General features: G+C 40.5%; 50 protein-coding genes (2 of these 50 running past the window's edge). 26 read left to right on the top strand and 24 right to left on the bottom strand.

Features of this window, described 5'->3' with window-relative positions; translation table 11 throughout:
• The 6 genes from FGM01_RS13565 to FGM01_RS13540 all read right to left on the bottom strand — a co-directional run.
• A protein-coding gene (locus FGM01_RS13565) for a hypothetical protein (protein ID WP_166435212.1) crosses the window boundary here: on the bottom strand, window positions 1–498 show its 5' portion. 195 nt of this gene lie to the left of the window's left edge; the window shows 498 of its 693 coding nt (coding positions 1–498); the start codon lies at window positions 496–498; its stop codon lies off the left edge, out of view.
• A gap of 346 nt (window positions 499–844) precedes the next feature.
• Window positions 845–1,363, bottom strand: coding sequence for a hypothetical protein (locus FGM01_RS13560; RefSeq protein ID WP_143411703.1), 519 nt, complete (start codon window positions 1,361–1,363; stop codon window positions 845–847).
• Window positions 1,364–1,622: 259 nt separating this feature from the next.
• On the bottom strand, window positions 1,623–2,585 hold the full coding sequence (locus tag FGM01_RS13555; protein WP_143411702.1) for a hypothetical protein: 963 nt from the start codon (window positions 2,583–2,585) through the stop codon (window positions 1,623–1,625).
• A 313-nt stretch (window positions 2,586–2,898) separates the two neighbouring features.
• Window positions 2,899–3,384 carry a hypothetical protein gene (locus tag FGM01_RS13550; RefSeq protein WP_143411701.1) on the bottom strand — a complete coding sequence of 162 codons (486 nt, stop codon included), beginning with the start codon at window positions 3,382–3,384 and terminating at the stop codon, window positions 2,899–2,901.
• 15 nt (window positions 3,385–3,399) lie between these two features.
• Window positions 3,400–4,680 (bottom strand): DUF6090 family protein, encoded by a 1,281-nt coding sequence (locus FGM01_RS13545; RefSeq protein ID WP_143411700.1) that lies wholly within the window; start codon window positions 4,678–4,680, stop codon window positions 3,400–3,402.
• Between the two features lie 72 nt (window positions 4,681–4,752).
• On the bottom strand, window positions 4,753–5,475 hold the full coding sequence (locus FGM01_RS13540; RefSeq protein ID WP_143411699.1) for a DUF3667 domain-containing protein: 723 nt from the start codon (window positions 5,473–5,475) through the stop codon (window positions 4,753–4,755).
• A gap of 290 nt (window positions 5,476–5,765) precedes the next feature.
• On the opposite strand from FGM01_RS13540, the gene FGM01_RS13535 reads away from it, so the two are divergent.
• Entirely contained in the window at window positions 5,766–6,701 is a 936-nt protein-coding gene (locus tag FGM01_RS13535; RefSeq protein WP_143411698.1) for a ribose-phosphate pyrophosphokinase, read from the top strand.
• A gap of 2,486 nt (window positions 6,702–9,187) precedes the next feature.
• Here FGM01_RS13535 and FGM01_RS13530 read toward each other — a convergent pair.
• Window positions 9,188–10,813, bottom strand: a complete 1,626-nt coding sequence (locus FGM01_RS13530; RefSeq protein WP_143411697.1) for a Ppx/GppA phosphatase family protein — start codon at window positions 10,811–10,813, stop codon at window positions 9,188–9,190.
• 742 nt (window positions 10,814–11,555) lie between these two features.
• Between FGM01_RS13530 and FGM01_RS13525 the strand changes: the two genes are divergently transcribed.
• The 11 genes from FGM01_RS13525 to FGM01_RS13475 all read left to right on the top strand — a co-directional run bounded on the left by FGM01_RS13525 (window position 11,556) and on the right by FGM01_RS13475 (window position 22,485).
• Window positions 11,556–12,209, top strand: coding sequence for a 50S ribosomal protein L25/general stress protein Ctc (locus tag FGM01_RS13525; RefSeq protein ID WP_143411696.1), 654 nt, complete (start codon window positions 11,556–11,558; stop codon window positions 12,207–12,209).
• 135 nt (window positions 12,210–12,344) lie between these two features.
• On the top strand, window positions 12,345–12,971 hold the full coding sequence (gene pth / locus FGM01_RS13520; RefSeq protein ID WP_143411695.1) for an aminoacyl-tRNA hydrolase: 627 nt from the start codon (window positions 12,345–12,347) through the stop codon (window positions 12,969–12,971).
• Between the two features lie 6 nt (window positions 12,972–12,977).
• Window positions 12,978–13,913 carry a bifunctional riboflavin kinase/FAD synthetase gene (locus tag FGM01_RS13515; protein ID WP_143411694.1) on the top strand — a complete coding sequence of 312 codons (936 nt, stop codon included), beginning with the start codon at window positions 12,978–12,980 and terminating at the stop codon, window positions 13,911–13,913.
• Entirely contained in the window at window positions 13,906–15,225 is a 1,320-nt protein-coding gene (locus FGM01_RS13510) for an HTTM domain-containing protein (RefSeq protein ID WP_143411693.1), read from the top strand. The genes FGM01_RS13515 and FGM01_RS13510 overlap by 8 nt, the downstream gene beginning before the upstream one ends.
• Before the next feature lie 69 nt (window positions 15,226–15,294).
• A complete protein-coding gene (gene serS / locus FGM01_RS13505; RefSeq protein ID WP_143411692.1) occupies window positions 15,295–16,566 on the top strand; it encodes a serine--tRNA ligase in 1,272 nt (423 codons plus the stop codon).
• A gap of 45 nt (window positions 16,567–16,611) precedes the next feature.
• Entirely contained in the window at window positions 16,612–18,396 is a 1,785-nt protein-coding gene (locus FGM01_RS13500) for a tetratricopeptide repeat protein (protein WP_143411691.1), read from the top strand.
• 21 nt (window positions 18,397–18,417) lie between these two features.
• Complete coding sequence (locus FGM01_RS13495; RefSeq protein ID WP_143411690.1) at window positions 18,418–18,726, top strand: DUF4286 family protein; 309 nt, start codon at window positions 18,418–18,420, stop codon at window positions 18,724–18,726.
• 93 nt (window positions 18,727–18,819) lie between these two features.
• Window positions 18,820–19,653: a 16S rRNA (adenine(1518)-N(6)/adenine(1519)-N(6))-dimethyltransferase RsmA gene (gene rsmA / locus FGM01_RS13490; protein WP_143411689.1), complete on the top strand. Its 834-nt coding sequence runs from the start codon at window positions 18,820–18,822 to the stop codon at window positions 19,651–19,653.
• On the top strand, window positions 19,634–20,983 hold the full coding sequence (gene mgtE, locus FGM01_RS13485) for a magnesium transporter (RefSeq protein ID WP_143411688.1): 1,350 nt from the start codon (window positions 19,634–19,636) through the stop codon (window positions 20,981–20,983). The genes rsmA and mgtE overlap by 20 nt, the downstream gene beginning before the upstream one ends.
• A gap of 122 nt (window positions 20,984–21,105) precedes the next feature.
• Entirely contained in the window at window positions 21,106–22,086 is a 981-nt protein-coding gene (locus FGM01_RS13480) for a 2-hydroxyacid dehydrogenase (protein WP_143411687.1), read from the top strand.
• A gap of 6 nt (window positions 22,087–22,092) precedes the next feature.
• A complete protein-coding gene (locus tag FGM01_RS13475; protein ID WP_143411686.1) occupies window positions 22,093–22,485 on the top strand; it encodes a VOC family protein in 393 nt (130 codons plus the stop codon).
• Between the two features lie 250 nt (window positions 22,486–22,735).
• Here the strand turns inward: FGM01_RS13475 and FGM01_RS13470 are convergent, their stop codons facing one another.
• The 5 genes from FGM01_RS13470 to FGM01_RS13450 form a co-directional block, all read right to left on the bottom strand.
• A complete protein-coding gene (locus tag FGM01_RS13470; RefSeq protein ID WP_143411685.1) occupies window positions 22,736–23,389 on the bottom strand; it encodes an SDR family oxidoreductase in 654 nt (217 codons plus the stop codon).
• A gap of 162 nt (window positions 23,390–23,551) precedes the next feature.
• Window positions 23,552–25,357 carry a GNAT family N-acyltransferase gene (locus FGM01_RS13465; RefSeq protein ID WP_143411684.1) on the bottom strand — a complete coding sequence of 602 codons (1,806 nt, stop codon included), beginning with the start codon at window positions 25,355–25,357 and terminating at the stop codon, window positions 23,552–23,554.
• Between the two features lie 40 nt (window positions 25,358–25,397).
• Window positions 25,398–26,648, bottom strand: a complete 1,251-nt coding sequence (locus tag FGM01_RS13460; protein ID WP_143411754.1) for an aspartate kinase — start codon at window positions 26,646–26,648, stop codon at window positions 25,398–25,400.
• Window positions 26,648–27,124 carry a GNAT family N-acetyltransferase gene (locus FGM01_RS13455; protein ID WP_143411683.1) on the bottom strand — a complete coding sequence of 159 codons (477 nt, stop codon included), beginning with the start codon at window positions 27,122–27,124 and terminating at the stop codon, window positions 26,648–26,650. The genes FGM01_RS13460 and FGM01_RS13455 overlap by 1 nt, the downstream gene beginning before the upstream one ends.
• Before the next feature lie 57 nt (window positions 27,125–27,181).
• The gene (locus tag FGM01_RS13450) at window positions 27,182–27,670 is read right to left on the bottom strand and encodes a GNAT family N-acetyltransferase (protein ID WP_143411682.1); all 489 of its coding nucleotides are present in this window, start codon (window positions 27,668–27,670) and stop codon (window positions 27,182–27,184) included.
• A 104-nt stretch (window positions 27,671–27,774) separates the two neighbouring features.
• Between FGM01_RS13450 and fbp the strand changes: the two genes are divergently transcribed.
• A complete protein-coding gene (gene fbp / locus FGM01_RS13445) occupies window positions 27,775–28,821 on the top strand; it encodes a class 1 fructose-bisphosphatase (RefSeq protein WP_143411681.1) in 1,047 nt (348 codons plus the stop codon).
• On the opposite strand, the gene FGM01_RS13440 is transcribed toward fbp, so the two are convergent.
• Entirely contained in the window at window positions 28,794–29,225 is a 432-nt protein-coding gene (locus FGM01_RS13440) for a tellurite resistance TerB family protein (RefSeq protein WP_143411680.1), read from the bottom strand. The two genes, fbp and FGM01_RS13440, sit on opposite strands and share 28 nt — an antisense overlap.
• Window positions 29,226–29,377: 152 nt before the next feature.
• Between FGM01_RS13440 and FGM01_RS13435 the strand changes: the two genes are divergently transcribed.
• Entirely contained in the window at window positions 29,378–30,400 is a 1,023-nt protein-coding gene (locus FGM01_RS13435; protein WP_143411679.1) for a ligase-associated DNA damage response exonuclease, read from the top strand.
• Window positions 30,397–31,989: an ATP-dependent DNA ligase gene (locus tag FGM01_RS13430; RefSeq protein ID WP_143411678.1), complete on the top strand. Its 1,593-nt coding sequence runs from the start codon at window positions 30,397–30,399 to the stop codon at window positions 31,987–31,989. The genes FGM01_RS13435 and FGM01_RS13430 overlap by 4 nt, the downstream gene beginning before the upstream one ends.
• Window positions 31,990–32,000: 11 nt before the next feature.
• Here FGM01_RS13430 and FGM01_RS13425 read toward each other — a convergent pair whose 3' ends face one another.
• A complete protein-coding gene (locus tag FGM01_RS13425; RefSeq protein WP_243735808.1) occupies window positions 32,001–33,056 on the bottom strand; it encodes a hypothetical protein in 1,056 nt (351 codons plus the stop codon).
• 83 nt (window positions 33,057–33,139) lie between these two features.
• Here FGM01_RS13425 and FGM01_RS13420 point away from each other — a divergent pair, with 83 nt between their 5' ends.
• Entirely contained in the window at window positions 33,140–33,832 is a 693-nt protein-coding gene (locus FGM01_RS13420) for a hypothetical protein (RefSeq protein ID WP_208012731.1), read from the top strand.
• A gap of 37 nt (window positions 33,833–33,869) precedes the next feature.
• Complete coding sequence (locus FGM01_RS13415; protein WP_143411676.1) at window positions 33,870–36,338, top strand: ligase-associated DNA damage response DEXH box helicase; 2,469 nt, start codon at window positions 33,870–33,872, stop codon at window positions 36,336–36,338.
• Here the strand turns inward: FGM01_RS13415 and FGM01_RS13410 are convergent.
• On the bottom strand, window positions 36,335–36,841 hold the full coding sequence (locus FGM01_RS13410; RefSeq protein WP_143411675.1) for a DUF1440 domain-containing protein: 507 nt from the start codon (window positions 36,839–36,841) through the stop codon (window positions 36,335–36,337). The genes FGM01_RS13415 and FGM01_RS13410 overlap by 4 nt on opposite strands.
• A 102-nt stretch (window positions 36,842–36,943) precedes the next feature.
• Between FGM01_RS13410 and FGM01_RS13405 the strand changes: the two genes are divergently transcribed.
• The gene (locus FGM01_RS13405) at window positions 36,944–37,729 is read left to right on the top strand and encodes an amidohydrolase (protein ID WP_143411674.1); all 786 of its coding nucleotides are present in this window, start codon (window positions 36,944–36,946) and stop codon (window positions 37,727–37,729) included.
• On the opposite strand, the gene FGM01_RS13400 is transcribed toward FGM01_RS13405, so the two are convergent.
• A complete protein-coding gene (locus FGM01_RS13400) occupies window positions 37,710–39,317 on the bottom strand; it encodes an Ig-like domain-containing domain (protein WP_143411673.1) in 1,608 nt (535 codons plus the stop codon). The genes FGM01_RS13405 and FGM01_RS13400 overlap by 20 nt on opposite strands.
• A 58-nt stretch (window positions 39,318–39,375) precedes the next feature.
• The gene (locus FGM01_RS13395; protein ID WP_143411672.1) at window positions 39,376–40,056 is read right to left on the bottom strand and encodes a ComF family protein; all 681 of its coding nucleotides are present in this window, start codon (window positions 40,054–40,056) and stop codon (window positions 39,376–39,378) included.
• Between the two features lie 59 nt (window positions 40,057–40,115).
• Here FGM01_RS13395 and FGM01_RS13390 point away from each other — a divergent pair, with 59 nt between their 5' ends.
• From FGM01_RS13390 to FGM01_RS13370, 5 genes are all read left to right on the top strand, one after another.
• Window positions 40,116–41,000 (top strand): hypothetical protein, encoded by an 885-nt coding sequence (locus FGM01_RS13390; protein ID WP_143411671.1) that lies wholly within the window; start codon window positions 40,116–40,118, stop codon window positions 40,998–41,000.
• Between the two features lie 65 nt (window positions 41,001–41,065).
• A complete protein-coding gene (locus tag FGM01_RS13385) occupies window positions 41,066–42,613 on the top strand; it encodes a glycine--tRNA ligase (RefSeq protein ID WP_143411670.1) in 1,548 nt (515 codons plus the stop codon).
• 114 nt (window positions 42,614–42,727) lie between these two features.
• Complete coding sequence (locus FGM01_RS13380; RefSeq protein WP_143411669.1) at window positions 42,728–45,709, top strand: T9SS type A sorting domain-containing protein; 2,982 nt, start codon at window positions 42,728–42,730, stop codon at window positions 45,707–45,709.
• 77 nt (window positions 45,710–45,786) lie between these two features.
• On the top strand, window positions 45,787–46,548 hold the full coding sequence (locus FGM01_RS13375; RefSeq protein ID WP_143411668.1) for an exodeoxyribonuclease III: 762 nt from the start codon (window positions 45,787–45,789) through the stop codon (window positions 46,546–46,548).
• A 10-nt stretch (window positions 46,549–46,558) separates the two neighbouring features.
• A complete protein-coding gene (locus FGM01_RS13370; protein WP_143411667.1) occupies window positions 46,559–47,524 on the top strand; it encodes an OmpA family protein in 966 nt (321 codons plus the stop codon).
• 19 nt (window positions 47,525–47,543) lie between these two features.
• On the opposite strand, the gene FGM01_RS13365 is transcribed toward FGM01_RS13370, so the two are convergent.
• Complete coding sequence (locus tag FGM01_RS13365) at window positions 47,544–48,515, bottom strand: carbohydrate kinase family protein (protein WP_143411666.1); 972 nt, start codon at window positions 48,513–48,515, stop codon at window positions 47,544–47,546.
• A 183-nt stretch (window positions 48,516–48,698) separates the two neighbouring features.
• On the opposite strand from FGM01_RS13365, the gene FGM01_RS13360 reads away from it, so the two are divergent.
• Window positions 48,699–49,736 carry an NADP(H)-dependent aldo-keto reductase gene (locus FGM01_RS13360; RefSeq protein ID WP_143411665.1) on the top strand — a complete coding sequence of 346 codons (1,038 nt, stop codon included), beginning with the start codon at window positions 48,699–48,701 and terminating at the stop codon, window positions 49,734–49,736.
• Here FGM01_RS13360 and FGM01_RS13355 read toward each other — a convergent pair.
• From FGM01_RS13355 to panC, 6 genes are all read right to left on the bottom strand, one after another.
• Entirely contained in the window at window positions 49,733–50,866 is a 1,134-nt protein-coding gene (locus FGM01_RS13355; RefSeq protein WP_143411664.1) for a M23 family metallopeptidase, read from the bottom strand. The genes FGM01_RS13360 and FGM01_RS13355 overlap by 4 nt on opposite strands.
• Window positions 50,867–50,909: 43 nt before the next feature.
• Window positions 50,910–52,274 carry a DNA repair protein RadA gene (radA, locus tag FGM01_RS13350; RefSeq protein ID WP_143411663.1) on the bottom strand — a complete coding sequence of 455 codons (1,365 nt, stop codon included), beginning with the start codon at window positions 52,272–52,274 and terminating at the stop codon, window positions 50,910–50,912.
• Window positions 52,275–52,487: 213 nt separating this feature from the next.
• Window positions 52,488–53,636 (bottom strand): alpha/beta hydrolase, encoded by a 1,149-nt coding sequence (locus FGM01_RS13345; RefSeq protein WP_143411662.1) that lies wholly within the window; start codon window positions 53,634–53,636, stop codon window positions 52,488–52,490.
• Window positions 53,637–53,671: 35 nt separating this feature from the next.
• The gene (locus tag FGM01_RS13340) at window positions 53,672–54,637 is read right to left on the bottom strand and encodes a lysylphosphatidylglycerol synthase transmembrane domain-containing protein (protein WP_143411661.1); all 966 of its coding nucleotides are present in this window, start codon (window positions 54,635–54,637) and stop codon (window positions 53,672–53,674) included.
• A 5-nt stretch (window positions 54,638–54,642) separates the two neighbouring features.
• The gene (panD, locus tag FGM01_RS13335) at window positions 54,643–54,993 is read right to left on the bottom strand and encodes an aspartate 1-decarboxylase (RefSeq protein WP_143411660.1); all 351 of its coding nucleotides are present in this window, start codon (window positions 54,991–54,993) and stop codon (window positions 54,643–54,645) included.
• Between the two features lie 8 nt (window positions 54,994–55,001).
• Window positions 55,002–55,853: a pantoate--beta-alanine ligase gene (gene panC, locus FGM01_RS13330; RefSeq protein WP_143411659.1), complete on the bottom strand. Its 852-nt coding sequence runs from the start codon at window positions 55,851–55,853 to the stop codon at window positions 55,002–55,004.
• Window positions 55,854–55,963: 110 nt separating this feature from the next.
• Here panC and FGM01_RS13325 point away from each other — a divergent pair, with 110 nt between their 5' ends.
• Together FGM01_RS13325 and bamH are read left to right on the top strand one after the other, a co-directional pair.
• Window positions 55,964–56,779, top strand: a complete 816-nt coding sequence (locus FGM01_RS13325; RefSeq protein ID WP_143411658.1) for a glycogen/starch synthase — start codon at window positions 55,964–55,966, stop codon at window positions 56,777–56,779.
• A 13-nt stretch (window positions 56,780–56,792) separates the two neighbouring features.
• On the top strand, window positions 56,793–57,671 hold the 5' portion of the coding sequence (gene bamH / locus FGM01_RS13320; protein WP_143411657.1) for a BamH family beta-barrel-assembly machinery protein. Its footprint extends 696 nt past the window's final position; the window shows 879 of its 1,575 coding nt (coding positions 1–879); it begins with the start codon at window positions 56,793–56,795; its stop codon lies beyond the right edge, outside the window.

The following is a 57,671-nucleotide window of genomic DNA, read 5'->3' as shown; positions in this document are numbered from 1 at the left end:
ATTATCCATTTTTCTGTAATTGAAATTCTTATATAAAAATGCTTGTAAATAATTAGAGAGATAATCGGAATATGTTTTGTCCCATTCCCTTACGTAATCAATATTAGAAGGTAATCCATATAATTTCCCTTTTAAAAGGTCCGAATCAATTAAAGCAACTTTACCTGTATTTAGTCCTTCGTTTAAAGTTCCCGTTACAAATTCTACCTTAACACCATCCAAAACAATAAATAATAAACTATCCAGGGATCTCCAATTGTTATCTGACTCGTTTTGTTCAAACAATTCCAGGATTTCTCTAGTGCCATTTATTCTATGTTCCATTTTCTCAATTTTAAGCTTAGCTAAATCGAGATTTCCTTTGAATTCCTTCAATAGTCTTTGATTGAATTCATGAGATTCACTTTGGGTGATTCTGTTATTATTCCAATTATTAATTCCCAATGCGATAAGAATTCCTATAACCACAAGAACAATTTCTCCAATAGCATAGATCAAATACTTACTGAATTTATTATCAGAGAGTAGTTTTCTACGGATCTTTCTAAAAAAATTTATCATTTAAGAATAGATGGTCATCATCTAAATATATGATAATTAATCAATTATGCTTTTAAGGAAGAACTTGTTTTGTAGTGGTTTTTTATTATAATGAAGGCTAATGGTCCTGGTTAACCGAAATTGAGCGAGAAGGGATGGTTTTTTGTTGATTTTTGAAAGCTGCTATTTATTTAGTTTTTCTATCTCTTTAATTATTGTAAGTGTTGAAAGGTTTTTATCTGCAATATTCATCATAGAAGTTTCATCACACCCACCTAAAAACAATAGGGTTCTGACTAATTTCTTATTGCAATTCAATTAATAAAACTTCATCAGTAATGTTCCCTGGACCAACCCCTATGCTTTTCACAATAATATCAGTATTACCTTTTCCATTTATTATTTGAGTAGCAGCGACATCAACAAATCGCCTGTAATATGTAGTAAAACTAATTGCACCATTTTGGTATACAACACTCGTGGCCCTATTTTTTAAATTAATATAATCCAGCTGTGGATATAAATCCTCAACTAAAAGAGAATCCAGTCCTTTTTCGATTAATTCATTAAATGTCACTCCATTTTCTGAAAACATTAAAATTGTGAAGGTAGCTTCACTATCTATAGGTTCAAAATTAATAACAAACTCATTTCCAATTTTTTGAGATTTAAGTGTTTCAGCCGCGGCCTCTAGTTCATAGGCAAGATTCACGGCGTTATCTCTTGTAAAAGAACAAGATGTTGAAAAATTAATAATCAAAATTATAATAATAGATTTCGAAATTTTAAATATTCTATTACTATTAAGTTTGTTCTTCATCATTTTGTATGGTTTTCAATAAACCTACAACAATAATATTTGGGAGAATCAAACCTGATGGCTGTATGTTCCAGTTTCAATTTCCGGATAAAGAATTCCGGGTAAAATAAAGCATTTTAGCCTCAATCACCGTTGCGAATAAAAATATTAGTGACATCAGGTTGAGTTCCTGTTCGCTTAGTGTTTTCAATACAGATCTGGTTGATTAATTTCTTGCTAACGGTAGCGTGCATTGGCGAGTAACCGTATGGCAACTGTTGTTTTAATAGACCTTAAAAGTTTTATACATTTTTCGGTCTATAACGTTCGGAATTTCTGAGATCAAAACGTAAGTGCCTTGCTTAAGCTGAGTTTTAAAATAACCTGTTTCGCCTTCCTCTAAATCCTCTACACCACCTAAAAATGTTAAACCTTCTGGAATTGGAGTTCTAAAGGCTTTAATATTAGCAGCATTAATCCACTTGCCTAATGTGTCCAATTTTGAAATACTGGTAAGTCTAACTAAGTTCACATCATGGCCTAACAGTGTTTCATATTGCTTTTGATCTTTGAAGTTGATAGCTAACTGATAATTTCCAGCTTTAATTGAATCTTGAAATGTAATTCCTTCCTCACTTGAAATACTTATTTGATGATCGTAAGAAGGCTCCTGGATGTCGTTTGTTTCCTCTGTCACCTGAATTTCTTTTATCATTCCGTAAAATGCATGAGGCATGCCATTGGGCATTCTAACATAGCATTCCATTACATAGGTCCCTGGGTGCATGTAAATTGTAGATTCAGCTACACTCTTTGGAGAAATTAAACCAACACCACCACCTAATTTTACATCATTCCACCAGGCTGGGACTTTTTCAAATTCTTTCATAGCCTCTTCCACTTCATCATTTATTAGATGATTAAATGCCGCTTTAAAAGGTGGTACTAACTCATTGTTATAATTGTCTATAGTTATCCCTTCTGGCATTTTCTCAAAAATGAAAAAATGAGTTTCTGAAGATTTGTTGATATACCTGAAAGTTGTCCATCCAGATTTAAGGCGAGATGGTATTTGAAAATCCATTTCATTAGTTACTACTTCAATGATATTTTCGGTATTGTTAGCTTGAATACTATCCTCTTTTTGATTCGGATTATTTTCTTTGTCATTTTTACAACTTATCAAAGGCACTATAAATATTGATAATACCAGTAATGACTTTTTAAACTTAGAAACTGCATACATATATATTAGAATTTAATTAGTAGTCAAATGTTTTAATTTCTGATTATCAGATGATTGAGATGTTTCTAATTTAATTATTTTTTTCTTTTGAAGAGCTAAGTAGTAATAATTAAGGTGATTTTTTCTATAGGAAATTGTTGCCAACTCGTTCTAAGAATCAGATTTGTATTTGTTCCAGTTTCTACTTCGGCATATTGGCTCCCACCATAATTAAAAAATTTAAGCATTATCACTGTCGAGGCTAAAACTCTTAATTATCAGGTTGAGTGTTCCGGTTCGCTTAACTTCTAATATCCATAATTTGACGGAAAATTCATCGTTTCACCATAGCTTCCATAAATACTTTCCATTGTTCAGGATTGGCGTTGATGCGGTAGGACTTCGCATTCTTGAATACAATGCTAAGGCCTCCTACTCCGGCACCCAGGATACCGCCCGCGATAATTCCTGCCCCAGCTCCCTCCCCGGCGGTATAGCTAAACCACCCGGAATCCGGCTCGGCAAAGACCGCTCCCAGAATTCCAACTGCTACCGCCCCGATCATGGCCCCGGTGGCAAAATTGTTTCCTATTGAACGTTTGGTCCTGATCTGCCCAATATTGCTAAGTGGAAAATCTGCCGTCTTTTTATGCCGGGATAATTGCAGGGAATTTTCGCTAATAGCCGAGATCTTACCCTTGCCTATCTTATTTCCCTGCATATCATAAACCCGTACAAAAATCTTTGGTTTGTCAAAACTGGTCTGGGCATTCAGACCCATGCCTAAGATCACTACGAGTATAAAAATTAGATTTTTCATGGCTTTTGGTTTATATCATTCTTTTAAATACCTGATATTTTTTATGTAAAAATTGCTGCCTTCAGTATCCAGTAATACAAAACCGGCCAGAACATTCAGTTTCTTAAGGTCGCCGGTGGGGAAATCCTCGCGCAGGTCAAATCTGTATCGTTTCCAGTTCCTTGTTAAATCCAGTGCAGCCCTTGCTTCTGTTCCATCGTCGGGATCATCCCTGTCCTTTACTGTAAACCATAATTTCTCATTTCCCTTTGCTCCTCTAGCTTCCAGTTCTATACTCTTAAATTCACTGAAATCCTTGCTGGCCCTTACATTCCCTCCCAGGGAGTCTACCACGAACATTGCCGCAGCCCATTCCAGGCCTGGAGAAACATCAAATCCCAAATGATCGTCCTCTATGTTTACAATTACTTTATCAAATCCCTGGTTGGAGGCTGTAAATACACTAATGGATCTTGGAACTAGACCGTTTATCAACACTTCTTCCTGTCCTATCCCTGAAAAATCTGCATCATATAATTCCACAGAACGCATGACCTCGGGGGAGGCTTTTAGTTTCTTCGCATCGATGAGTGAAATAATGTTCTTTCCAAGAAAATCGAGATAATAACGGTAGCCAAAAAAACTATTAAACCTGAACATAGAAACGGCTGCATCATAAACGGGAGAATTCAGGGTTTTTACATATTGGTCTTTTACCTGGTAGAATAGAAGACTGTCCTGCCTCATTGCATATGCTGTTTCGCTGGTAATTCCTGAGTCGGTACGCTGGGATTCCATTACCAGGTTATCCAGAAAGGTCCTTTCCCGGTCCAGTATTCTTTTAATTTTTTCGGTGAGATCATAGTATTTAAAGAGCAGGATCTCCATGTCTGTGCCCTGTAGTTTGCCAATATAGCCGGTGGATTTTAAGGTCTCGAACCCAAAAGAACTAGGTACGAAAGCTTCCTGGTCGTCTATGGTGTTCATATGATCTGAAGCTTCCTGGTAATCTTTATAACTAAAATCTTCTTTCGCCCTGATCTCCCAGAATCTTGGCGTATTGGCGGCCAGCTGGTCCTTTACAAAATTGATAGCTGTGGTTTGTTTAAGGTCATTCCTAATATTGGATCTTATATTGCTCATGTAACCCCAGAGCGCTTCTTTTTCTATCCTTTGCTGGTTGGCATTATTGATCTGCAAAGCGATAAGGATACCTATGACCACCAGGATTATTTCCCCGACGGCGTAAGCAAGATATCTCGGGATCTTCCCTTCAAAGCACAATTTCTGGCGAATAAACCGGAAGAATCTAAACATTGAAAATCAGTTAGTTGTACTAAATTTACAATAATAAATAGATTATTTCTATCTGTTCCGGTATAGGATATTTTATAACCAGCCCAGCAAGTCAAAACAGACCACGACCAGGATCTGAACAGATAAGAACGAAATTCCCGAAAGTAAAAATATTAGCATAAGCTTAAAAAAGTTCTGAATTTTCTTCCGGTGGAAGAGCTGAAGCAGCACCAACACTACGTAAAAATAATAACCGAGGCCCAGGAAGACTAGTACTATATTTTTAAAAATACCGGCAGGCAGAAAATGATTGCCCAGCAGGTTTAATATATAAATAAGCATGCCCTGTCCCAGGATATAGGCCATTACCACAAATATCTCGTAGATGTTATACTTATAATTCCGGTAGAAAAGTCGAATCCAGAATGCCATGAAAATTCCGAAAAACAAATAAACATAACCCATATTGCTTTTTTTCCACCGAATGATCTCCTGCAGGTCCAGTGAAGGATTCAGGTAGTAGCTATATTCTATGGCATCATGGTTAGTTACCGGCAGGTTGAGGTAGCCGGACAGGAAAACTGCCAGGAACGAATTGAACAACAGGAAGATTAGTGGTTTGGTAAGCTGGCTTCGGTCTCCGGAGAGATATTTGCGCAGGCTCTCCCCGGGATTTAGAATGAGACTTTTAATAGTAAATAAATAGCCTTTTTCCAGGTTCAGCAGGGCTTTTAATTCCTGAAGGATATAATTTCTGTCTATGCGCCCGGATAGATGGCTGCCGCGCTGCCCTGACGGAATATTTTCATTGTGCATATATGAGATCTAAGCAGTAATAATCAATAACTTTATTCTGGTCACTTCCATACTTTTTACTTCAAAGAAAATCTTACTGCACTGAATATATAATGGCTGTAACCGGCTGATCCTGTAAATCTAATGATTTCTTTAAAAATGAATTAATCGAATAATCAGCGGTATTTTTAATGCTAAGTTCGCCCCACAATAATCTTTCTTCTCATAAGGCCTTTTTTATTCGACGCAGCCCCGAATTAATTTATAAATTTGCATGCAACTAGATTAACACAACACAAACAACACACAACATGCCTGCAACAGAAGCCAAGATCTTTAACTGTACCCAAAGCCGTGAACTGGCCGAAAAGATCGCCGGTCACTACGGAACCAAACTGGGAAATGTAATTACCTCTACCTATAGCGATGGTGAATTTCAACCATCATTTGAAGAATCTGTACGTGGTTCGCGTGTTTTTATAATTGGATCTACTCATCCCGGGGCAGATCACCTTATGGAGATGCTATTAATGCTGGATGCTGCCAAGAGAGCATCGGCCAGGCATATTACCGCGGTCATGCCATATTTTGGATGGGCGAGACAGGACCGTAAGGATAAGCCTCGTGTGCCTATTGCTGCCAAGATGATCGCCAGTATTCTTGAAACTGCCGGGGCTACCCGTATCATTACCATGGACCTGCATGCAGACCAGATCCAGGGATTTTTTGAAAAACCTGTAGATCACCTTTATGCCAGTACCGTATTTCTACCTTATTTGAAGAAACTTGGTTTGGATAATCTTACCGTGGCTTCTCCAGATATGGGTGGTTCTAAAAGAGCATATGCCTATTCCAAAGCGCTGGGAAGCGATGTGGTTATCTGTTATAAGCAAAGAGCTAAAGCCAATATGATCTCGCACATGGAATTGATCGGTGATGTAACCGGGAAGAACGTGGTGCTGGTTGATGATATGGTAGATACTGCCGGAACACTTACTAAGGCTGCCGATGTGATGATGGAACGCGGAGCCATTAGCGTACGTGCGATCTGTACTCACCCGGTATTATCTGGTGAAGCTTATGACCGTATAGAAAAATCTAAACTCCAGGAATTGATCGTTACAGACTCTATTCCGCTAAGACAGGAAAGCAAAAAGATCAAAGTGGTAAGCTGTGCTGAACTTTTCGCCGATGTGATGAAAAGCGTGCAGGATAATAAGTCTATCAGTTCAAAATTTATAATGTAAGTCTTTCTTAGCCTTAGCTTAGGCTATGAATTCAAAAAATATCAATACCATCCAGGGTTTATCTCGGGATGGTATTTTTTTTCAGATTGCCACGCTTCGCTCGAAATTTGTTTGTCACCCTGAGCTTGTCGAAGGGTGGTTATTTTGAATCAATATGTTGCTAAACACTTTTTTTCGGCCTATCGAAAATTTAGCGTAGAATTTGAGCGGAAAGACCTGTAAAATTTCAGGCTGTTTGAGCCTTTTCGGTGAGTTTCTGAAATTTAGGGGCTGAGTGAAAAATTCAACTAAAGTTTCGTATGCCTTGATTTTTTTGGTTCGTTTTTTCATCAGGGAGAAAGTGAACATATTATTCGAGTTGCAATGTCATTCTCTTTTCTTTTTCCATTGCTGAAAAAGAAACAAAAAATCTAGTCTTCACTTTCTTGTTCACCCGTAACGGTTTAGAGGCTAAAAGAATTGAACTCCCTTTGGTCAGACAGCAATTCTTTGAAACGCTTCTTTCACCTACGGGTCCCGAAGTCGAAACTGAGGACGTTTTAAATTTTTTATTTTACAAAAAGCAATTTTTCTGGCCGGCCTACCGAAAATTTAGCGTAGAATTTGAAGAGAAAGACCCGTAAAATTTCAGGCTGTTTGAGCCTTTTCGGCGAGTTCCTGAAATTTAGGGCTGAGGGAAAAATTCAGCTGAAGTTTCGTAAGCCTTGATTTTTTTTGGTTCGTTTTTTCATCAAGGAAAAAATGAACATAAGATATCCGAATTCCAATGTCACCTTGAACACAGTTGACCGGATGAAGGTAAATTAGGAAACTGCTTTACAACTAAAGAAATGACATTCTATTTTCTTTTTCCATTGCTGAAAAAGAAACAAAAAATCTAGTATTCACTTTCTTGTTCACCCGTCACGGCTTAGAAGCTAAAAGAATTGAACTCCCTTTGGTCAGACAGCAATTCTTTTAAACGCTTCTTTCACCTACGGGTCCCGAAGTCGAAACTGAGGACGTTTTAATTTTTTTTATTTTACAAAAAGCAACTTTTAAGACCGGCCTACCGAAAATTTAGCGTAGAACTTGAACGGAAAGTTCCGTAAAATTTCAGGCTGTTTGAGCCTTTTCGGCGAGTTCCTGAAATTTAGGGACTGAGGGAAAAATTCAGCTAAGGTTTCGTAAGCCTTGATTTTTTTGGTTCGTTTTTTCATCAGGGAAAAAATGAACAAAAGCTTTTCGAATTCCAATGTCACCTTGAACACAGTTGACCGGATGAAGGTAAGTAAGGAAACTGCTTTACAACTAAAAAAATGTCATTCTCTTTTCTTTTTCCATTGCTGAAAAAGAAACAAAAAATCTAGTCTTCACTTTCTTGTTCACCCGGTACGGCTTAGAAGCTAAAAGAATTGAACTCCCTCTGGTCAGACAATGATTCTTTTAAACGCTTCTTTCACCTACGGGTCCCGAAGTCGAAACTGAGGACGTTTTATTTTTTTTTATTTTACAAAAAGCAACTTTTAAGACCGGCCTACCGAAAATTTAGCGTAGAATTTGAACGGAAAGTTCCGTAAAATTTCAGGCTGTTTAAGCCTTTTCGGCGAGGTCCTGAAATTTAGGGGCTGAGGGAAAAATTCAGCTGAAGTTTCGTAAGCCTTGATTTTTTTGGTTCGTTCTTTCATCAGGGAGAAAGTGAACATATTATTCGAGTTGCAATGTCATTCTCTTTTCTTTTTCCATTGCTGAAAAAGAAACAAAAAATCTAGTCTTCACTTTCTTGTTCACCCGTAACGGTTTAGAGGCTAAAAGAATTGAACTCCCTTTGGTCAGACAGCAATTCTTTTAAACGCTTCTTTCACCTACGGGTCCCGAAGTCGAAACTGAGGACGTTTTAAATTCTGTTTAATTCGAAAAAAGTAATTTTTTAACCGGCCTATCGAAAATTTAGCGTAGAATTTGAAGAGAAGGCCCGTAAAATTTCAGGCTGTTTGAGCCTTTTCGGCGAGTTCCTGAAATTTAGGGACTGAGCGAAAAAATTCAGCTAAAGTTTCGTAAGCCTTGATTTTTTTGGTTCGTTTTTTCATCAAGGAAAAAATGAACATAAGATATTCGAATTCCAATGTCACCTTGAACACAGTTGACCGGATGAAGGTAAATTAGGAAACTGCTTTACAACTAAAGAAATGACATTCTATTTTCTTTTTCCATTGCTGAAAAAGAAACAAAAAATCTAGTCTTCACTTTCTTGTTCACCCGTTACGTCTTAGAGGCTAAAAGAATTGAACTCCCTTTTGTCAGACAGCAATTCTTTTTAAACGCTTCTTTCACCTACGGGTCCCGAAGTCGAAACTGAGGACGTTTTAATTTCTATTAAATTTTCGTATGCCTTGATTTTTTTGGTTCGTTTTTTCATCAGGGAAACAATGAACATAAGATATTCGAATTCCAAAGTTACCCTGAGCGCAGTCTAAGACTACCCGAATAGACAAGATAAAAGAATATCAAACCGGTTTTACCTTATTCCTCCCATCATTAGCAGCTTTTACCTGATCTATATTCCCATCTTCCACAGCATAGATCTCCAGTTTCTTACCGGTTACTTTTTCAAATAACTCAGATTTCCTTTCCGCTCCCCAGATCTCCAGTTCGGGATCGCCCATAGTAGTGAGGTAAAGCAATACTTTGTCCTTGCGATTATCGATCTCCAGTTTTTGCACGTTCTGGTAATGACTGCGATCTAACCCGTCTGCCACCCGTAAAATTCCCGCAAGGCGTTTTACCTTTTTTCTCAGGGGTTTAGCCATTTTCATATAGAATTCATGTCTTTTTTTCGGAGTAGAGCGACGGTGGTAGCGGGCAACATTGGCCATAATATCTATCTCGTCTTCAGTAAATCCTCGTAGATCTGAATGCCTTATGATATAAAGGGCATGCTTATGATGCTTCCTGTAGGAGATATAATAACCAATATCATGCATCAGGGTGGCATATTCCAGCAATTCGCGATCAGTTTCTTCCAGTTTTAGCTCCTCCCTGAACTCATCAAAAAACTGCAAAGCCATTTCCGCTACATGGGTAGAATGAGCTTCCATCCAGTTACATTTTCGTAGTAATTCATAGATACTTCGCTTTCGCGGGTGTGGATAACTGGCCACAAGTTCCAGGTTGGGCCGGTTATGTTTCAAAAAGTTCAGGATCATACCATCACGAAGAGCCGCTTCTGAGATCCTGATCCGTTCAATTCCGAATTTTTTCAGAAGGTATTTTACCAATACCATTCCCGGGTTAATGATATCGATACGCTTTTCATCCAGTTCACTTATTTTCTTACGTTCATCCCGGTTCAGTTTTATAAAGTCTTTATACAGATCCTTAAAGTCTGCCGCCTGAAACGTCAGTTCATTAAGGGTCATATCTGCCGTGATCGAAGTCCTGCTGGCCACCATGGCGCCAATATTCTCCATGGTTCCTGAAGATCCTATCATGGTTTTTACCTTATGTTCCCTGATGACCTCACCGATTTCTTTTAGCATGGCGCGGTAATGCTTTTTCAGGGTCTTGATCTCACTTTTAGTGATGGGGTCGTGCTTTACGAATTTTGCCGACATCCTGGCTACTCCAAGTTTCAGACTGTTATGATAAAGAAATTCCTCGTTGTTACCAACAATGAACTCCACGCTGCCACCGCCAATATCCACCATTAACACCATCTCCTTATCCAGGGAGATACTGTGTCTTATTGCATAACCTATAAGTTCAGCCTCCATTTTCCCCGGAATCGCCCGAGCCTTTATTCCAACTTCATCGATCATACGCTGAGTGAAATCACCTCCATTCTTCGCTTCCCTGATCGCAGAGGTCGCGAAAGCGATGATCTCTTCCACCTGCTGGGAATCACAAAGAAACTTTATTCTTTTCAGGGCATCGAGTCCTCGTTGCATGGCTTCTTCGCTAAGGTGATTGTCCATTCCTTTTTCTGCGAGTATGACCATTTCCTTGAGTTTATCTATGGTTCTGAAACTTCCGTCCGGATAGATATCCACGAGAACGGCATGGAAGGAATTTGTGCCCAGGTCAATGGCCGCGATACGTTTCGTAGGGGTGCTGTTATCTGTTTTAGGATCCATTGTTAAAATTATCGGGACGGGTTTAATTATTACCCTTCAATTTACAGCTTTTTAAACGCAATGATTATAAGGCTTTGTGAAAATGAGTAATTAGTAGGGAGATATGATAATCGAGTTTCCAGGTTACTTTGATTCTGCTTAGCAAAAGATTGCGTCGCTTCGCTCGTTATAACTTTCTCTTTTCTTTTTCCATTGCTGAAAAAGAAACAAAAAATCTAGTCTTCACTTTCTTGTTCACCCGTTACGGCTTGGAAGCTAAAAGAATTGAACTCCCTTTGGTCAGACAGCAATTCTTTTAAACGCTTCTTTCACCTACGGGTCCCGAAGTCGAAACTGAGGACGTTTTAAATCCTATTGAATTTTCGTAAGCCTTGATTTTTTTGGTTCGTTTTTTCATCAGGGAGAAAATGAACATAAGCTATTTGAATTCAGGTATCACCCAGAGCTTATCGAAGGTTGGCTTAAAATTTCATCAGCTAAAAGATTACCGGCTTTCTCTCAAGGGGACATGCAATAGCTCCTTTTAATGAATCAAAAATACAGGCTTAATCAATTGATTTTCAGATAAAAAATGTAATTTTATATGCTTCCAAGAAGAAACACCTATTCCACAGAACATTTTAACGCCCAGTGTTTTATACCTAAATAAAAAAACTTACTTTTGCATCCTGAAATTTTTGCGCAAATGAAGGCAGTCATAAAGACCAGACGACATTTGCTAATAATAATTTAAAATAAACAAATGAAATCAATTACGATCAACGGATCTAAAAGAGAAAGCGTAGGCAAGAAGGCAACGAAAGCACTACGTAATGCTGGACAGGTTCCTTGCGTATTGTACGGGGTAGAAGGTGATCCACTACACTTTGCAGCAGAGGAAATCGCATTTAAAGATTTAGTGTATACTCCAGATGTACACACAGTAAAGATCAAATTAAAAACTGGTGAGTCTTACGACGCGATCCTTCAGGATATCCAGTTTCACCCGGTAAGTGATGCTATCCTGCACATGGATTTCTACCAGATATTTGATGATAAACCAATTACTATGGAAATCCCAATTCACACTGAAGGTGTGGCCAGAGGGGTTAAGAATGGTGGTGTATTAAGATACAACCTTCGTCGTCTTAAGGTAAGAGGTTTACCTGGAGATCTTCCAGATTATATCATCGCTGATGTGACTAAACTTAAAATTGGTCAGAAGCTTTATGTAACTGGAGTAGATAGCAAGGATTATGTGATCCAGCATCCAGATAACACTGTAATTTGTCAGGTTAGAACTTCTCGTAACATTGTTGCACTAGACGATGAAGACGAAGATGAAGTTGCAGCAGATGAAGTACCAGCTACTGAAACTGATGATGTGGCAGCAGTAAAAGAAGGGGAAGACAACTAGTCTTTAACTTTCGATATATAATAAAAAGCATTCCTTTTCGGGATGCTTTTTTATTTAAGTCAAATTTATATCCGCTTTTGGTTTTTCAGATTTAAAAAGTATCTGATAAATTTTATCTTTACCAAAACTAATTGAATGCTTTCATTCTTCGGAAGGATTTTAGGAAGGAAACAGACCGCGGAGAAAACAGATCCAATGAAGAAATTTTTGATCGTAGGCCTGGGGAATATTGGCCCTAAATATGAAAATACCAGGCACAACATAGGATTTAAGATCCTGGATGAGCTGGCACGTGAAAAAGAAGTTGCTTTTGAGACCCAGAAACTGGGCGATGTGGCTAGCTTCAAATATAAAGGCCGCACTTTCGTGTTGCTTAAACCCAGTACCTATATGAACCTTAGCGGTAAAGCGGTAAATTACTGGATGCAAAAGGAAAAAATCGCCCTGGAGAATTTACTGGTGGTTACAGATGACCTCAATTTACCCTTTGGAACCTTAAGATTAAAGACCAAAGGCAGTGACGGTGGTCATAACGGCTTAAAGGACATACAGACCCAGCTGAACACCACTAAGTATAACCGCTTTAGGTTTGGTATCAGCGATGAGTTCTCCAAGGGAAGCCAGGTAAATTATGTCCTGGGAGAATGGGATGATGACGAAGAGAAGAAATTGCCTGAAAGGCTAAAAACTTCAGCTGAGTTGATACAATCTTTCGGTACCGCAGGAGTTTCCAATACTATGAATACATTTAACGGCAAATAGCAGGATTTGAAAGAACATAAAGGAGCAAACTCATTCATAAGTGAACGCCAAACGGTAGTGACCATTGGTACTTTTGACGGAGTGCATGTAGGACACCGCAAGATCATAGAGCGCCTGGTAAATTCTGCCACTGCCAATAATCTCGATTCGGTGGTGCTTACCTTTTTCCCCCATCCAAGGATGGTGTTACAGCAGGAAAGCGATATTCAGCTTATAAATACTATAGATGAGCGTAAAAAACTGCTGGAAGAAACCGGGATAGATCATTTAGTGATCCACCCATTTACCCACCAGTTTTCACGACTTACTGCCCTGGAATTTGTACGGGATATCCTGGTAAATAAACTTAAAGCAAAAAAAATTATTATCGGTTATGACCACAGGTTTGGCCGCAACCGTACCGCAGATATAAATGACCTGCGAAAATTCGGGGAAGATTTTGGTTTTGAGGTTGAAGAGATCACCCAGCAGGATGTAGAACAGGTTGCGGTAAGTTCTACCAAGATCAGGAATGCCTTACTGGAAGGTAAGGTGGAACGGGCGAATCTTTATCTTCAGCATCCATTTACCCTTAACGGAACGATCGTTAAAGGCCGCGGAATAGGTAAAGACCTGGGTTTCCCTACAGCTAACCTCGATATTGAGGAAGAATATAAACTTATTCCTAAAAACGGGGTTTACGTGGTTCGCTCTGTAATTAATGGCGAATTGGTGTACGGGATGATGAATATAGGTACTAACCCCACGGTAGGCGGAAAACAGAAAACCATAGAGGCAAATTTCTTTGAGCTGGATAAAGACCTTTATGGGATGAAACTGGAGTTGGAATTGCTGGTTAGGATCAGGGATGAGAAAAAATTCGATTCGGTGGATGACCTTAAGATCGCTATGAAACAGGACCGGGCTTTTTCAAAACAATATATCAGGGATAATTATGCTTAACCGGTGGCTTTTTAAACAAGTCGACAATTCTGCACTGGTAGTTTTCCGTGCTTTTTTCGGGTTGTTGATCGCTATCGAAGCTTTTGGCGCTATTTTCACGGGCTGGGTTAGAAGGACTCTGATGGAACCCGAATTTACCTTTAATTTTATTGGATTTGAATTCCTGCAGCCGCTGCCGGGGAACGGAATGATCTGGTATTATGCTATTATGGGCATCTTTGGAGTTTTTGTCATGGTAGGTTATAAATACAGGTTGTCCATGATCATGTATGGTATCATGTGGTCCGGGGTTTATCTGATGCAGAAATCTTCCTACAACAATCATTATTATCTTTTAATGCTGTTGTGTTTTATCATGTGCTTTTTACCTGCCAACCGCTGGTTCTCTATAGATGCAAAATTAAAGCCTTCCCTTAGTAAAATATCCATGCCCAGGTGGGTGTGGGTGGTAATCGTGCTGCAGCTTTGGATCGTTTATACCTACGCAAGTATCGCCAAGTTCTACCCAGACTGGTTAGATGGTAGTTTTCCCGCTTTATTGATGAGCTCAAAAAGGGACTACTGGCTGGTAGGGGAGTTTCTTCAGCAAGGTTGGATACGCTATGCCATCGCATATTTTGGTTTGCTTTTCGATCTTTTGATCATTCCATTATTACTGTGGAAAAGAACCAGAGTACCTATATTTTTAGCGGCGATCTTCTTTCACCTCTTTAACAGCTTTATATTTCATATTGGTATTTTTCCTTACATGTCTCTGGCCTTCTGCATCTTTTTCTTTTCTCCGGAAAAAGTCAATAGTTTTTTTCTGCGCAATAAAAAGAAATTTTATGATGCCGGAGAGATTGTAATTCCGTCATACCGAAATATCCTGATCGCAGCAATGAGCGTTTGGTTCATAATCCAGGTATGCTTACCCCTTAGACACTGGTTCTTTAAGGATGATGTGTTGTGGACAGAGGAGGGACACCGTCTAAGCTGGAGAATGATGCTGAGAGGAAAAAGCGGAAGGGTCAACTTTAAGGTAGTTGAAAAAGGAACTACAGATACTATCCTGGTGGATAAAAAAGATTATCTGTCCAGAAAACAACTGCGGGCTATTGCTTCAAAACCCGATATGATCTGGCAGTTCGCCCAGCGGCTGGAAGAGAAATATGCCAGGGAGGGTAAGGAAGTGGAAGTGTATGCAGATGGGGTGATCAGCGTAAATGGAGGACCCTATAAACCGCTTATAGATCCAAAAGTAGATCTGGCTGCAGAAAAATGGCAACATTTTAAGCACCACGACTGGATTTTACCCTCAGATTCAGACTAATTTTCTTACCTGCTTTTGTTACATTTGCAGCTCGTAAAGTATAAACGGCAAAATAAACTTACCCGCCTCATGTTACAGGTTTCAAAGATTGCAGAACATAAAGATGAATACATCAAAGCCCTGAAAAAAAGGAATTTTGATGCTTCAGATATATTCGAAAAGGTTTTAGAACTGGATGAAACCAGGAGGTCTACCCAGGCTAAACTGGATGATACCCTGGCGACTTCTAATAAGTTGTCCAAGGAGATCGGGCTTATGTTTAAAAACGGGGAGCACCAGAAAGCTAATATGCTCAAGGAGAAAACCGGCCGTTTAAAGGAAGATTCTAAAGAACTTTCAGAAAAACTAAATGTGGCGGTAGAAGAGCTTCAGAATTTGCTTTATACCATTCCAAATATTCCTCATGAGTCTGTGCCTGCAGGAAAAAATGAAGAAGATAACGAGGAAGTCTATAAGGAGGGCGATATTCCGGTACTTGCCGAAGGATCACTTCCTCACTGGGAACTGGCCAGGAAATATGATATTATAGATTTTGAGCTGGGTAATAAGATCACCGGAGCGGGTTTTCCTGTTTATAAAGGAAAAGGAGCCAGGCTTCAACGTGCTTTGATCACCTGGTTTTTAGATAAGGCTGCAGAAGCAGGTTACACTGAATATCAGTTGCCATTAATGGTAAACGAAGCTTCAGGATTTGGAACCGGACAGCTTCCAGATAAGGAAGGGCAGATGTACCACGTAACCGGGGATGATCTGTACCTGATCCCTACCGCTGAGGTGCCTATCACCAATATGTTTCGTGATAATTTGATGACCGAAAAGGATTTTCCGGTAAAATGTACCGGTTATACCCCATGTTTCAGACGTGAAGCCGGTTCTTATGGAGCACATGTTCGTGGCCTTAACAGGTTGCATCAATTCGATAAGGTGGAGATCGTGAGACTGGAAACACCAGAAAATTCATACGCCGCCCTGGACAATATGGTGGACCACGTAAAAGGTCTTTTAAAGGAACTGAAATTACCATACCGAATCCTACGACTTTGTGGCGGAGACCTTGGATTCACTTCAGCGCTTACTTTTGATTTTGAAGTCTTCTCAACTGCCCAGGACCGCTGGTTGGAGATAAGTTCTGTTTCCAACTTCGAGAATTTCCAGGCGAACAGGTTGAAATTAAGATACAAGGATAAAGATAACAGGAAGGAACTGGCACATACATTAAATGGAAGTGCCCTGGCCCTGCCAAGAGTCCTGGCCGGTATACTTGAAAATTATCAGACCGCAGATGGTATTAAAATACCTGAAGTACTGGTTCCCTACTGTGGTTTCGACATCATAGATTAATTTATCTAACAACTTATAAAACAGCGCAAATGTTTATATTTACATATGCGCTGTTTTTTGTTTATAGCTTTATGGTTTCTAACTGTTTGCGGACTCTATGCCCAAAGCGAGCAATTAGCGAGGAACTTTTTTGACCAGGGAGAATTCGAGAAAGCCTTACAGGTCTATGAAGAGCTATACCAGCAGAATCCTTCCAACCCTGTTTTTTTTAATGGCCTGTTGGCTACCTACCAGCAACTGGAACGTTTTGAAGTCGCCGAAAGTTTATTAAGGGATCGTATGAGCAGATCTGCCAATAATCCTTCGATACTAATCGAGCTAGGGCATAATTATGAACTTCAGGAAGAGCAGGAACGGGCTACACAATTTTATGATGAGGCGTTGCAATCTATAGAAGGCAGGCCCAATTACGCCTATTCCATTGCGCGTAGTTTCGAACAATATAACCTGCTGGATTATGCGGCCAGGGCCTATGAGAGGGCTATGGAATTGAATGCCGACAGGAATTTTAACCTGCAACTGGCGCGAATCTATGGAGAACAGGGTAAGATCGAGGAAATGTTTAGCAACTACCTGGATCTTATCGAAGATGACATGAAATTCTATGGACTCGCCAACCGGGAATTCAATCGCTATATCACTGAAGATGCCCAGGCAGAACCCAATATCATTCTACGAAAGCTATTATTAAAAAAGCTGCAGGAAAATCCGGTGTTGCTATATAACGAAATGCTTAGCTGGCTTTTTATTCAGCAGAAGGATTTTAACAAGGCTTTCGCCCAGGAAAGGGCCATATTCAAACGGGGGGAAAAAAACCTGCAGGGAATACTTAACCTTGCGCTCCTGGCCAAGGAGGCCAGGGATTATGAATCTGCCCGGGAGATCATAAGTTATGCGATAGATGAATCTCCTTCGCCGGTCTTCAACCTTCAGGCGAGACATTTCCTTATCCAGATCCAACTAGAAACTGCCCAGGCTGAGGAATATGCAGCCATAGAAAGTGATTTTAAAAAGTTGCTGGAAGAATTTTCTGAAGCGGAACCGACTCTCAATGTAGAAATAGATTATGCCAATTTTCTTGCGTTTCAGGTTGGCAAGAAGAAAGAAGCGATAGAACTTTTAAAAGAAAGTGCTGAAAAGGCAAAATCTGATTTCGAGCTGGCCCGGATCAAGATGGCCCTGGCAGATATTCTTGTGGTCGAAGAAAAGTTCAATGAAGCTTTAATTTATTATTCCCAGATCCAAAACCTGGTGAAGAATGATGTTATGGCGCAGGATGCAAGATTTAAAGTGGCTAAAACCAGCTACTACAAGGGTGATTTTCAATGGGCCAAAACCCAGCTAGACATCCTTAAATCTTCCACTTCTCAATTAATAGCCAATGATGCCATGGAATTAAGTCTTCTCATTAGTGATAATTCGTTGGAAGATTCTACCCAGGCCGCACTTAAAAAATATGCCAGGGCAGACCTGCTGACCTTTCAGAAAAGAAATCCCGAAGCGATAGTGGCCCTCGACTCGATCCTGGTTCAGCATAAAGGAGAAAAGATAGAGGATGAGGCTTTGCTGAGTCAGGCGAAATTATTTGAAAAGGAAAATGAATTTGAGAAAGCAGAGGCTAATTATCTGGCGATCATCAATACTTTTGGAACAGATATACTTGCCGATAATGCGCATTATTTCCTGGCAGAACTTTATGCGAACCAGCTTCAGGATCTGGAGAAGGCTAAAGGCTTTTACGAGCAAATTATCTTTAACTTTGCAGACAGTATCTATTTTGTCGATGCGAGGAAGAAATACCGGATGCTTCGCGGAGACAGCATAGAATAATCCCGAAAATTCAATTTAGCAATGGTTATATATAACGTCACGATAAACGTTCAGGAAGATATTCATGATAAGTGGTTAAAATGGATGAAAGAAGAGCATATTCCTGATATGCTGGATACCAGGAAATTTCAGAAGGCTTTAATGACAAAGGTTTTGGTACAGGAGCCAATGGGTGGGATCACCTATTCTGTACAATACACGGCAGAAAGTAAGGAAATGCTTGAAAGCTATTATGCTGAAAATGCTGATGAACTGAGATCCAGATCCAAGGCTTTTGAAGGAAAATTTGTCGCTTTCAGAACAGAGCTGGAAGTGATTTCTGAACAATAAGGTCTGGAACTATGTGGTTTGTAAAAACGAAGTTGCAACCCGATGAAATCCTGAAGACAACAAGTAATATTACGAGCCTGCTTAATTTAGATTATGAAAAAATATAAGCCTAATTTCAATAAACCTTCCAGCAATGATGACCAGGGCGTAAGGGCGAAAAAACATCTTGGACAACACTTTCTCACCGATGAAAATATAGCATCAAAGATTGCAGACACGCTTAGCTATGAAGGCTACGAAAAGGTGCTGGAAATAGGCCCCGGGATGGGAGTGCTTACAAAATATCTCCTGGAGAAAAAATCTGATGTCCATGTTATCGAGATAGATACTGAAAGCGTGGAATACCTGGAAAGTAACTACCTGCATCTGCGGGGACGCATCCATGAGAAGGATTTTTTAAAACACGACCTTACAGAGATCTTTCAGCAGGAACAATTCGCCATAATTGGTAATTTCCCTTATAATATTTCCACGCAGATCGTTTTTAAAGTTCTCCAAATGCGGGATCAGATCCCTGAATTTTCGGGAATGTTTCAGAAGGAGGTCGCTAAAAGAATATGTGAAAAGGAGGGCAACAAGACCTATGGGATCTTAAGTGTGCTTACCCAGGCTTTTTATGAAGCCGAATATTTGTTTACCGTGCCACCTTCAGTATTTAATCCGCCGCCAAAGGTGGATAGCGGAGTATTAAGACTCACCAGGAAAAATAATTTTACGTTGCCCTGTGATGAAAAACTGTTTTTCAGAGTCGTTAAAACCGCTTTTAACCAGCGCCGCAAAACCATCAGGAATAGTTTAAAAATTCTTAATCTTCCCGATAATTTAAGGGAAGATGCTATATTTGGTCTTCGGCCGGAACAACTCAGTTTCCAGCGGTTTATTGAACTGACCCAAATGATTGAGCCGTATGCAATTTCAGGTAAGTGAAGAATTAATAGATAAGATCAAGTACCTCATCGAAGAAAAAAAAGATGAGGAACTTCTGCTGCACCTAGAAGAGGTGCATTATGCAGATATCGCCGAAATTCTGAGTGAACTGGATATCCAGGAGGCTACCTATATTGTTAAGCTTCTCGATAGTGAACAGACTGCAGAAGCTCTTATGGAGCTGGAAGAAGATGTAAGGGAACGAATCCTGGAATTTCTTTCTCCAAAAGAGATTGCAGATGAGCTTAATGAGATGGACACCGATGATGCGGCCGATATCATCTCTGAACTTTCCCTTGAACTACAGCAGGATGTAATTTCTGAAATCACCGATGAGCAACATGCAGATGATATTGTTGAGCTGCTGCGCTATGATGAAGATTCTGCCGGTGGTCTTATGGCCAAGGAGCTGGTAAAAGTTAGTGAAAACTGGAGCGTGACCGGGTGCATGGCTGAAATGCGTAAGCAGGCTGAAAATGTTACCCGCGTGCATTCCATTTATGTGGTGGATGATAAAAATAAACTAAAGGGCAGATTATCTTTAAAGGACCTCTTAACTGCTTCCAGCGACGCAAATATCAGTGATATTTATATTCCCAGTGTGGATTATGTGAATGTGCATACCGAAGGTGAGGAAGTAGCCCGGATTATGCAGAAATATGACCTTGAAGCAATTCCTGTGGTGGATGAGATGAACAGGCTGGTGGGCAGGATCACCATTGATGATATTGTGGATTTTATCAAGGAAGAAGCTGAAAAAGATTACCAGATGGCAGCCGGTATCTCTGAAGATGTCGAGGCAGATGACAGCATCTGGAGGCTTACCCGCGCCCGTTTACCCTGGCTTATCCTAGGTCTTTTTGGGGGTCTGGGTGCAGTATATGTGATGAAAGGTTTTGAAGAAGCCCTCGCAAATTACGTGGAGCTTTTCTTCTTTACTCCGCTTATTGCAGCGATGGCTGGAAATGTAGGGGTTCAATCCAGTGCGATCATTGTACAGGGACTTGCCAATGATAATCTTAGGGGGAGTTTGTTCAAACGACTTTTGAAAGAAGTTGGCCTTACCCTGATCAATGGAGTGGTGTTGGGGATCCTGGTCATTCTTTTTGGTCTCATCGTAGGCCAGCCACATATTGTTAGTTTTACCATCGCCCTTGCGTTAGTGACCGTGATCATAATTGCCGCCCTTATCGGCACCTTTGTCCCGATCATTCTCGACAAACAAGGGATAGATCCGGCGATTGCCACAGGTCCTTTTATAACTACCAGTAACGATATTTTTGGGATATTTATCTTCTTTTATCTCGCCAAGACCATTCTCGGTTTTTAGAATGCCTGTCTGATTTTTTCGGGTGTCAGGGATCATTCTTTATCTTTGTAGGTTCGCTTTCAGCATCTGGCTGAAACAGCGGAATTTGCTATTTGTATTACTAATCTGAAAAGAAAAACAACATGATCATTTTGCATGCCGATACCAATCATCCCATTTTGATGAAAAAACTGGAAGAGGCAGGACACAACAATATTGAAGGTTATCACCAATCCCGGGAGGAAATTTTACAAAATCAGCATCTGTATGACGGTATCGTGATAAGAAGCCGCTTTAAAATAGACCGCGAATTTCTAGAGGCTGCACCCAATCTAAAATTTATCGCGCGTGTTGGAGCCGGTCTTGAAAGTATAGATGTCCATTATGCCGAAGAAGGGGGGATAAGACTGTTTTCTGCTCCCGAAGGTAATAGAAATGCTGTTGGTGAACATGCCCTCGGGATGTTGTTATCCCTATTTAATAAACTAAATAAAGCTGACAGGGAAGTTAGGGAAGGTTTGTGGCACCGGGAAGAGAACCGGGGTGTGGAACTGGATGGGAAGACCGTTGGTATCATTGGTTATGGTAATATGGGAAAGGCTTTTGCTAAAAAACTTCGGGGTTTTGAGGTAGAGGTTATATTCTATGATATTAAGCATGGAATTGGCGATGAGAATGCCACACAGGTAGGTTATGATGAATTTTTTGAAAGGGTAGATGTGGTTAGCCTGCATACTCCCTGGACAGAGGAAACCAACCAGATGATCAATAAAGAATTTATTTCTAAATTTAAAAAGCCTTTCTGGTTCATCAATACCGCCAGGGGTAAATCTGTAGTTACTGCAGACCTGGTGGAAGCATTAAAAGAAGGAAAAATACTGGGAGCAGGTCTTGATGTGCTGGAATATGAAAAATCCAGTTTTGAGAGCTTATTTTCAAATAAGAAAAATGTTTCCATTAGTGCGGCAGACCCAATTCCGGAGGCGCTCAGAGAATTGATGTTTATGCCACATACGTTACTTAGTCCGCATGTTGCGGGATGGACGGTAGAATCTCATGAAGGCCTGGCAACAGTTATTGCAAACAAGATCATCGCTGAATTTGGCGATGTTTCAGAAAAATAGAAGCGAATGAAAAACAGGGTTACAGGATTAGGCGGGTTCTTCTTTAAGGCCAAAGATCCGGATAATGTAAAGAGCTGGTATAACCGGCATCTGGGTTTAAATACAGATCAATACGGATGCACTTTCTGGTGGAAGGATAAAGAGGGAAATGATTGTTCTACGCAATGGAGCCCCATGAGTGAGGATACAGATTATTATAAGCCTTCAGAAAAGCCTTTTATGATGAACTTCAGGGTTGAGAACCTTGAAGAATTGCTGCAAACCTTAAAGGAAGAAGGTGTTGAGGTAGTTGGAGAAATGGAAACTTACGATTACGGGAAGTTTGGCTGGATCATGGATCCTGAAGGAAACAAGATAGAGCTCTGGGAGCCGGTAGATAAGGCTTTCAAGGATCAGTAAATTTCTTAGGTGGACTGCCTTGCTGAGCACAGGTGAAGGTCATTTGAATAAGAGAACTTACAATCTTGTCAGGCTGAGCGCAGTCGAAGCCTCGTTTAATATCATAAATCAGATAAGGCTACTTAAAAATAAACGTCATCCTGTCCCGACGCTTCGGGAGTTTCAGGATCTTATAGAAGAGAAGCTGAAACAAGTTCAGCTTGACGGGAAATATTTCTAAGTAGCCTTTTAAATTAAATCACTAAGTCTGCTAACCGAGCTGGCTTAGATCTATCAAGGCAGATTTAATAGATTCCTCGCCTTCTATAGCCTCAAAAGTCATATTTTTTACCAATGGGTCGGCCAGGGACATTACCAGGATAAAAGCAACATCATCCCTGGAGATTTCACCTCTTTTATTCAGGCTGCCTTTGGCAACTTCAACTTTGGCCAGACCAAGATCATCTGTTAATGCTCCCGGGCGAACTATCGTATAGTTCAGTCCGCTATTTTTCAAATATTCATCTGCCTCATGCTTCGCTTCCAGGTAATGTCTTAGATCTTCATTCTTTGATGGGTCATCTGCGCCCATAGAACTTAACATTACGAACTTTTTCACCTTAGCTTTCTTAGCTGCATCAATCAGTTTTTTTGCCCCTTCAAGATCTACCTTGATGGTCTTTTCTTCTGAAGTATCACCACCAGATCCGGCTGCAAAGATCACCTTATCCACTCCTTTCATGGTATGGCTTACGTCTTTTTCCAGGTCCCCCAGAATAGCTTCAACTTCCATGTCTTCAAACATCTGTCGCTGCTCTTCTTTTCTGATCATCGCCAGAGGGCTGAAGTTTTCAGAATTATTTAAAATTTCAATTACTCTTTTACCTGTATCACCGGTAGCTCCGGCTATTAAAATATTCTCCATAATTTCTCGTCAATTTCTTTTACTGTCAACAAGATAAGGAGGATTGGAAACAATGCCCAGCAAGAGCTTAGTAATAACACTATATTAACAGGAAACACTGTTACAATGCAGGATTGCTCACTTAGTACTGGCCAGTACCTTTCCTCTTTACCCTGGTTCAATTTATTCTGCAGGATGATTATTTCTCTGCTCCAGTTCTTTCTGAAATTCCTCCATCACCGGTTTTACCGTACTTTCTGGCAGGTCGGCAATTCTAATATACATTAAACCATCAACGGCATCGTTAAAAAGTGGATCTACATTAAAAGCCACCACTTTGGCATTCTGTTTTATATATTTTTTAATGAGAACCGGTAAGCGCAGATTTTCAGTTTCCAGCTCATCGATGATCTTATCAAATTTATTAAGGTCTGCTTCGCTTTCGTCGAATACAAGATCCTTGTCTGCATCTTCCAGTTTCACCTTGAATTCCTTTTTAGGGCGCACATACTGGGCAACATAAGGATCGTAGTAATTAGACTTCATAAACTCGATCATAAGCGACTTCGAGAAATTGCTGAATTTATCGCTAATGGTAACTCCGCCGATGAGGTAATTATGTTCGGGGAATCTTAGCGTGCAATGAACTATACCTTTCCATAAAAGGAAAAGTGGCATCGGTTTTTGCTGATATTCCCTGATAATAAAAGCCCGCCCCATTTCTATAGATTGGCTCATCATCTTATATAGTTCTGGTTCGAACCTAAACAGGTCCTGCAGGTAAAAGCCGTCAATGCCATGCTCGGCGAAAATTTCATTCCCCATTCCCATCCTGTAGGCCCCGGCGATCTTTCCGGCTTCGTTATCCCAAAGGAATAAATGATGGTAATAGTTATCAAATTTATCCAGGTCTACACTTTTATTTGTTCCTTCCCCAACTTCTCTAAACGTGATCTCCCGTAATCTGCCAATTTCATTAAGTATATTTGGGATTACCTCTCTTTTGGCAAGAAAAACTTCATAATTTTTGCTCTGCAGAAGGCGTTTATCCATTTTGCGACAGTTTTCCACCTCCATATGCATCAATTCAGAATTGGTTTCTTCTGCAATATCCCTGGGAGCCCGTTGAATTTTTAAGGATTTAGGCAATTTTCCTAACAATTTTTTCTTTTCGAAAACATTTGCCAGCATATAGGTTTTTCTGCGCAGGAATGCGGTATATGCTTCGAGGTTGGTGTGTTCCACCTGGTCTTCTACAGATATTGGCAGCCCTATACGCACTTTGATCTTTCTTTTGCGTTGAGATAGCATTTCACTGGGAAGCTTAGCCGTTCGAAGAACATCGCTGAAGGATGCCAGGCGGTAAAAGAATAAACTGTTTTTGGCGTGAAAATATATGGGAACAACCGGTACTTTCGATTTTTGTATAAGCTTCATAGCTGAAGGCTCCCAGGGCCTGTCCACTATAATTCTTTTATCCCTGTTGGTAGAAACTTCACCTGCCGGGAATATACCCAGCGGTTTTCCACTCTTTAAATGTGCAATGGCATTTTTCATCCCCGTGAGACTCGATTTAGCCTCCTTATGGTCTTCAAAAGGATTAACCGGGAGTATATATGATTTTAAAGGATCCAGGCGATGTAACAGAAAGTTTGCGATAACTTTATAATCCGGCCTGCTATGAAGCACTAGTTTCATGAGGATCATCCCATCAATCCCACCCAGGGGATGATTGGAAATGGTGATAAAAGGACCTTCTTTCGGGATACGTTTAAGGTCTTTCTCCGGGATCTCAAAATCTATTTCGAATCTTTTAAGAATAGCATCTATAAAATCTGTGCCGGTTAAATGCTTGTGCTTATCATATTCCTTATTGATCCTGGATAATTTGGTGGTTTTCAGGATGAGCCAGCCAATTCCCGTTCCCAGGAACCCGTACTTATGCAAATTCATAACACCGGCTACTTCCTTAGCACTTACAATACCCATATTGATTGGTTTAGTTCAACCAAAAATAAGAAATCGAAATTTAGTTTTCGGCAACCAGCTGTATGGTGTTTTGGGTAAGCTGTTTTAGAAGTATATTCTTGTCTTTTTCAAGTGTCTGTATCGCCTCCTCGTTAAAGTGACGAATGGTATACAGCGAAACTCCGGTCTTGTAATCAACCTTAAACCTGGCTTTTAAATGCTGAATGAGCTTTTCCAGTTGATTGAATTTATTGTCCACGCATACCCGAAAGCTGATCGCAGAATTCTGAATAAGGTCTACTTTCATCTGATATTGGTGAAAAAGCCTGAAAATATCTGAAATATTCTCCTCTACCATAAATGAAAAATCCAGTGACGACAGGGAGATCAAAACCTGGTCTTTTTTTACGATAAAGCATGGAACCTCCGGAAAAATAGTTTTTCCCCTGGTAACGGCAGTTCCTTCGCCAGAAGGATCTAGGAATGATCTTACATACAACGGGATTTCCTTGCGCTGTAAAGGCTGCAGGGTTTTGGGGTGTATGACCGAAGCCCCGTAAAAAGCGAGCTCGATCGCTTCTTCATAAGAGATCTGGTTTAAAAGTTCAGTTTTTCTGAAGTAGCGCGGATCTGCATTGAGCACGCCCGGCACGTCTTTCCAGATAGTTACATTTTCAGCATTAAGGCAGTATGCCATGATCGCTGCAGAATAATCTGAGCCCTCACGTCCCAGGGTCGTGGTAAAATTATTCGGATCTGATCCAATGAATCCCTGGATGATATTTAATTTCGAAATATCTGTGTTTTTCTGGATCAATTCCTGGGTTTTGTCCCAGTTAACCTGCGCATCCCGGTAAGTACTGTCGGTTTTAATGAAATTACGTGCATCCAGCCAGTGAGCAGGAATATTTTGAGAAGTCAGGTATTCACTTATAATAGTAGTGGATACAAACTCTCCATAGCTTACGATCTGGTCATAAACAAAATCATACTGATTGGATTTATTATGTTCTAAGAAATTCTCAAGTTCGGTGAATAGAGATTCTGTTTTGAAGAATACCGCTGATTCCGGGTGGGGAAAAAGTTCTTCCATAATGCTGCGGTGATATTCCGTGACCTCCTTCAGGCTCGAGGGAACCTCATTAGTCCTGAGATAATCCCGAACTACTACTTCCAGCGCATTCGTTGTTTTTCCCATAGCAGAAACAACGATCAGTTTATTGGCTGTGCCTGTTTCTGTTAGTACTTTGATCAGGTTTTTAACACCTTCAGCATCTTTTACAGATGCACCTCCAAACTTGTAAACTTTTATCACTTCTTGCGTACGTTTTTCTGGATTCCGCTTTCTTCCATGTGTACGGTTTTCCAGCTTTCCTTGATCTCAGCTCCAGTATTTTCGTAAAATTCTATGGCATTTCTATTTCCTTCAGAAACCACCCATTCTATACGTTTTACACCATTTTCATGGCCATAGGATACTACCTGTTTGTAAAGAGCGCCACCAAGCCCCGTTCCGCGCATGCTTTCCCGTACAATGAGATCTTCCAGATGCACCGTTCTGCCCTTCCACGTAGAGAATCTAAAATATACCAGGGCCATACCTTCGATCTTACCTTTTACATCTGCCACAAAGCATTTGAAATTTCCGTTATCAAAGCCTTCTTTTTCCAAATCGGCTACGGTTACTTCCACATCGTCCAGATGGTTTTCATGTGCGGCAAGTTCCTTGATAAGTTCCAGAACATCCTCCATATCCTCTCTTCTGGCTTCGCGTATTGTATATTCCATAGTTTAGAATTTAAACAAAAATAAGGATTGCATTTAATACTCCTAATTTAAGCCCGGTTAAAGCAAGCCCTTCTTTTGGAGAAAGGAGTGCATGGCCTTTTCATCCATCTGCACGGTATCCCAGTCTTCCATTACATCTGCACCGCTTCTTCGGTAAAAATCAGCAGCTTCTGTATTCCAGTTGAGCACCACCCATTCGGTTCGCTTTACGTTCTGCCGGGAAGCATATTTTATCACTTCTGTATATAGTGCTGAGCCCAGGCCTTTACCCCGGAATTTTTCCCGAACAATAAGATCTTCCAGGTGCACGGTTTTACCTTTCCAGGTGGAATACCTGAAATATACCAGCGCCATGCCTTCAATCTTTCCGCCGGCTTCTGCCACAAAGCAATGAAAAGCCGGGTCATCCCCAAATCCATCTTGTATAAGGTCATTTTCGTCAATGATGACGGCTTCAGGCTCTTTCTCGAAAACGGCCAGCTCCCTGATGAGCTCCAGTACTTCTTTCATATCTTCCGGGCGGGCATCACGTATTTCAATTTTCATAGTCTTTCGGTTTTAAGCAAAAATAAACAATGTTAGGATTGTCAGCGAAAACGTTGTAGTAAGTTTAAATTTTAATATTTTAGCCGCTTCAAAAGAAAATAAGTATGCCAAAGAAAAATCAGACCTTAGGAGAATTCATTATAGAAAATCAGGCAGATTTCCCAGGTTCCTCCGGCGAATTGTCCAGGCTGATAAATTCTTTGAGGCTGGCAGCAAAAGTTGTGAACCACGAGGTGAACAAGGCCGGGCTGGTGGATATCATTGGTGCTTACGGAGAGACCAACATCCAGGGAGAAGATCAGCAAAAACTGGATGTCTATGCGAATAACAAATTCATTCAGACCCTTACCAACCGTGAGATCGTTTGCGGGATCGCTTCAGAAGAGAATGACGATTTTATACAAATTAAAGGGCATAAAGGAGATAACCAGAATAAATATGTTGTCCTGATGGATCCCCTTGACGGTAGTTCGAATATCGACGTTAATGTTTCTGTGGGAACCATCTTTTCTATCTATAAAAGGATTACTCCGGTAGGTACCCCGGTGCAGCTGGAAGATTTCCTGCAACCAGGACATAAGCAGGTAGCAGCAGGATATATTATCTACGGAACCTCAACTATGCTGGTTTATACTACCGGGCACGGGGTGAATGGATTTACGCTCAACCCGGCATTAGGATCCTGGTATCTTTCCCATCCAGATATGATGTTTCCTGAAGATGGACAGATCTATTCTATCAATGAAGGGAATTATGTGCATTTTCCCCAGGGAGTGAAAGATTATATCAAATGGTGCCAGCAGGAGGAAGGAAACCGTCCGTATACCTCGCGATATATAGGTTCGATGGTTTCAGATATTCACCGTAACATGATCAAGGGTGGAATTTTTATGTACCCAAAAAGTTCCAAAGCCAGCGATGGAAAACTAAGATTGCTTTATGAATGTAATCCTATGGCATTCTTAACAGAGCAGGCCGGAGGAAAGGCCAGCGACGGGTTTAAAAGGATTCTTGACATCAATCCTACAGAATTACATCAGCGGGTACCATTCTTCTGCGGAAGCAGAAAAATGGTGGAAAAGGCTGAAGAATTTATGGCGAAAGCCGGGACGAAAGATCAGGCTCAGTCGTTTTCTTTTTCAAGTAAGTAGCGGTAATCATCGAAGTTTAATTGTCCGCTAAAGATCTGAATGGATCTTTTTATGATACCTTCAGATGCCTGGCTGGAAAATCCAAGACCAATTGCATATTTTTTGATAAGCTCGGTCTCCTCATCATCGATAATATGATCTGCAAAGATGATTCTAAACAGGTCGTGCAGGCGTTCCAGCCTTCTTTCGATGCTGTTATATGAAGAAAGAGGGAAGGATTTTGGGTTTTCCAAAACCTTGATATATTCTTCTTCGCTTATATCTAATTTTTTCGCAAATCTTTTTAGCAGTAATTCTTCGTCTTCATTTATCTCACCATCAACCGCAGCAAGATTTACAATAGACGCAAAATGGCTTAAATTTCGCAAGTGCTCTCCCGAGCCAAATAAATCTGAAAAGGACATTCTATAATTAATTTTATACTACAAATATAGTTAAACAGCCAATTTTTAGAACCAAAGCCTGTTTAAATTAATTTCTGGATTCGCTAATGTTTTCTTAATCCCTTTCTGTTGAAACATCTATTATTTAAATTCCATGTTCTTCAGAAAAAGATATGAGAACACCTTTACTGGCTTTTAATGATAAAGGAATTTATTGCGCTGCCGCAGATGTTTACCTGGATCCGTGGAAGCCTGTAAATAAAGCTATAATCTCTCACGGGCATGCAGACCATTCCAGGTGGGGACATAAAAAGTATATCACGCACCACAGTAATGTACCTATAATAAAACACCGCCTAGGCGATATTGAGGTCTCCGGAAGGGAGTGGAATGAAAGTTTTAGTATCAACGGGGTGAAATTTTCACTTCACCCTGCAGGTCATATAATAGGGTCTTCTCAAATAAGAGTGGAGCATAAAGGCGAGGTCTGGGTATTTACGGGCGATTATAAAACCGAAGATGATGGCGTGGCAGTGCCCTATGAGCCTGTAAAATGTGACACTTTTATAACCGAATGCACCTTTGGTCTTCCAGCTTTTAAATGGACTCCGCAAGCACAGGTATTTGAAGAAATAAACAATTGGTGGCAGCAAAATCGTGAGGATGGCAGAACTTCAGTTTTATTTGGGTATTCACTGGGAAAAGCTCAGAGATTACTTAAACACCTAGATCCTTCCATCGGAAAGATTTTTACTCATGGCGCTATTGAAAATATGACCGAAGTTTTGCGTGCTCAAATTGATTTTCCGGAAACGACCAGGATCACCAGGGAGACCAGTAAAGATGAAATAAAGGGTAATATCGTGCTGGCACCGGGAAGTGCCCATGGAACTACCTGGATAAGAAAAATGGTACCTTATGTGACAGCATCAGCCAGCGGATGGATGACCTTTAGGGGAGCAAGAAGGAGAAGGGCTATAGATAAGGGATTTGTGTTAAGCGATCACTGCGACTGGCAGGGTTTGCTGTCTTCCATAAAAGAGACCGGCTGCGAAAAGGTAATCTGTACCCATGGTTACACTGATATCTTTTCGAGATATCTCCGCGAGCAGGGATATGATGCACGCACAGAGGAAACACAATATGAAGGCGAAACCGGTCAAATGGAAAGCGAAAAAGAAAAAGATGTAGAATGAAAGCATTTGCCAACCTAATTAAAACGCTGGACAGCACTAATAAAACTACTTTAAAGGTAGAGGCCCTAACAGAATATTTTAAAGAAGTTCCAGACAAAGACAAGGTATGGACGATTGCTATTTTGAGTCACAGAAGACCACCAAGACCTGTGAATACTACCCTTATGCGTGAATGGGCATCAGAACTGGCAAATATTCCCTTGTGGCTTTTTGAAGAATCCTATCATATTGTAGGCGACCTCGCAGAAACTATTGCACTGGTAATTCCACCGGCTGAAGATTCTACAGAAAAAAGTCTGAATCAGTTTCTAGAAGAAATCATCGATCTCAAAAAACGACCCGAAGAGGAAAAGAAAGAATACCTTTTTGATAACTGGCTTAATCTAAATTATTATGAAAGATTCGTATTTACGAAGTTGATAACGGGTAGCTTCAGGATTGGGGTTAGCCAGAAATTAATGACCAGGGCCCTATCCAGAGCAACAGAAATCGATGAAGACATTCTTGCCTATAAATTGATGGGTAACTGGGAGCCGTCTAAAATCACATTCAATAAACTTATCCTTGAGGAAAACAAAGAGGATTATCTATCAAAGCCATATCCTTTCTACCTGGCTTACGCTATAGAAGGAGAGCCCGCAGAACTGGGTGATGTTTCACAATGGAGTGCCGAGCATAAATGGGACGGGATAAGGTCACAGGTAATTATAAGAAATGATGAATTATTTGTGTGGAGCCGTGGAGAGGAATTGGTCACCGATAAATACCCTGAATTTGATGCATTTTTATCAGTAATTCCCAACGGGACGGTTTTAGATGGAGAGATCCTTCCCTTTCCAGAAGGGGAAATAGGAACTTTTAAAGATCTGCAGACCCGCATAGGCCGGAAAAATGTTAGTAAAAAGCTGCTGGAAAAAACACCGGTGATCCTTAAGGCATATGATATCCTGGAATGGGGTGGGGAAGATATCAGGGATATGGCTTTTGGAAAAAGAAGGGAAATCCTGGAAAAACTCTATCATGAGGTCAGGGCAGATGATGTGCCCCTGCATTTATCTGAAACTATCCAATTCGATAAATGGGAAGAGGCAGCTAAAGAACGGGAAAACTCCAGGGAAGTAAAATCTGAAGGATTGATGCTGAAACGTCTTGATTCCCCATACCTGGTAGGCAGAAAAAAAGGGGACTGGTGGAAATGGAAAGTAGATCCTTTAACCATAGATGCCGTTCTTACCTATGCCATGCGAGGTCATGGAAGGCGAAGCAACCTGTTTACAGATTATACTTTTGGTCTTTGGGATAAAGACAGGAAGGAACTGGTGACCTTTGCCAAAGCCTACTCAGGACTAACCGATAAAGAATTTCGACAACTCGATGCCTGGATAAAAAGAAATACACTGGAGCGCTTTGGCCCCGTGCGAAGCGTTACCCCTCATCATGTTTTTGAGATCGCTTTTGAAGGTATTGCAGAATCCGGGAGACATAAAAGCGGTGTGGCTACCAGGTTTCCCCGTATGTTAAGGTGGAGGACAGATAAAAAGATTGAAGATGCGAATACTTTGCAGGACCTGAAAGACCTTATCCCCTAGATCATAAAATATCAGTAGGCGCGGGCAACCCGAAGTATATTGTATTCGAAGCGTTCGTCGTTACCCAGGATCTTAAAAAACTCTTCTATGTACTCCAGGGTAGTGCGGTAACTTTTATCGTTTTCAAAATAGGGTTTGCATTTTTCTATTTCAGTTATAAAATGCTCCCGTTTTGTTAGATATTCCTGCCTGACTTCGGTAAATAAAATTGGTTCCCGTTGAAAACCCCTGTATTTTCTAATTCTAACATCATCTATATCCAGCACTTGATTATTGATCTGTGAAACTGTTGAATAACTAGTGTTTACCATACCGGCCATGTCAAAATCATAGGGTACAGGAATGATCTGCCCGTCAAGAAAAATCAGTTTAGAATTATGCTGATAGGCGATGGAATAATCTGTATTCCCAATCATGAATTGAAAGAAAGAATTCCTCACGCATTCCAGCGGCATCTGGTTCATAGGATGAGTTTTAGAGGGTAAAACTTTAGCGCCAATCCTTTTTGCCACATGTTTATCGTCTTCTACCAGGAAGCCCTTAAGTTTATGAATTTTAATGCCCTTACCTTTAATTTCTTCGAGTTCCACATCTACTAACCGGGTTTTGAAATGATAGGGAGATACCATCTCATAAAGTTTGTAGGCGAGATATTCTTTAATGATATTATCGTTTTTGTCTTTTTCAAGCTTGCAGGGTAAAACCAGTTTCAAATTTTTGTGACCTTCAAAAAGAGTATTTTTTGCCTCTTTCTTTTTTATTTTAACCTTTATGGGAGCATAGTAGCAATTCTTTAACCTGAAATTTCCGCGTTTTCTAAGCCTTACTTCCAGCGAATCCCAGCCTGCATTATCCTTTTCATATTTTAGATGTGTGGTAATGAAGGTGGAATCATTGGTAACTTTTTTAATATCTTTATTTGAGTATCTCAGGGAAAGGCGAATAATTTCCTCATCCTGAAATAAGGCAGACAGGTCTTCATTAATTTTCATCTCGCTGTCCTGCCCAAAAGAGATATACAGGGAAATAACAGGGATTAGAAATAAAAGGATAGTTTTCTTATCCATAATAGCATATATTTATCTAAAATATTAAAAATCAGGTTATTAAGAAGTATTTTTCCATAATTAATTACAGAACTTTTCTAACCGTGGCTCTCTCGGCTGTGATCACGTTCCTGGCATTGAGATATAATATCAATTTCAATGTAGATCTTACATTGTTGAGTATAGCTATTATTTTTCCTCTGGTCTTTACTATTCGGGGTAGTTTCCGAAGAAGAGAGAAGGCTTTGGAGCACCTAAGTGAATTCGTTAGTTCGATTAAGACGGTGCGTTACTTTTTACTTAGCAGTGATGAGCTTACAGATGAAAAAAAAGCTGAGGTGGAAAATATCCTACATGAGATCAATGAAAAAACCCTTTATCACCTTTCCAAAAAGGATAATGATATTAAAACCCTGGATGAAATTTCACATAAGGTTTACAAATTTGTGCTGGAAAAAGACAATCTTGTTCCTGCCAAGTTGAAAGACCGTGTTTTTAAATATGCCAGGGATATGCATGAATCTATAGAGAACCTACATGGGATACATTCACACAGGACCCCTATAAGTCTTATGGCTTACTGCGAGATCTTTATTTATCTGTTCCCGGTTATATATGCTCCTACTATAATTTATAACCTAGGGGTCCGTGAAGGAGACTGGGTCGCTTATCTCGTGATCTTTATCACACAATTTACCCTGATCTCTCTTTACAATATCCAGAACCAACTGGAATATCCATTTGATAATATTGGAATGGATGATATCAATCTAGATAATTTCAAAATCAAACGTTAGTGGACTTAGGCTGTTTTAATTTTTCAACTGTTTCGTATTGAAAAGAGCAGAGCTTTTAGAACTTGCAGATGCCTGGTTCAGGGGAAATGGATGGAAACCGTTTAAGTTTCAGAAAGATACCTGGACTGCCTATCTTCAGAAAAAGAACGGCTTACTGAATGCCCCCACCGGAAGCGGAAAAACCTATGCACTCTGGGTGCCAATCCTACTGGATTATATAAAGAAGAATCCAGATTACAGAACCCAACATAAAAAGGGATTAAAAGCTATCTGGATCACCCCGTTGAGAGCCCTCTCTGTGGAGATCGAACAGGCGGCAAGCCGGTTTGCTGAAGAAATGGGTACACAATTTACCGTGGGCATAAGATCAGGTGATACATCACAAAAGGAGCGGGCAGCCCAGAAGAAGTCCATGCCAGACCTGCTTATTACCACTCCGGAAAGTTTGCAGCTTCTCCTTGCTTCCAAAAATTATGATAAGACCTTTAAAGATCTGCAGGCAATTGTTATAGATGAATGGCACGAATTACTGGGTACGAAAAGAGGAGTGCAGGTGGAATTAGGCCTTTCCAGGTTGAAAACCATCACAAAAGATCTGCGTATCTGGGGAATATCTGCTACCATTGGTAATCTATCCCAGGCCAGGGAAGTATTGTTAGGTCCCGATTCTGAAGCTCTAAAGAACTCCGTGATGATAAGGGCGAACCTTAAGAAGAAGATCGAAGTAAGATCTGTAATTCCCAAAAAAATGGAGAAATTCCCCTGGCGGGGACACCTCGGTTTGCATTTACTGGATGAAGTAGTACCTATTATTAAAAATAGCAGAACAACGCTACTATTCACCAATACCAGGTCCCAGTGTGAGATCTGGTTTCAGAAACTATTAAATAAATATCCTGAATTTGCCGGGGAGGTGGCGATGCATCATGGAAGTATTAACAAGGAAACCCGGCTTTGGGTAGAACAGGCCATAAGGAACGAAAGTTTAAAAGCGGTGGTTTGTACATCCAGTCTGGATCTGGGTGTGGATTTCGCCCCTGTAGAGACCATAGTGCAAATTGGCGGACCAAAAGGAGTGGCCAGGTTTCTTCAGCGGGCCGGCCGTAGTGGTCACCAGCCGGGAAAATTAAGCCTCATTTATTTCCTGCCTACTCATGCGATAGAATTGGTCGAAGCTTCAGCATTGAAGAAGGCCGTAGAGAAGCAGGCGGTGGAGGACCGGGTGCCGTACCTTATGAGCTACGATGTGTTAATTCAATACCTGAATACTCTTGCAGTATCCAATGGATTCTATCCTAAGGAAATTTTCCCGGAGATAGCATCGACCTTTTGTTTCCAGGGTATTACCGAAGAAGAATGGATCTGGATCCTGAATTTTATAACTAAAGGCAGCCAGAGTCTGCAGGCTTATGATGAGTATAAAAAAGTGGAGATCGAGGAGGACGGGAAATTTAAGATCAATAACCGTGGTGTGGCGATGCGTCATAGATTACAGATAGGGACAATTGTAAGTGATGCAATGCTTAGTGTAAAATACATGAAAGGAGGCTACATTGGAACTATCGAAGAGTGGTTTGTTTCCAAATTAAAACCCGGTGATGTATTTACATTTGCCGGTAGGAACCTGGAACTTGTGCATATTAAAAATATGCAGGTACTGGTTAGGAAATCTTCCAGAAAAACGGCGAAAGTACCCAGCTGGATGGGTGGCCGGATGGCCTTTTCTGCCCAGATGAGCGAACTCTTGCGTGAAGAACTTTACACGGCAGCCACTTTAAAGAAAGGAGAAAAACGAACCAATGAACTAAAAGCCCTTCAGCCCGTTTTTCAACGCCAGCAAAAGGAATCTGTAATTCCAAAAAGTGATGAGTTTCTTATAGAGACCTTTAAGACCAGGGAGGGGTTTCATGCGATCTTCTATCCTTTTGAAGGAAGATTTGTGCACGAGGCGCTGGGCAGTTTACTTGCATACAGGATCAGCCTATTGTCACCCATCAGTTTTTCCATAGCGTTTAATGATTATGGTTTCGAGTTATTATCAGATCAGGAGATAGATATGCAGCAGGTTCTGGATAACGACCTGTTTTCATCAGAATTTCTGATGGACGATCTCTATAAAAGTTTGAATGCAACCGAAATGGCGAGAAGAAAATTCAGGGATATTGCCGTTATCACAGGTCTGGTCTTTACCGGATTTCCTAACAAGCTGGTAAAAAGTAAACACCTGCAATCTAATTCGCAATTGCTTTTTAGTGTATTCCGCGATTATGAGGAAGACAATTTATTATACCAGCAAGCTTTCAGGGAAACCTTCGAACATCAGCTCGAAGAAGGCAGGTTGCGCCTGGCCCTGGACAGGATCAAAGGGCAAAATATCGCCTGGAAAAAATGTGAAAAACCCACACCATTTTCTTTTCCGATAATAACCGATCGTTTAAGAGAAAAACTGTCTTCAGAAAAGATTGAAGACAGGATCAAAAGGATGCTTAAAAATCTTGAAAATTAATTATCCCTCAATTGCTTATCCAGGTAATTGCGCACCAGTTCTGTAGTAACCCCAAAGGCGATATGAGCAAAAAGCTCATTGAGCTGCATTCTAACGGGCACGTCAACGGGTTTAGGCTCCAGCCCTAAAATAGGCAGGGAAGTCTCGTGTGTGGAAGCCCAGGTAGTTGCACCAAAGATCACCCCATCCATAGGTCTGAGACCATGCCGGTCTTTTTTCCCATAACCATATGCCGCGCCCAGGGATCCACCTACAGGTATATTAACCAATTGTTCTGCTAAAGCTTCATTTTGAGTACTAATTGGGGTACCTGTGATCCTTGTAGACAGGTCATCCATGATCTTGATCTGTGCCGAACGCTGTTCTACTTTTCTTACCGGAAGAAATTGCTCAATAAGGCTTTTCACTGCCGAACCGGCAAGCCCTCCTACAAAGCCAGCAACCAGGCTGCGTGAGGTGTTAGACATATATGAATCCTTCTGCAAAAAAGTACTTACGCTCATAATCTGTTTCATTTTAGGGGAATAAAACTATTTATTAGTCATCTTTTGGCCAATCATTTAACATGTATTTGGCATTGCACAGGCAAAATGATATTTTTGAATATGAGTGAAAAACTAAATGTCGCTTTAATTCAGCCAGACCTGAAGTGGGAGGATGCCGCGGCGAACAGGGAACAACTTTCCAATAAGATCGGTCAGCTATCTGAAGATGTGGAATTAATTGTTTTGCCAGAAATGTTTACCACCGGTTTCAGCATGAATGCCAGGCAACTGGCTGAAGAAACCGAAGGAGAAACTCTCGCCTGGATGCAGGAGATCGCAAAAAACAGGTCTGCGGCCCTTACGGGAAGTGTAATTATAAAGGAGGAGGGGCATTACTACAATCGCCTGTTCTTTGTTTTTCCAGACACCTCCTACAAAACCTATGATAAACGTCACACTTTTACCCTGGCAAAAGAGGATGAAACCTATTCTGCTGGAAAGGAAAGGTTGATCGTGGAATATAAAGGCTGGAAGATTTGTCCACTTATTTGCTACGACCTGCGTTTTCCGGTATTTGCCCGAAACACGGTAGATTATGATCTGTTAATTTATGTTGCGAATTGGCCCGAAAAAAGAATTGAAGCCTGGGACACCTTACTCAAAGCCAGAGCTATTGAAAATATGTGTTACTGCATAGGCTTGAACAGGACCGGTAAAGATGGCGACGGCTATGTCTATAATGGCCATTCTGCAATATATGATCCACTGGGAAAAGCCCTCACCCCTTTGGACAGGTCGGTTGAATTTAATGCTGAGGTTACACTAGACCGTAATTCCATGCTGAAAACAAGGAGTAAATTGAAATTCCTTCAGGACAGAGATAAATTTAATCTTCTAGACGAATAGCTTCGTTCCAATCCCAGTTTGCACGTATGTCCAGAGTGTCTGGAAAATACCGGATCTGCTCCGGCTGACGTTTCTTCAAATAATCGCCCGTATCCCATTTTCTATTTGCATTGTCATCTGAGATCACCCGGACCAGGAACTGCCCTGGATTCAGGTATCTAAAAGTGAATTTATTTGAATCTTCTGAATATTGTTCTTCAAGAACTTCGCCTTTTACATCGGTCAATTGGACCACTACCGGAAAGGAGTTTATATTCTGAATAGTAAGAACCACGGTTCCGTATTCTGAAAGTGCCTTGGTCGTCAGGTTTTTGACGATAGTGTCATTAGTTTCCTGGAAAAGATCTGTGATCGCACCTGGTAAGGCAGTTACCCGGTAATTGTTTTCTGGTACTTTATTAAATTTTAATACAAGTTCATTTTGTAAAGGATTGAATTCTGTATTAAAATCAACGCTTGCAGAATCTTTATCCATGATCGAGATAAGATCGTCCTGGTATTGAATTATAGGGGTATTAGCTTTGAATTTGAAATCTTTGTTCAGAGAGCCTGTTTCTGTATTTACCACCAGTGAATCTCTTTCCAGGCTTCCTAACCTGGCCAGCAGCGTATCCCTGGTAGCAGGAGTTACGATCTCAAAATTAAGACTGTCTGTTTTAGGCTTAATATTGAACCAGTAATATAAAGTATCTGTTTTTGGATCTTTTACCACCCTGGAAATATATCCCTCTGGTTTAGGAGTAAGCAGATTTATAGACAGACTATCCAGATCTGTAGATCCTTCGTAGCCGAATAAGATCTGGTTTCCTTTTAGTATACTTGGCCGCTTGGGTTCAAATTCAAGATTTTCCTTAAAAACGGTGATCTCAAAAGTACTGTCTGTAGGGATGGTGATATTATTAGCTATGAAACCTATCTTTTCATTTTTGGGATTATAAAGATAATTGGCATTCCCATCCTGAATTCCAACCATTCGGTAAGTGCCGGCTTTCAGGTTTTCCAAAGAAAAATTAAAGGTGCTATCCTGCGAATAGGTAACATAGCGCGGGGTCTTTTTATATACAATAGAATCTGTAAAACTGGAATCTATTTCATAAAGCATGACAGAAACCGGAGATGCCGGAGCTTTTAACCTGGCATCTTTCACCTTTCCTGAAATGCTGAGAGAATCTATGTAGTCACCTGTTGAAAATACGAATTTGAAATAATCGTAAGGATTGGATTCGTTATTATCGACTATACTACTGCCGAAATTGATAGTGTAAGTGGTATTTTCTTCCAGGGTATCGAAGATCTCAATTTTAATATCTTTTCTGGCCGTTCCCAGGGGCATGATATTAGGCTTGGGATCCATTGGTGGCGAAATGATGATCTGCTGTTGAGGTTTTTCCAATTTTATGTACTCATCGAAAAAAATACGGATCTCATCAGCATCAAAATTTGTGGAATAATTTTCAGGATTTGCTTTTATGAATTTTGGAGGTTCTTCATCTATGGGTCCACCTTCAGGCATTCCTTTTTTGGCACATTGCACAGTAGTAAAGAGCAATATTAGAACTATTATGAATCCGGGTATCCTTTTTTTCATAGATGAAAACTGAAACTTTTTAGCAAAGAAACGATTATTTTAAAATACCATGCAAAGCTTAATTGGTAATTGCCATGGTCGCCACACTCAGTTTAATTCCCGGGATCTCAAATAATTTATGAGCACAGGCTTCCAGTGTGGACCCCGTGGTGACCAGGTCATCCACAATTAGAAGATGCTTATTTTCTAAATTTTCGATATTCTGGATAGAAAGTGTTTCTTCCAGCTTGCCCCATCTGGAAATTCGATCTTTCAGGGTCTGGGTTTTAGTAGAATTTACCTTCAGGAGGATATCATCCCGGTAAACGGCATTTATTGCTGCGGCGATCTCTTTACCGAAGCCTTCCACCTGGTTGTAACCCCTTTCTTTAAGCCTGCTTTTATGCAGGGGCACCGGGATGACCATATCGATTTCCCGGTACTCTGGTAATTCAGCTAATTCTGCGCCCAGCCACTGCCCAAGGTAGTTACCTATTTCATGGTGACCACGATATTTGAGGTCATGAATAAGGCGCTGTACACCAGATTTTTTCCGAAAATGCAGTAATGACGTAGCTTTTTCTATCTTTACCCTACCATAAAATACTTTTTTAACAGGGTTCTCGTTATCAAGGTGATATTGAGTAACCGGCAGGTCATGCAGGCAATTAGTACAAAGTACCTGTTCATTTTTTAGTAATTCTTCCTCGCAGATGTGACAAACGCTGGGATATAGAAGATTTACAAAATCGTGAAACATTTGTTAATGGCTTGTATCGTACTTGGTTAAACGTCTAAATTTACAATTAAATTAAACTTATGATGACAGAAAAAAAGAACAATACCGCATTAAAGGTTTTAACCGGTATTCTTGCTGTTGCCCTGGTTGCGCTTAGCATTTATACCATTAAATTTTACAATGAGGAAAAAGAAAATAAAGAGATCCTTCAGAAGGAAAAGGCTGTGATCGAGGATGAACTTAATGAACTTATCGTAAAATACGATGATGCCATTGAGGAAAACGAGATTATGGATCAGGACCTTGTTAACGCCAGGGATCGAATTGCAAGATTGCTGGATTCGGTAAAGGATAACGAAGCCAATCTTGTATTAATTTCAAGATATAGAAGAGAAGTAGGGAATCTAAAAGCTGAAAAGGATCGTCTTTTCAGAGTAGTGGATAGTCTAAGTACAGAAAATCGAATGCTGGCCACTTCTCTGGATAGCACCAGTGTTGCTTTGCAGGAAAGAACCAGGTTTTCAGATTCTTTAAAAACCACGAACCAAAGTCTCTCCACTAAGGTAGATAAGGCTTCACGACTAAAAGTGACCAGTCTTTCTGGAGCAGGTGTGATCGTTAGAAATAGCGGGAAGCTAGTGGAAAATGATAATAACAGGAGGGTAGACCAGATAAGAACCTGTTTTACCATTACCGGAAATGACCTGGCCGAGGCCGGGGAAAAGAATATGTATGTCCAGGTTTATAATCCTGAGAACGAACTGGTAGGTGAGGAAATCGTTGTTCAGCATGAAGGAGGAACGATGGTGTATAGTGCATCTTCCACTGTTTTTTACGAAAATGAGGAGCTGGATGTATGTATACTTGCAAAAACAGCTGAAGAAAAACTGCTGGAAGGTAATTACAAGGTATATGTTTATAACGATGCTTTGTTATTAGGAACCGGAAGCTTTACATTGAAATAAGCTAATATTTATAAATAAGCTACCGCCTTGGATATTATTCAGGGCGGTTTTTTTATTTTTGCGCCATGGCAAAACAAGAAGATCTTTTTAAAAACGTAATATCCCATGCCAAGGAGTATGGGTACATTTTTGCATCCAGTGAGATTTACGATGGCTTAAGTGCTGTGTACGATTACGGGCAAAATGGAGCCGAATTAAAGAAAAATATCAAGGAATACTGGTGGAGAAGTATGACTCAGCTGCATCAGAATATTGTAGGCATAGATGCCGCGATCCTTATGCATCCCACCACCTGGAAGGCTTCCGGGCATGTAGATGCTTTTAATGATCCTTTGATAGATAATAAGGATTCCAAAAAACGTTACAGGGCAGATGTCCTGGTGGAGGATTATGCTGAGAAATTACTTCAGAAAGCTGAAAAGGAGATCGCTAAGGCAAAGAAGAGGTTTGGTGAGGATTTCGATTCAGAAATGTATAAAGCAACCAATCCAAGGGTGCAAAGATATCTTGGAGAAAGAAAAGAGATCCTGGAGCGACTTGCACGTTCCCTTACCAATGAGGACCTGGCAGATGTAAAAGCTCTTATCGAGGAACTTGAGATCGCAGATCCTGATACAGGCTCTAAAAACTGGACCGAGGTTAGACAGTTCAACCTAATGTTTGGTACCAAGCTGGGAGCATCTGCAGATTCTGCCACAAACCTATACCTGCGTCCAGAAACCGCTCAGGGAATATTTGTGAATTTCCTGAATGTTCAGAAGACCGGTAGAATGAAGATCCCCTTTGGGATTGCTCAAATAGGAAAAGCTTTTAGAAATGAGATCGTGGCCAGACAATTTATTTTCAGGATGCGTGAATTCGAGCAGATGGAAATGCAATTTTTTGTGCGCCCCGGGGATGAACTCTTGTGGTACGAAAAGTGGAAACAGGCGAGGTTAAAATGGCACAAATCACTGGGACTGGGCGAGGAAAATTATCGTTTTCACGATCATGAAAAAATGGCTCATTACGCAAATGCCGCGGCAGATATAGAATTTAATTTCCCATTTGGATTCAAGGAGCTGGAAGGAATTCACTCCAGAACAGATTTTGACCTTAAGGCCCACGAAGAGCATTCAGGTAAAAAACTGCGTTTCTATGATCCCGAACTAAAGGAAAATTATGTTCCCTATGTTATAGAGACTTCTATTGGTCTGGACAGAATGTTCCTTGCGGTACTTTCAGCATCTCTTAAAGAAGAGCAACTGGCAGATGGAAACAGCCGAACTGTCTTAAAATTACCAGCCGTTCTCGCTCCAACAAAAGCCGCTATCCTACCGCTGGTAAAGAAGGATGGACTTCCCGAAATGGCTCAAAAGATCGTGGATGATCTTAAATGGGATTTCAGGGTGCAGTATGATGAAAAGGACGCCATTGGTAGAAGATACCGTAGACAGGATGCAGCGGGAACTCCATTATGTATTACTGTAGATCACGATTCACTTGAAGATCAAGCAGTAACCGTCAGGTTCAGGGATAGTATGGAACAAAAAAGAGTTCCGGTGGAGGAGCTTGATGCTTTGATAAGGAAAGAAACAGATTTTAAAACCTGGATGAAAGATTTTTCAAGCTAATAATCAGGGATTTATGAATATTTTATGAAAGGCAGTTAATTTATTAATTGCCTTTTCTGTATCATTTATTATCATAATGCCTATTTTTAAGGAATTATTTTAGAGTACCTCAATATGATGAAAAAATTACTTTCCCTACTTATTATTAGCTTTATTTTTCATCTCAATTCTACCGCCCAGGATAAGGAAATAAACGGGCCTGCTTTTATAGATTCGGCCAGAGTTGTGAAAACGGTGGCTTTATCTAAAAAAAGCCTTATCCCATCAACCAAAAAATCTAAACTATATAACCCCAGGAACAGGGGGATAAACAAGGTAGTCCCCGGCAAAGGTTTGCCAAGAACAGAGGACCAGGCTTTACAAAAGAAGATGGGAGATATTCATGTTAAATCCCCTGTACTTACTTTTGATGGTGCCGTGACCCGTTCTACTCCTTCAGATCCTACAGGAGCGGTAGGAAGAAATCACTATGTCAATGCATGGAATTCTGAATTCGCTATTTGGGATAAAACCGGAAACCTTATTATTCCAGAATCTTCACTGGCGAGTATTGGAGGTACTTTTACAAATGAAACAGATGGAGATCCCATAGTTTTTTACGATGAATCTGCAGACCGGTTTGTACTTATGCAATTTAGTGCAGATGTTGGATCCCCAACACCACCAGCATTACTTTTTGCAGTATCTCAGGGTTCAGATCCGGTAAATAGTGGATGGTTTACTTATAGATTTGACCTGAATTCTCTACCAGATTACCCAAAACTATCTGTGTGGTCTGATGGCTATTATATTACTACCAATAAAGATGCTTTAGCGCCGGAAGGGAAAGAAATAGTTTTTGCTCTTGAGCGTGATAAAATGTTACGGGGAGAAGATAATGTTCGAATTCTTGGTTTTCCTCTTCCGGGAATAAAAAATAACGGCTTTTACAGCCCGGCTGGTTTTAGCGTGATGGGACCAGAACTTCCGCCGCCAGGAGATGCCCCGATCATTTATTTACAGGATGACGAATGGGCTGGGGTTAACCAGGACCATTTAAAACTGTGGCTTATCGATGTGGACTGGAATAATTTAAGCGCCTCCACCATCGCAGAAAGCCAGGAGATAACACAGGGTGTTACCGCGTTTAATGCAACTTTTGACGGGGGAGGATTTCAGAATCTGCCACAGCCCGGTGGAGCAGTAGATATAGATGCTTTACAGGGAGCCATGATGTACATGACGCAGTACAGGAGATTTCCAACCCATAATTCTGCCGTGATGAACTTTGTAGTGGATGTTTTACCTTCAGCAGCAAAGCATGCCGGGATTCGCTGGTATGAATTAAGGCAGCAGGCAGATGGTCAACCCTGGACGGTATACCAGGAAGGGACCTATGCGCCAGATGCAAGTGACAGGTTTAGCGGTAGTATAGGTATAGATAGAAGAGGGAATATAGGTCTTGGGTTTACCGTGGTGGATGATGACGACCGTAACCCGGTCTTTCCTTCAATCCGTTATACAGGAAGATTTTCCATGGATCCCCTTGGAATCATGACCATTGAAGAACAAAGCATAGTAGAAGGAGATAGCCCACAACCAAGACCGGAAGGCAGGTATGGAGATTATTCCCATCTAAGTATAGATCCTGTAGATGGTATAACATTCTGGCATAATGCAGAATATTTCAGTGGTTTGGACAGGAAAAATAAAGTCGGGGTCTTTTCATTCTCTGCTACAGAACCAAATGATGTTGGTGCAGTTTCCCTGCTGGATCCCGAGAGCAGAACCTTAACCGGCAACGAAGCAATTACGGTCAGGATTAGAAATTATGGCCTGAATGCTCAATCTAATTTTGAAATAAGTTACCGTGTGAACGGAGGACCAGAAGTCACTGAAGTTTTTACTGAGACTATCGCTCCGGAAACTTTTGCAACTTTTACATTTGAAAATACTGCCGATCTTTCTGAAATTGGGGAGATCTATACCATAGTTGTTAGCACAAATCTGGATAACGATTCAGATCTCAATAATGACAGTATAGAAGCCAGAGTTAGAAATCTACCTCCGCGCGATGTAGGAGTTACTGCGATTGAAGCTCCTGTTACTGCTGAAAACCTTAGCAGTAATGAACAGATTACCATCACCATAGATAATTTTGGAGGAGAGCCACAGCAAAATATCCCGGTATCTTATCAAATAGGCAATAATGCCCCGGTAACCGAAACTTTTAACGGAAGCATTCCAGTAGGGGAATTTGCAGTCTATACTTTCAATACCACTGCTAATCTATCAACTTCCGGGAGATATACTATCACGGCATCTACTGGCCTGCCCAACGATTTTGATCCTGACAATGATTCAGAAACCACATCTATTGCGAATCTTAACTGTATTCCAAATGGCTCAGACTGTTCTGCAGGGGATGGTATTTTCTATTTTGAGCTGGGAGAGTTTTTAAATGAAAGAATTCCATGTACCACAGGGTACATAGATTTTTCAGAGGGTTCTACAGATCTTGACAGATCGGTGGGGGAATTTACGGTAACGGTTAAAACCAATTTTGCCGAAGAAGATGTTGAGAAATTCTCTATGTGGATAGATTTCAACGACAATGCGGTTTTTGAAGATAATGAGCGGGTGATTACTTCAGAAATCATTCCGGAAACAAATACTGCTTTTTCATATGATTTCAGCATTCCATCCAACGCTAAGCTAGGTCAGCATTTATTAAGAATACGTGCAGGCGATACCAGTTTTACCGGAGATCTGAATGATCCATGTTCTGTCATGCAGTATGGAACTACCCATGACTATTCGGTTAATATTATTGACAGCACTTTGAATGTAAAGGACTTTATCATTAACGAGGCAGAATTAGTGGTGGTGTCCTCTGGCGATAGCCAGTACCGCGCTATCATGCAAACAAGTTTCGAAGAGCCTCTTAGAATTACGGTCTACAATGTCCTGGGGCAGAAAATGATTGAAAACCAAATCGTTAATAATGGAGATGCCTATGTTTACGCTTTTGATATGTCTTATGCTGCCCCCGGGCTTTATCTGGTTAGGGTTGGTACCAGGGATATTGGGAAGGTGAAGCGCATCATCGTAAAATAATCCAATATTTCCACAAATTTTATACTCTGCTTGTATTTGGGCCAGATAGCTTTATTTTTGAAAAAAAATGAACTTTCATGACCATCATATCCTATAATGTAAATGGAATCCGGGCGGCTATAAGAAAAGGTTTTTTAGACTGGGTTCAACAGGCCAATCCAGATGTAGTATGTCTCCAGGAAATAAAAGCCCATCCGGATCAATTAGATCTATCAGACTTTGAAAATGCGGGTTATCCTTATCACTACTGGTACCCGGCAACGAAAAAGGGCTATAGCGGGGTGGCGATCCTAAGCAAAACCCAGCCCAGCCATATAGAATACGGAACCGGGATAGAATATATGGATTTTGAAGGGCGCACCATAAGGGCAGATTTTGAAGATTTTTCAGTAATGAGTCTTTATTTGCCATCCGGTACAAATACAGCCAGGCTGGATCATAAATTTAAATTCATGGATGATTTTCAGCAATATATAGATGAGCTTAAAAATGATATTCCCAACCTTATAATTTGTGGCGATTATAACATTTGCCACGAAGCAATAGATATCCATGACCCGGTAAGACTGAAGAATACTTCAGGTTTTCTTCCGGAAGAAAGAGCCTGGATTGATGGATTTATAAACAGTGGATTTATTGATTCATTCCGTGAGTTCAATGATGAACCAGATCATTATTCCTGGTGGAGTTATCGAGCCAATGCCCGGAATAATAATAAGGGATGGCGCATAGATTACAATCTGGTAGCAGAGCCTTTGAAAGATCGCTTGAAAAGAGCAGTTATTTTACCGGAAGCATACCACAGTGATCATTGTCCCGTTCTAGTAGAAATCGAATAAAAAAAGAAATATGAAAATTTATAAAGTTGTTGCGCTATTCATTATGGTGCTAAGTATTACTTCCTGTGTTTCTTCAAAAAAATATGGCGAACTGGAAAGCAGGAATGCAGATCTGCAAAGACAGAATCGCGAAATGAATAAAGATCTGGAAAGTATCAGGATCTCTTCTGAGGACCAGAAAAGAGAGTTTGCCAGGTTAAAGTCTGATTTCGAAACTATCACCACAGAGCGTAATCAAATGATGCAAAGGCTAGAGGCGCTCCAAAAGAATTATAACAGTCTTGAGGATTCCTATGATGCTTTGGAAAAAAACAGTTCGGCAGCTATCGCAGAAAATTCCAGGCAGAACCGGGAGTTACTGGCGCAGCTGGATGAAAAAGAAGCCGTTTTGATCCAGGAAAAAAACAGGTTGGAAAAGCTTCAGAAAGACCTTGCTCTTAGATCACAAAGAATTGATGAATTGGAAAGTCTGATTGCGGCCAAGGATGCAAAGATGAATGCCCTTAAAAATGCCGTTTCCAATGCCCTGACCAATTTTGAAGGTAAAGGATTAACGGTGGTACAGAAAGACGGGAAGGTTTATGTTTCTATGGAAAACAAACTGTTGTTTGAATCGGGAAGCTGGGCGGTAAATTCAGAAGGTAGAAAAGCGGTGCAACAATTAGGGTCTGTACTGGCACAGAATCCAGATATTGCAGTTCTCATTGAAGGTCATACAGATAATGTTCCTTACGGAGGTAGTGGGCAGTTAAAAGATAACTGGGATCTTTCTACCAAGCGAGCAACTTCTATTGTCAATATCCTCCGGGAAAATTCTAAAATAGATCCTCAAAACCTGACCGCCGCCGGTCGTGGGGAATACGCACCTGTTGCTCCAAATAATTCTGAAGTTGGTAAGGCTAAGAACAGGCGTATTGAAGTCATCCTTACTCCTAAACTTGATGAGATAACCAGGTTACTGGAAGAAACAAATTAAATATAAATACCCGGGTATATTAAGAGTAGTGTTGCTCAATGATAGCCCGGGTGTCTTTTAGATCTTTAAATACCTCGTATGTTTTGCCCTGCGTTCGCATAGCACCTAAGGTATTGGCAAACTGAGCTGCTTTGATCTCATCATCATGATAGGCAAAGCCATAGGCAAGGCCTCCTGCAAAGGAATCCCCACAACCGGTAGTGTCTATAACTTCCTTTACCGGAACTGAGGGAATAAACTCTTTATTTACAACCCCGTTCTTCCGGGTGTAAGCTACACAACCTCTTGAATCCAGCGTGACATATAAAACTTTTACCCCTTTATTCAGCACATAAGCGCCAAAATCATCCAGGTGCTCTGTATTATCTTCGTCATAATGCCCCATCTCGTCGATATCATATTCATTTTTAAACCAACAGCACATAGATTCTTCCAGGTTCATTTTTAAAACATCTATATAGGGAAGCCACTCATCCCGGTCTATCCAGAATTTTCGCTCCCTGCTGCCATTGATATTCATGGCCGTGGTTGGTCCATGAGCATCGAATATCACGATACCTTCGCTGTTTTCTTTAAGATATCTAAGGGTGCTGAGAGAAATTTCAAAATCTGTGATAGGTACAAATACAAAAGCATCTGCATCAAGAAATGGTTTCACATCCTCGGGTAAGATGGGATTCATAAATGCCGTTTGCTTTTCCAGCCGGTTATTCTGATCCAGAAATTTTAATTCGATCACCGTGCCCCTATCCCTGCTGCAATCCAATCCTGATATATCAACGTTTTTATAAGGAGAGAATAGTTCCTTTATGGCGTCATGATCTTTTTTGTGAACGTGAGAAATAACTATGACTTCCCCGTCATCCTCCATTAATTTGGCCAGGGCGATTGCGGGATGGGTGGCACAACCATATTTCTGAATTACCTCATTTTTATGAGTTAAGATCGTATCTCTGGGAATAGGGCCTATTATGGCTATTTTCTTCGTCATAGTTTTCTGTTTCCTCTGTATTTCTGCGGAATAATTTGCTGAGCCACATAAAGGTAAGTTTTCTCCAATATATCAACAAATGATATTTTGCCGGGGGCCATTGCAAAATAGAAATAATGAATAAGTGAAGATTTTCTGAACAGGCATTTTATTTTAAATTGCGGCTGCAATAGAAATTTTACAATGAAGTATACTACCCTTCCCAATACAGATATAAAAGTTAGTAAAATTTGTCTCGGCTCGATGACCTGGGGACAGCAGAATACCGAGACCGAGGGCCATGAGCAAATAGATTATGCCCTGGATAAAGGAGTGAACTTTATAGACACGGCAGAAATGTACTCTATTCCTGCAGATCCTGAAACCCAGGGGAGTACAGAAAAAGTAATTGGAACCTGGATAAAAAAAACGGGTAAAAGGGAAGAAATTGTAATCGCTTCTAAGATCGCGGGTCCATCAGAGATGGTCTCACACATAAGGCCAGATCTTGGTTTTCATAAGGAAGCGCTTAATGATGCCATTCATAAAAGCTTAAAACGACTGCAAACAGATTATATAGATCTTTATCAGTTACACTGGCCGGAGCGGAACGCTAATTTCTTCGGAACGCTGGGTTATGAGCATAAAGAAGATGAGGAATGGATAGATAATTTCAGGGAAGTACTGGAAGGTCTGAATGAACTCGTAAAACAAGGTAAAATAAGAGAAATAGGCCTTTCTAATGAAACTCCTTATGGTTTGATGAGGTTTCTGGAAGAAAGCCGGAAACATGACCTGCCCAGAGTTTCAACCGTACAGAACCCTTACAATCTGCTTAATCGAAAAGATGAGATAGGACTTACTGAAATCTTTCACCGGGAAAATGTGGGGCTATATCCCTATTCTCCTTTAGGAATGGGAACCCTTAGCGGGAAACATCTTGGTGGGATTAAAGAAAATACGAGGCTGAGTTTATTTCCACAGTATAAAAGATATTCTAATGAGAGGGCTGTAAAAGCGACCCGGTTATATAAACAACTGGCAGATAAGCATGGTATTAGCCTTACACATCTGGCCCTTGCTTTTGTGAATCAGCAACCTTTTGTTACCAGTAATATTATTGGCGCAACCAGCATTGAACAACTTGATGAAAATATTAAAAGTATAGATGTCGAGCTTTCTGCTGAGATATTGGCTGAAATAAATGAGATACACGAAGCTGTTCCTAACCCGGCACCTTAATTGACTGATTTTACCTGGCTTTCATGAATGAACATAGGGCGGTCCTGGCTATCTCGCACGTGAAACCATTCTGTCGATTTTCCCTGTACATAAAGTATTTCTCCTATAACGCCGGTTTTTATAAGTTTTGAATTGCTGGAGGACGGTTTTTTGCGCAATCCGGCTTTATGAGTGGCTATCGTTAGTCTTTCTGAAAATTCTTCTTTAGAAATATTTTCATCGCCAATATGCCCAGGTAAATGAACATAGCCTAAAGGGTCTACTGCGCCCTGTCCTTTTTTATAAATTCCGAAATGCAGGTGCGAAGGAGTGAATTCTGCGTTACCGGTATTACCTACAAAGCCAAGGGTGTCCCCGGCCTTAACTTTTTTAATGTCTGGTACAATACTGTCTAAATGGGCATAATAAAGCGATTGCTTACGCCTGCGGTCCCATAACCATACCTGTTTACCGCCAAGACCTTTCTCCCCGCTAAATCTGATTCTGCCCTCTACTGCTGCAAGCACAGGCGTACCTCTAGTGGCAAAAATATCGATGCCTTTATGCTCCCGTTTCCCGCCGTCTCTGATATCACCCCAGTAACTTCCGATATCGGAATTTTCTCCCTCAGCAACCGGGAAAGTATATGCCGGTGATCTTTGAATCTTTATTTGGAAAGGAGTATTGGCTTCGATCTCTGGCTGAAAAATAAGTTTATATAAACCTTTTTCCTTTATTTCGAATTTCAGTACTTTCTGAACTGCATCACCTGAATGCACCTTATAAAAACTTTCTGAGGACGGTTCTTTTTTATAAATATCTGTAAATACCAGGGTGGAAGAGCTATCGGTGATCACTTCTGCCTCGAGAATTTCTCCCGGCATCATATATGTTTCGTAGGAATAAATGCCAAAATTCCTGGGCTTAAATGTACCGGATTCTAAATAAGGTAACTCGATCTGAAGGCTTTCATCGAGGCCTTTTTGTTTTCTGTTCTGCCAGATTTCAAAGATCTCATCAGAAATGTTTTCATCCTTTTTATATTGTTCTTCCGGTGGTAACCCGGCAATGAATTCCTCTGCCTTTTCCAGTTGAGAACAGGAATAAAGCAAAAAACATAAAAACAATGATTGCAGGACCCGGTTTGCCATTTTCCTCAAATTGAGTCAAATATAAGCAGGAACTTTGCTAAAATTATCCAAAAAGATGGGAGACCACATCTTCTATTTTAGCCACTTTTATGATCCTGATCTGGAAATCACCTTTAGGGATTTTACTCTGTTTAGATACCATTATTGTTGCGAAACCAAGCTTCTCTGCTTCCAGGATACGTTGTTCGATTCTGGTAACCGGTCTTATTTCCCCGGCAAGTCCCACCTCTGCCGCGAAACAGCTATCTTTTTCCAAAGCTATATCCTCATTGGAAGACAGAATGGCTGCGATCACCGCCAGGTCAATCGCCGGATCATCCACGCTAATGCCCCCGGTAACATTAAGGAAGACATCTTTTGCGCCCAGCCTGAAACCAGCGCGCTTTTCCAGAACTGCTAAAAGCATATTTAGCCTTTTGGCATTATAACCGGTTGTAGATCGTTGAGGTGTTCCATATACTGCGGTGCTTACCAATGCCTGAATTTCGATCATAAGCGGGCGCATTCCCTCTAAAGTGGAAGCGATGGCAGTGCCGCTAAGGTCTTCACCATTTTTAGAAATTAGTATTTCTGAGGGATTGGTCACTTCTCTGAGTCCGCTTCCCTGCATTTCATAAATTCCCAACTCATGGGTAGAACCAAACCTGTTCTTGTGTGCTCTAAGGATCCTGTAAACGTGATTTCGGTCCCCTTCGAACTGTAGTACCGTATCTACCATATGTTCCAGCACTTTTGGTCCTGCAATACTTCCTTCTTTGGTAATATGGCCTATCAGGATGACCGGGGTGTTACTTTCCTTGGCAAATTTTATAAGCTCAGCGGTACATTCCCTTATTTGGGAGATACTACCGGGAGAGCTTTCTATGTAATCGCTATGCAGGGTTTGAATAGAGTCGATAATTACCACTTCCGGTTCTACCTCTTCCACCTGTCTGAATATATTCTGGGTTTTTGTTTCAGTAAGGATAAAGCAGTTTGCCGGGTTGGGATTGATCCTTTCTGCCCGCATTTTTATCTGCTGCTGACTTTCTTCTCCGGAAACATACAGCGTACGGTATTTTAAACCCAGAGAAATCTGTAAAAGCAATGTACTCTTACCAATTCCAGGTTCCCCGCCAAGCAAAGTCAGTGACCCCGGAACTATTCCTCCACCCAGAACCCGGTCTAATTCGTTATTTCCGGTATTCATTCGGTTTTGAGGAGTGTTTTCGATCTCTGCGATCAACAGGGGTTTGGCAGCTTTCTTTGCTTCTTTTTTTGCGGAAGTCTTCCAGTCTTTTGGATCTGCCTTCTGTACCAGCTCTTCAACGATCGTATTCCAATCGCCACAGGAGTTACACTTTCCCTGCCATTTGGCATATTGGGCACCACATTTCTGACAAAAATAAGTCGTCTTAACCTTAGCCATTTATTGTTTTAATTTATCCGATTAACTTCCACTTTAGCTTTGAAGGTAGATTATGAAAAACCACTCCACTGGAGAGATTAGAACTGCTTTAAGGCAGTTTCAGTTGAGGTAAAATACAAAATTTCATTTCTTAGCTAAAGGGCCATTTCGAAATTACAGAAACCCACTTTTTTTCTGCCTTAATACGGGGAAATTTCAGGAAATTTTTGATTGCTAATAACCGAAATCTTTTTTAATCGCATCGGCTTTTGCCAGCATAAAATCGGCGTCCAGAAAAGCTATGTTTTTCTGTCCGTAGGCATTCTGGTAGATCCTCATAGCCCTTTTCGGGTTGCCCGTTTCCTCTTCATATCGTGCTTCGAAAAATGTACCGAGCATGGTTCCCGGAAAATGTTCCTGGGCCAGTTTGTAAAGGTTTTTATATTCTTCCCAGTTCCTGGTCTTTTCTATAGCACGGTAAACCGCCATAAAATCATTCAGGCTGATCTTTTTCTTAATTCCGTAAAGCTCTTCGATGGAAGCATATTTTTCAATAAGATATTCTGATGGGGAGACTGATGTTTGCAGCAATTTCTCATTATAGTCCTTGGTGGAAATAGGGCGGTAGACCCCAAACATATTTTCGATCGCAGCCGGGATCGCTTTCCCTACCAGGGAATAATGTGTGGCATCCTGGAAATTATCAAATTTGTACTCTACCAGTTCATTTTCAACCGATTTAAGTTGATTATCCAGGCCAAGAATACCTTCTTTAAGGGCTGGTACATCGTCACTACCCGTGGCCAGGTAAAACCATTTGCGGGATTCTGCAGAATTTAAAGAATAGGTGATCCTTTTTGCCATTTCCGGGGCCAGGTCTGGGCTCAGGTTTATATAACCCTGGAAAATAGGGTTAGGCTTCAGCAAATAATAATTAATAAAGTTGGAGGTGAAATCATGGCCAACGATTATCCTGAAATTTGCGGTACGATATTTTTGATCGAGTTGTGCCAGTAATTCCATTCCGATAAATTCGAAGAATTTGGCGCCTTTTCCTTCGGGGAGAAAATTCTGTTCTGAGTAATAAGTATCTTCAGTACGTCTGCCGTCCTGATTAATTCCTACCACGATCATTTCTGGGGCATCTTCCCAGTAGGCGTAATAATCTATCATTCCTGCTACCGGTTCAAATAAATAATCGCCGTCCAGTACTACTACAACCGGATATCGCTTATCCTGATTTTCCTCGTAATTTCTTGGTAATTGTATTTTGATCTGCCTGGTCTCGCCCAGTTTGGTGGAAGAAAAATTCTCGTATTTTATCTGCGCAAAATTGGCCAACGGCAATAGTATTGCCATTAACAGCATTAATAATTGTTTCATAGGTGTAATATTGATTCGGACCTACAAGGTAATTATTATTTCTTACTGTTTAAAAGCGGCAATAAAATAAACGAGAGTCCGCCAAATAGAAGAACTACAGCGGTTTGGGTAGCCCAGGAGATCCAGCCAAAGGCTTCCGCAGCATGGTCCTGAACGCCGAAAAAGATCAAAACCCCTCCCACCGCCAGGGGATAAACGCCAATTCCGCCATTGGTGGCAGAGACTGCGAAAGACCCAACTACAAAAGCGGCCATGATAATACCAGCAGGAGTATCAGTAGTTTCCGGGATGCTCAGTCTAATCACAAAGAACATTAAAAGGTAAAGCGTCCAGATAAAAACGGTATGGAATATAAACGCCCATTTTTGCTTCATGTTCAGGATGCTTTTCATTCCTTCTAAAAGTCCGCGGGCAAGTTTCTTGATTTTCTTAAATGGCGGCCAGTTAGACCTGCGAACGATGTTTAAACCAAGGATAATTATTCCTACCAGGCTTAAAAAGATCAGGAAGGTATTTAAAGGATTAATATTCTGGTCCTGCAGGTAAGCGAGCAGGTCGTCTGTCTGGAAAATTAGGGCGATACCAATAATAAGCATGAGGATAAGCAGATCGGCAACCCGTTCAGATATTATGGTTCCAAAGCCTTTTTCGAAGGGTACACCTTCGTAAGTTGATAAGGTAACGGCCCTCAGGACCTCGCCAGATCTAGGAATTCCGAAATTGGCCAGGTAAGCAGCCATAACGGCCATAAAACGATTCGCCTGTGTGGATTCATAACCCATAGGTTCGAGCATGAATTTCCATCTGTAAGCGCGTGAAAAATGTGAGATCGTGCCCAGAAGAAAGGAAACAAGTATCCAGAATTTATTAGCATCAATAATGCTTTGCCACAGCTGTTCACGCTCCTGCGGTGTGGAACTACTCAGGGAATACCAGATCAAAAAAATCCCCAGTAATAAGGGGATGCTAATCTTGAGTATTCTTACAAGCTTTTTGTTCAAGTGAATTACTTCAAAAGATTGGTTTCTTCGTCAGGAAATACGAGAGATGGTTTGAAGTTCCTGGCTTCTTCCATATCCATTATTCCATAAGAGATGATTATTAAAATATCTCCCTTGGCGACTTTCCTGGCGGCAGCTCCGTTAAGAGTAATTTCCCCGGTGTTTCTAGGTCCGGGAATTACATAAGTTTCAAGACGTTCGCCGTTGTTATTGTTTACGATCTGTACCTTTTCTCCTTCTACAATATTGGCCGCCTCCATAAGGTCCTCGTCAATTGTAATACTTCCAATATAGTTTAAATCGGCTCCGGTAACTTTTACCCGATGAATCTTAGATTTTACTACGTGAATCTGCATTTTTTAATTTAATTATCCAGGGCAATATTGTCTATGAGTCTTATCTCATCTGCATAAACTGCAATAAAAGCCCTGTAATTATTTCCTTTTTCTTTTTCTGTAATCTTTTTTAAAGTTTTGGAATCGGCAATTTCAAAATATTCCAGTTCCAGGGATGGATGATTTTTAAATTGATCTTCAACCCATTGGCTTACATGATCTGCACTATTTGTGCCAAAAAGGTTTTTGGCATTCTGCAGGGTTTCATATATAAAAGCCGCTTTTTTTCTATTTCCGCTACTTAGACGTTCATTTCGAGAAGACCTTGCAAGTCCTGAATCTTCTCTTAAAATAGGGCAACCTACGATCTCTACCGGCAAACCGGTTTTCTCGGTTAGCTTTCTTACAATCTGTAATTGCTGAAAATCCTTTTCTCCAAAATAGGCCTTATCTGGAGTTATAATTTCGAATAGTCGTTTTACCACCGTTCCAACTCCATTAAAATGCCCGTTTCTGAACTTCCCTTCCATGACCGCTTCCAGACCTTCAAAATCGAAATTTTCTGAAAGAATATTTTCACCGTAAAGCTCACTGGCGTCTGGAGTAAATACCCAGATATTCTCCAGTTCAACTTTCAAAAGATTTAAGTCTTTTTCAAGGTTGCGGGGATATTTTTCGAGGTCTTTCTGGTTATTAAACTGGGTTGGATTAACAAAAATGCTTACAACTACCTGATCTGAATCTTTGGCAGCATTACTTACCAGGGAAAGGTGACCCTCATGAAGTGCGCCCATGGTTGGCACCAGGCCAACGCTTTTTCCTTCAGATTTTATCTTCTGAATGGCCTGTATTAGTGGTTCTTTCTCCCTAAAAATCTGCATTTTGTTATAAAATTAACAGCGTGCAAACTTAATATTTCTCTGGCAATCTGCATAAAATTTTGTAATTTTGCGTGTTTTTTATTCGGAAACGTAACTAAAGCAAAGAATTTATGAAAGATAAGAGAGTCTTATACGTCTCATCTGAAGTCATACCCTACTTACCTGAAACCGATATCTCATCTACCTCTTTTGAAGCTGCGAAAATGGTAAACAACCTTGGTGGGCAAATAAGAATATTTATGCCAAGGTTTGGAAATATCAATGAAAGAAGGCATCAATTACACGAAGTCATCCGGCTTTCAGGAATGAACCTGGTTATTAACGATCTGGATATGCCGCTTATCATTAAGGTGGCTTCTATTCCAAAGGAAAGAATGCAGGTCTATTTTATCGATAACGAGGATTATTTCAAAAGAAAGGCTACGCTTACAGATGAAGATGGGAATCTCTTTCCAGATAATGATGAAAGAGCGATTTTCTTTGCAAAAGGTGTTATTGAAACAGTAAAGAAACTTAACTGGGCTCCAGACATCATCCACGTTCATGGATGGTTGTCTTCCTTATTACCTCTTTATTTGAGGAATTATTATGGAAATGAGCCGTTGTTCAGGGATGCGAAAATTGTAACCTCTGTATACAATCAAAGTTTCGACGGAACGTTAGATGAGGAACTGCGTGAGAAAATTTTGTTTGACGGCCTGGAAAACGCCAATGTTAAACATCTTAAGACTCCTAATTTTGTCAATCTGCTTAAAACAGCAGTAGATAATTCAGACGCGGTGGTAATGGGTGGAGATAATGTGCCGGAAGAATTAAAAACTTATGTTGATAAGATCAATAAACCTGTCCTTCCATATACTGAAAAAGAGAATTTCTCACACGCCTATCAGGAATTTTATGACACTAAAGTATTGTCTGAAAAGTAAGTAAAAGTATTAAATGAAATTAAACAGATTATTCCGAATAACGGCCTTTACGGCTGTTGTTTTCGCTTTTATAGGATGCGATGAAGAATTCACGGAAGTTGGTGGTGAGATTATTAATAATCCGTCCAATGTAGAAGTGAGAGAGATCGAAGTGAATGCCTACTCTCAGAAGATCAATTCCATACAAACAAATAACCTGACCAATTACATGCTAGGAGTGCATTCGCATCCGGTTTATGGTGAAAGTGCTGCCAGCGTGGTGACCCAGGTTACATTATCCAGGGAAGATCCTCAATTTGGCGAGAATATCCAGCTGGATAGTGTCGTGATGACTATTCCTTATTTTTCAACCATTGCTGAAAATACCGGCGATGATGAAATTTTATATGAGCTGGATTCTATTTATGGAAATGAGTCCTTTAAGCTTTCGGTCTATGAAACTTCCTATTTTCTAAATGATCTTGATCCTGAAGTTGGTTTTGAAGATCGTCAGAAATATTATTCAGATCAGCAGGATATCGTAGAGCAAAATATTGCAGGTAACCCGCTTTTCGTAGAAGATGAATTTAAGCCATCCTCTTTGTCTTATGCATCCTACGAGATCGATGCAATAGGATTGAATGATACTATTGTTAATACACCTGCGCTAAGAATTAAGCTTCCTACAGATTATTTCAAGCAGAAGATAATTGATAAGGAAGGCTCTGAAGATCTTCTTAATAACAGCAATTTCAGAAATTACCTGCGCAGTCTTCTAATTAAAGCTGAGCCGAATGGTACCGGCGGAAGTCAGATCTTACTTGATTTTTCAGGGCAGAATGCTGCTCCAAAGATCAGTATGTATTATACAAAAGAATCTGGAGTGGAAGGAGAGACAGACCGGGTAAGAGGT

This window comes from Christiangramia sabulilitoris, assembly GCF_007050985.1.
Lineage (GTDB): Bacteria > Bacteroidota > Bacteroidia > Flavobacteriales > Flavobacteriaceae > Christiangramia > Christiangramia sabulilitoris.
The sequence above is the reverse complement of the archived record's forward strand: the minus strand, read 5'-3'. Positions and strand labels throughout refer to the sequence as shown.

Coding starts and splice junctions, on each gene's coding strand:
- FGM01_RS13560 (WP_143411703.1), bottom strand. CDS start 1,363: ATGATGAAGAACAAACTTAATAGTAATAGAATATTTAAAATTTCGAAA.
- FGM01_RS13555 (WP_143411702.1), bottom strand. CDS start 2,585: ATGTATGCAGTTTCTAAGTTTAAAAAGTCATTACTGGTATTATCAATA.
- FGM01_RS13550 (WP_143411701.1), bottom strand. CDS start 3,384: ATGAAAAATCTAATTTTTATACTCGTAGTGATCTTAGGCATGGGTCTG.
- FGM01_RS13545 (WP_143411700.1), bottom strand. CDS start 4,680: ATGTTTAGATTCTTCCGGTTTATTCGCCAGAAATTGTGCTTTGAAGGG.
- FGM01_RS13540 (WP_143411699.1), bottom strand. CDS start 5,475: ATGCACAATGAAAATATTCCGTCAGGGCAGCGCGGCAGCCATCTATCC.
- FGM01_RS13535 (WP_143411698.1), top strand. CDS start 5,766: ATGCCTGCAACAGAAGCCAAGATCTTTAACTGTACCCAAAGCCGTGAA.
- FGM01_RS13530 (WP_143411697.1), bottom strand. CDS start 10,813: ATGGATCCTAAAACAGATAACAGCACCCCTACGAAACGTATCGCGGCC.
- FGM01_RS13525 (WP_143411696.1), top strand. CDS start 11,556: ATGAAATCAATTACGATCAACGGATCTAAAAGAGAAAGCGTAGGCAAG.
- pth (WP_143411695.1), top strand. CDS start 12,345: ATGCTTTCATTCTTCGGAAGGATTTTAGGAAGGAAACAGACCGCGGAG.
- FGM01_RS13510 (WP_143411693.1), top strand. CDS start 13,906: ATGCTTAACCGGTGGCTTTTTAAACAAGTCGACAATTCTGCACTGGTA.
- serS (WP_143411692.1), top strand. CDS start 15,295: ATGTTACAGGTTTCAAAGATTGCAGAACATAAAGATGAATACATCAAA.
- FGM01_RS13500 (WP_143411691.1), top strand. CDS start 16,612: ATGCGCTGTTTTTTGTTTATAGCTTTATGGTTTCTAACTGTTTGCGGA.
- FGM01_RS13495 (WP_143411690.1), top strand. CDS start 18,418: ATGGTTATATATAACGTCACGATAAACGTTCAGGAAGATATTCATGAT.
- rsmA (WP_143411689.1), top strand. CDS start 18,820: ATGAAAAAATATAAGCCTAATTTCAATAAACCTTCCAGCAATGATGAC.
- mgtE (WP_143411688.1), top strand. CDS start 19,634: ATGCAATTTCAGGTAAGTGAAGAATTAATAGATAAGATCAAGTACCTC.
- FGM01_RS13480 (WP_143411687.1), top strand. CDS start 21,106: ATGATCATTTTGCATGCCGATACCAATCATCCCATTTTGATGAAAAAA.
- FGM01_RS13475 (WP_143411686.1), top strand. CDS start 22,093: ATGAAAAACAGGGTTACAGGATTAGGCGGGTTCTTCTTTAAGGCCAAA.
- FGM01_RS13470 (WP_143411685.1), bottom strand. CDS start 23,389: ATGGAGAATATTTTAATAGCCGGAGCTACCGGTGATACAGGTAAAAGA.
- FGM01_RS13465 (WP_143411684.1), bottom strand. CDS start 25,357: ATGGGTATTGTAAGTGCTAAGGAAGTAGCCGGTGTTATGAATTTGCAT.
- FGM01_RS13455 (WP_143411683.1), bottom strand. CDS start 27,124: ATGGAATATACAATACGCGAAGCCAGAAGAGAGGATATGGAGGATGTT.
- FGM01_RS13450 (WP_143411682.1), bottom strand. CDS start 27,670: ATGAAAATTGAAATACGTGATGCCCGCCCGGAAGATATGAAAGAAGTA.
- fbp (WP_143411681.1), top strand. CDS start 27,775: ATGCCAAAGAAAAATCAGACCTTAGGAGAATTCATTATAGAAAATCAG.
- FGM01_RS13440 (WP_143411680.1), bottom strand. CDS start 29,225: ATGTCCTTTTCAGATTTATTTGGCTCGGGAGAGCACTTGCGAAATTTA.
- FGM01_RS13435 (WP_143411679.1), top strand. CDS start 29,378: ATGAGAACACCTTTACTGGCTTTTAATGATAAAGGAATTTATTGCGCT.
- FGM01_RS13430 (WP_143411678.1), top strand. CDS start 30,397: ATGAAAGCATTTGCCAACCTAATTAAAACGCTGGACAGCACTAATAAA.
- FGM01_RS13425 (WP_243735808.1), bottom strand. CDS start 33,056: ATGGATAAGAAAACTATCCTTTTATTTCTAATCCCTGTTATTTCCCTG.
- FGM01_RS13410 (WP_143411675.1), bottom strand. CDS start 36,841: ATGAGCGTAAGTACTTTTTTGCAGAAGGATTCATATATGTCTAACACC.
- FGM01_RS13405 (WP_143411674.1), top strand. CDS start 36,944: ATGAGTGAAAAACTAAATGTCGCTTTAATTCAGCCAGACCTGAAGTGG.
- FGM01_RS13400 (WP_143411673.1), bottom strand. CDS start 39,317: ATGAAAAAAAGGATACCCGGATTCATAATAGTTCTAATATTGCTCTTT.
- FGM01_RS13395 (WP_143411672.1), bottom strand. CDS start 40,056: ATGTTTCACGATTTTGTAAATCTTCTATATCCCAGCGTTTGTCACATC.
- FGM01_RS13390 (WP_143411671.1), top strand. CDS start 40,116: ATGATGACAGAAAAAAAGAACAATACCGCATTAAAGGTTTTAACCGGT.
- FGM01_RS13385 (WP_143411670.1), top strand. CDS start 41,066: ATGGCAAAACAAGAAGATCTTTTTAAAAACGTAATATCCCATGCCAAG.
- FGM01_RS13380 (WP_143411669.1), top strand. CDS start 42,728: ATGATGAAAAAATTACTTTCCCTACTTATTATTAGCTTTATTTTTCAT.
- FGM01_RS13375 (WP_143411668.1), top strand. CDS start 45,787: ATGACCATCATATCCTATAATGTAAATGGAATCCGGGCGGCTATAAGA.
- FGM01_RS13370 (WP_143411667.1), top strand. CDS start 46,559: ATGAAAATTTATAAAGTTGTTGCGCTATTCATTATGGTGCTAAGTATT.
- FGM01_RS13365 (WP_143411666.1), bottom strand. CDS start 48,515: ATGACGAAGAAAATAGCCATAATAGGCCCTATTCCCAGAGATACGATC.
- FGM01_RS13360 (WP_143411665.1), top strand. CDS start 48,699: ATGAAGTATACTACCCTTCCCAATACAGATATAAAAGTTAGTAAAATT.
- FGM01_RS13355 (WP_143411664.1), bottom strand. CDS start 50,866: ATGGCAAACCGGGTCCTGCAATCATTGTTTTTATGTTTTTTGCTTTAT.
- radA (WP_143411663.1), bottom strand. CDS start 52,274: ATGGCTAAGGTTAAGACGACTTATTTTTGTCAGAAATGTGGTGCCCAA.
- FGM01_RS13345 (WP_143411662.1), bottom strand. CDS start 53,636: ATGAAACAATTATTAATGCTGTTAATGGCAATACTATTGCCGTTGGCC.
- panD (WP_143411660.1), bottom strand. CDS start 54,993: ATGCAGATTCACGTAGTAAAATCTAAGATTCATCGGGTAAAAGTTACC.
- panC (WP_143411659.1), bottom strand. CDS start 55,853: ATGCAGATTTTTAGGGAGAAAGAACCACTAATACAGGCCATTCAGAAG.
- FGM01_RS13325 (WP_143411658.1), top strand. CDS start 55,964: ATGAAAGATAAGAGAGTCTTATACGTCTCATCTGAAGTCATACCCTAC.